This is a genomic window from Geobacter sp. AOG2, assembly GCF_019972295.1.
Taxonomy (GTDB): domain Bacteria; phylum Desulfobacterota; class Desulfuromonadia; order Geobacterales; family Pseudopelobacteraceae; genus Oryzomonas.
In genome coordinates this window covers 2,904,113-2,945,564 of record NZ_BLJA01000001.1, presented here as the reverse complement: position 1 = coordinate 2,945,564, position 41,452 = coordinate 2,904,113, and the positions used below count along the sequence as shown (strand labels likewise).

Below are 41,452 nucleotides of genomic sequence, written 5' to 3'. Positions count from 1 at the left end.
TTTACCGTGAACATCTGGTTTGTCATCCGGCAATAGAGTTCATTGTCCTGCCGGACCAGGTTTTGGCATTGACCATAAAGAGCGCCACGGCGCCCAACCCCATGATCCCCGCGGTATAGAAGACCGCCGTCAGCCCCAGGGTATTTTGCAGTCCGGCCCCCAGGAGCGGGCCCGAGACAAACCCCAGGTTGAGCACCGCGTTGAAGGTTCCCACCGTCAACCCCATGCCGTGACGGCTTCCCTCCTCCACCAACAGCGCCGTACTGGCGGGCTGCGACAGGACGCTGAACAGGCCGATCCCCACCCCCAGGATGAGTATCTGGGAGAAACCGACGGCCACCGGGATCAGGAAGTAGAGCAAAGAGACGATGGTGCCGCCGGCAACCACCAGGGATTTGCGCGGCGCCCGGTCGGAGAGCATGCCCACCGGACGTAGGAAGAGGGTCATCACCAGGGTGGAAGAAGCCATGACCAGGCCGGTCTGGGTGCCGCTCAGCCCCAGTTTGGTGGTGAGCATGATCGGCAGAAAGGCGCTTAAGAGGGAGATGCCGCAGGCCCGGCCAAAGATGAAGGCCAGAAGGCCTCGCAGGGTGCTGTGGCGGGTCACGCTCAGAATGTTTCTGAAATGTTCCGTGCCACCGTGTCCCGTTCGCCGGGAGGTGGTCCTTTGGGAAGGGATACAGATCAGGGCCAGGGCCAGGGCCAGGATGCACAGGAGTGTGAGGGTGGCGAAGATGCCTTGGAAGCCCCACTGGTCCTTGAGGATGCCGCCGACTATGGGCCCCATGCTCAGGGCACCGTAGAAGGAGATGTCGAAGGTCCCCATGACGGTGGCCCGCTTCTTGTCGGAGGTGCAGTCGCTCACCAGGGAAACCACCACCGGCCGGAACATGGCGCAGCCGATCCCCTGGAGCAGGCGCAGGATGGTGATCAGGGGCAGACTGGTGGTGAAGCAGTAGCAGACCGACACGAACAGGTAGAGGCCGAGACTGATGGCGGCGACCCTCCGGCGGCCGATCCGGTCGGCCCAGGCGCCCATGAAGGGGCTGAGGATGATCTTGGAGAGGGAGTAGAAGACCAGGGGCAGGCCCAGAAGCAGCCCCCTGGCCCCCAGGCTGAAGACATACATGGAGAAGAAGGCATCAGCGATGCCGAAGCCCAGGGTAATGGCGAAGTTGATGAGGAACAGACCCCGGAAGAGGTTGCGGGTTCCCATAGTATTCGTTCCTTTTACTCGATTCGGCTCTTTATGGCCCTTTGACGATATATCGGGCACGATTCGAAATCATCGCCACAAAAAGTAATTATGTTGGGAATATTTTTACTCGATAACTTTGAACAGTGGCATTCGGGAAAGGGCTTCATCACGAACCGGCACATATCCGACCGGATCAAATCGCTGCTCTCATTATTGGTTATACAACTGGTATCAGTTTTCATCGCTGTGAACCCGCCATTCGCAGTTAGCAAGCCAGGAACTTTTCGAAGGCCTGGTCATACATCTGGAAATGCACTAACCACAGCACGCGTACATAGCCCAAATCTTCAGGCAACACCACCTCGCCCTTGCTGATACGATGACGTAACTCGGCCGTTCTCGTGCAGATGAACTGGTGGTGGAGGTGGTGTTGCACCGCGTGGGGAAAGCCCACCATCCTCATGTAACCATTTTCGTTATCTATGTGCTCCATCATGGTCCCGAGCAACCGGTCAAAGTCTGCCCCAATATCTCTGTCCGGCTGACGCAGGATTTTTTCGAATAGGGCATTCAGCCGGCTAACGATGTTCCGGTAGCGGCTGTCGCTGGCGGGTATGTCTTCGCTGCTCAGCATGCGTAAATCATTGTTCATGGTCTTAAACTGTCTATTGAATTGACGGTGGTTTTGAGTTTCCATACCACTTTCTCGCTTTACAGGTTTGCCAGGAGATGGCCGAGCTTCTCCTGCTTGGTCTTCAGGTAGCGGATGTTGGACCCGGTGGCCGTAATCTCCAGAGGGACACGTTCGACGATCTCCAGGCCGTGGCCCTGAAGGCCGACCATTTTTTTGGGGTTGTTGGTCATAAGCCTGATCTTGCGGGCGCCGAGTTCCCGTAATATCTGGGCGCCGATGCCGTAGTCCCGCAGATCGGCCTTGAAACCGAGTGCTTCGTTGGCCTCAACCGTGTCCTTGCCGCATTCCTGGAGGGCATAGGCCTTGAGTTTGTTGACCAGGCCGATGCCGCGGCCTTCCTGGCGCAGGTAGAGGATGATGCCGCTCCCCTGGGCGCCGATCATCTCCATGGCCCGGTCCAGTTGGCTGCCGCAGTCGCAGCGAAGGCTGCCGAAGACGTCACCGGTCAGGCATTCGGAATGGACCCGCACCAGGACCGGCTGGTCCTCCCGGATCTCGCCCTTGACCAGGGCCAGGTGCTCCTGGCCGTCCACGTCGTTCCCGAAGGCGATGATGCGGAATTCGCCGAAGCGGGTCGGCAGAGTGGCCTGGGCAATCCCGCGCACCAGGGTTTCGTGCCTGAGGCGGTAGGCCACCAGGTCGGCCACGGTGCAGATCTTGATGCCGTGCTCCAGGGCGAATTTCTTGAGCTGGGGCATGCGGGCCATGGTGCCGTCTTCGTTCATGATCTCGCAGATCACGCCGGCCGGTTTCAACCCCGCCAGACGGGCCAGGTCCACCGAGCCTTCGGTCTGGCCGGTGCGTACCAGGACACCGCCGTCACGGGCACGCAGGGGAAAGATGTGACCGGGACGGCACAGGTCGGCGGCGGTGCTGTTTTCGGCCACGGCGACCTGGATGGTGCGGGCGCGGTCGCCGGCCGAGATGCCGGTGGTGACGCCGTGCCGCGCCTCGATGGAGACGGTGAAGGCGGTTTCAAAAGGGGAGGTGTTGTTTACAACCATGGGGGGCAGGCCGAGCCGGTCGCACTGCTCACCGGTCAGGGTGAGGCAGATGAGGCCCCGGCCGAAACGGGCCATGAAGTTGATCGCTTCCGGGGTGACCATCTCGGCGGCCATGGTCAGGTCCCCTTCGTTCTCCCGGTCTTCGTCGTCCACCAGGATGACCATCTTCCCTGTGCGGATATCGTCTATCGCTGCTTCAATGCTGCATGGTGCCATGGGATGCTCCTCAGTAAAACACTGCCAAACAGGGGTTCGGGAAAAGCCCGTGGAGGAAGGAGGGGTAACTCCACGGGCTCCCGCTACGCAGGCCGGGCGTTGGCGGCCCCGGACTGCGATCACTCAAAATATCCGAAACCGGTGATCCAAAACGTTTAACTACCTGTCATGGCAGCTTATAGACGTGGAGTACCGCCTTGCGAACCGAAAAGGGGTTGTAATCAGGAAAGGCGACCACGGTTAGGAGCCTTATACTCCCCTCGTTGCTCGCATCCGCCAGGCGGAAGTCGGCCAGATAGCTCTTTTCCTGTGTCGAATGCCACGCTTCCCTCAGTGTTGAACCGTCCCACTTCATGGCCTTCAGCTCCGATTTCGAGTACATCCGCACGCGAGAAAGCAGGCTGAAACCGCTGTTGACCGGAACCAGAATCTCCCCGTTTTCACTTACCTCGACGCGGGCCGGGATGTATGAAATCCGGCTTTCTCCCCCGCTCTGCACATCCTCGTTCATCTCCAGGTATGATTCGCTTCCGCCCATTTTGTCGACGCTGCTTCCAAGAACTCGTCCCTCCGGCGTGACGATATTCAGGTAGCCGTCATCGCCAAGACAGGCAAACAGTTTCCGTTCCTTGGCGGGAAGCGGGGCGAAAGAGTAGAGATTCGTTTTGGGGGGCACTTTCACCGCAGGCCCTTCAACAAGTCCGCTGCCGGCCAGTCTGACACGGAATATGGGGCCGGAGAATTCGCGTCCCTGGAGCCCCATCTTCTGGGCAAGCAGGGCAGAGCCCTCGCCCGGCATCGTTAAACGGCGCAGGTGCCAGGGTATATCCTTGCTGGTGATGCGGTACTGGCCACCCTGTGATTCTATAATGATACCCGACAGGTTGCCGGAATTGGTAACGGCTGAAACAAAGAGCTGTGCCCGACCGTTCCCTTTCAGGTCGAAACCGTCCAGATGGTAGGCCCTGAGAGCAGCGTCAAGGGGAACCGTGGCCAGTTGTTGATAGTTTTGGCCGGTCAGGCGATAGATCTCTATCCGGTCACCAAAGGCCACCGCAATCTCCTGCTTGCCGTCACCATCGAAATCTCCCGTTTCCACACCGATCGGCGTACCATTCATGGTGGGACCGGTCCAGTAGTTTTCCGAACCTGTGGAGGATGCACGACTGATCACGACGGAAGCATTTTCTCCGGATACCGGCGCCATGGCCGGGGTCGGAACAGTTTGGGCGTGGTGCAACTCGGTGGCCGGATAGCTGTGGATTATTTCAAAACCAGGTGTGCGCACATCCAGCCCCTGGTCAGTAAGGATAAAGTAAAGGGCGGTGGAGCTCCCCTGAGGGAGGACCGGGGTTGCAGGCCTGTTCTTCTGGGACGCTACATAACCCTGCCACGGGAGGTGAGGCAGGGCCGTCTGTAACTCCCTGAAGAGCTGTTCCCCGCGACCGGTATAGTCCCAGAAATTCACATCCACATTCTGAAACCGGCGGATGACATCCCCGCTCCGGACCGCGGATGCGGACCCGAGGGGGAGGCAGTAGGAATAGCCCGCCTTGATGCGGGTGACTTGCAGGATTCCTTTCACGGTATCCTGAGTTCCAAGCACCTTCTTTGTCACCGGGTGAATGATCTTTTCTCCGGGGGTCACGACGCTGAAGATGTCGCCGACGGCAATCTGCTGCCGCGCATCCAGATCGATAATGAACTCCTTCCCGGCGGGTTGGATGACGTATCCCGAAACCGGCGCGAAATCCCGAACCAGCGCCTCATTGACGGCCGCCGAAGCGTTCAGGATGGGAATCAGCAGGAAAAAGGCGACTACAAAAGAGGTTGCCCGTAGTGTGACCGTCAACATACTCGTTCTCCTTTCGGACAGGGGGAAAAGGATGTCTTCATAGCCCCCCTATCACATCCAGCCAGCTGTCGCATCCTGATTTCGAACTTCTTCATCTCCGTCTTCCTTTGCAAAAAAGGCAGCTGATCCGTGGCATGACAGCTCGTGGAAAAAATGGGGGGATTGCTTCTCCCCCCGATTACAAGAAGGAGGCCCATGTTCTGAGCCTTTTGAAGCTCCGCGTGGTTTAGAAACGCATTTCCCATTTTGCACCGGCGACGAATGTTCTTGGCTCTTTCGCGCCGGAGGTCTTGGTCATGTCGTTAATAAAATCTATTTCAGGCACGATCTTGAAGTTTTTGCTGACCTGATACTGGGCGTTGATGAAGGTGGCAAGGCGCTCGTCGGCATGGGTTACCCTGTTGTCGTCAACGACGTAGGAGGCCCCAGCATAGAGGTTAAGCTTTTTGTTCACGGTGTAGCCGACCTGTCCCCACCCGCCGTAGGTGTAGGCATCGACACCATTGAACGTATCGTAGTATCCACCGGTGCTCGTGGAGGAAGGTACGGCAACGTAGGCCGTGTTGGCGGAACTCATCAGGTCACCGGTATTGCGCCCGGTGAACACATTGTATGATAACTCAACAGGAGCAAGGTCGACCTTGCCGTGGAAAAAGACCAGATAGGAGTGGATGTCGGTTTTTACCGGGGTCGCATTTGCTGTTGAGACTGTTTCAATATTATACATGTTGTAGGCAACGCCGCCGCCGTAGGTCCAATTGTCCAGTTTGCCCTCATAACCGGTTACGATTTTGGGCATAATGGTGTTGTAATTGGTATACGTCGACGCGTAAAGATTTCCGGTCTGGGAATATGCGGCTGTTGCATCTGAGCTTGTGACGTTACTGCTGTTGTTTGACGAAGCACCGACCCTGGGCTGCATAAGCGTGAAATAGAACCCGTTGTTCATGGTCAGCTTGATGTTGGCATAACGGCCGTCCCACAGGGAGCCGTAGGCATTCATGCCGCCATCGCTGTCCCATACCTGCTGGGTGCGGTAAACATAGGGGCTGGGGGTTTTACCGATACGCAGCTTGCCGTTGCCGAAATCCCATTCTGCGAACAGCAAACGTAGTTCAAGCCCTTTTGAATAGGCCTTGGGGTTGTAGGCCCCCAGCTCTGCGACCGCGGAAAAATCACCTTCCTTTGCGCGCACACCCACCAGACTGTCACCCATCAAGTCGAGGCTGAAGTCACTGTCGCTTCTTTTGTCGCCAGCCGTGTTGTAGTACTGATTCTGGGTCCAGAACGTCCCCACCTTGACGGAACCGTAAGCGTTGAAGTCGATGGCCATGGCCGGGAGCGCAAACGCTATCGCCGCTCCAAAAGCAACTGCCCCAATAAAACCTCTCTTCATTATCATCTCCTTATGTTGAATTTTCCGATTGGCCGGTGCCAATTGGCCATACACGAGCAAAAGTGACATACGGATATCCAGACCGCCTGCCTGCTCCCCTTCCCCTCTGATGCAGGAGGGGAAGGGGAGCAGGAGGGACTATTTCGTGATACCCGCGTATTTCAGAGCATTTTCAGCAGCAATACGACCGGAGTTGACGGCATAGCCGGCGGTCCCGCCGCCCAGAAGCAGATCGTAGCTGTCGCCGTACATACCGCCGGAATCGGTGCCGACGGCATACAGACCAGGAATGGGAGCTCCCTTGGTGTTGACGGCTTCGGCTTCGGCCGTTACCTTGACGCCGCCCAAAGTGCCCAGGTGGCGAGGCAACAGCTTGGTTGCATAGAACGGTGGAGTTGCGATCGGACGGAGGAATTTTGCCTGTTTATTGAATTCGGAGTCTTCACGGGTTGCGGCAGCCTTGTTCATTTTCTCCACGCTGGCTTTCAGGACAGCCGCATCCATACCGAGCTGCTTGGCAAGGTCTTCGAGAGTGTCGGCCTTGAAGACGTTGCCCCGTTTGCGGGCCAGTTCCTTGTTGAACGCATCTTCCCATTTGGTAAGTTTGGTCCCTTGGAGAACCCATTCCCCCAGAGGCATTTCAATACCCTTTTCAACGGCAAACTTCCTGGTGGCGTCATCGTAGATGGAGTATGCCGTGCCGCCGACCCTGGTCAGGGCATTGCCGGCATAGGGCCAGTACTCGATGCTGGATTCGTCGGTGTAGCGTTCGCCGCGAGGAGTCACCCAGAAGTAAGGCTGAACGGCCAGGGCGATCATCTGGTCAGCCGGATGGAAGCCGGCCAGGCCGGGGCGGTACGCCTGGACGGTGGACATGCCCTCGAGGGCAGCGCCGGCCGCCTCCGCCATTCTAATGCCGTCGCCGTCTTTGCCTATCTGACCGACGGGGATGACATCAGGGTAATCCTTCACATATTTCCTCATCATCTCCTTGTTGTTGGCAAATCCGCCGGTGGCGATCACAACCGCCTTGGCGTTGATCCTGATCTTTTCCCCGGACTTGTCCTTGGCAAAAACGCCAACAACCTTGCCGTTCTCGGTGATCAGCCCCGTACCGGGGGTTTCGAGGAGAATCTTGCCGCCATGGTCGAGGACGTATTTGTTGAAAACGTTGATCATCCTCTGGCAGTGGAAATCACGCGGGTCTTTTACCAGATCCGGGCCGGGAGCAATGACATGCCAGGTAAGAGGTCCACCAAAACCGCCGACGCCCACATACTCGATCTTGACGCCCAGGTTATCGAGCCAGTCGATGGTTTCGGCCGACTTGTCCACAAACGCCTTGGCCAACGCACCGTTGGCCTTCCAGTGGCTGTAATTCATGATGAGCTTGAAGGCGAAGGATTTGGACACGTCGATACCGATACGTTTCTGGATCTTGCTCTCTGCCGCGAAGACGCCTTCGCAGAAGCTGCCGGTGCCGCCGACCTTGGGCTGCTTCTCAAGGACAATGACCTTGGCTCCGCCCTGTAGCGCCTCAACGGCGGCCGCCAGTCCGGATGTTCCGGCACCGACAATGGCAACATCGGTATCCATGGTTTTTTCCGCCAGAGCCGGTACTGCCATAGCTGTTACCAGCGCCAGCGCCAAGCCAATCTTTCCGAAAAACCTCTTCATTGCTTCCTCCTCGTGTAGTGTGGTATACCCATTGTTAGGGCATCCTAATGCCATACTTGGGTCTCTACTGTGGTAAACACGACAAAAACAGCGAGTGATCTCGATGGCTACTTGACCTTGAAATCAAACTCGCTATGACACTCCAGACAAATAACCTCGCTCGGTTTATGTATGCCGTGGCACTTGGTGCAAGCGAGTTGCCCCAAATGAGAGTCGTGAGGATTAACCGGCAGGGATTTGGTCAGGGCGGCAACCTTGCTGTAATCGCCGTGGCACTCCATGCAGGCATCCGGCGTCGCAGCCGTAACCGGCTTATCCGTCTTGTGACAATCGGCGCATTTCAATCCTTCCTTGGCATGCTTTCCGGACAGCTCCTGTGCGTATGCACCAGCCGACATGAGCATTCCGTTCACTATGAGAACGGTGGCGTAAGTCCCGAACTTCAATTTGTTCATCTTCAACACCTCCTTTGTTTCAAATGATTTTGTATGTGTTCCGGTGGTTGTCGGATTGGGTCCACGAAATTTTTTCTCTGGAACTCGTTGTCTGATTGTCGGACAAGGGAGAGCATCAGCCGTGCCACTCGTAACAAACGCGTAACATATTGATTACACTTGATTAGCAATTGTTTATCTCGACGGACTTATTTAATTTTGATATAAGCTGTTTTATTATGAAACAATTGGAGGGGCGATGAAGGTCGATGATTTGGACTTGCGGGAGTTACTTTCGTTCAATCCCAAAGGCGGCTCGATTCAGTTCATGGATGAGAGGGCTCTCCTGTTCGATGCCGCCGCCTTGGGACTGCTGCGCAAAGAGCTCATCGACAACCTTGGCATGTTCGCCGCCCGCAGCATTCTCACCCGTTTTGGCTATGCCCACGGCTGGCGGACCGCTGAGAATATGCGATCCAAAATGCCGGAGATCTGGAAAGAGGCGAAAGGAAAAGCGGGGCCCAAATTCCATTCGTTAACCGGCTTGGTCAAAGTCAGAAACTCCAAGCGAACCAAGGGAGAAGGCGACGAACCACTAATAGACTCGATATGGGATGAAAGCTTCGAAGCAGAGCAACACCTGCTGCATATTGGACTGGAGAAGGAACCGGTTTGCTGGACGCTGGTAGGCTATGCCAGTGGATTTGTCTCCTGCATTGAAGGCCGGGAAGTGTACTTCATTGAAGACAAGTGTCGCGGGAAAGGGGATGCCACCTGCCATGTGGTGGCGCATTTCAAGGAAAAATGGGGGACGGAGATCGGACCCCACCTTACCTACTACCAAATGGAGTCCTCATCGGCAATATTGAAGGAACTCAGCGACAAGCTCCATTGTATCGAAAACCGACTAAAGAAACGGAAAGAGCAACTTGCGTTCCTCGAGGACAATGAAGATGCCGACCAACCCATCACGGCGCGGAGCGCGGCGATGCGGAGTATCGTCGATATTGCCCGGCGTATCGCCGCTGTTGACTCAACGGTGCTCATAAGTGGAGATAGCGGCGTCGGCAAGGAGCGAATTGCCCGCTTCATCCATGACCAATCCGCACGGGAGTGCCTGCCATTTGTTGCCGTGAACTGCGGCGCACTCACCGAAACATTGCTGGAGAGCGAACTATTCGGGCACGCCAAAGGAGCCTTTACCGGCGCGGATAAGGACCGGCAGGGCCTTTTCGAGGCGGCTACCGGCGGGACGCTGTTCCTGGACGAAATTGGCGAGGTGTCGCCGGGCATGCAGGTAAAGCTGCTGCGGGTCTTGCAGGAGCGCGAGATACGGCGCGTGGGTGAGAACAAGTCCCGCCCTATCGACGTCCGGGTGGTCGCCGCAACGAACCGGAATCTGGCGAATGAGATTAACGCAGGCCGCTTCCGCCAAGACCTTTATTATCGCCTGCGGGTGATTGAACTGCGGGTCCCTCCACTACGTGAACGCCATGAGGATATTCTGCCCTTGGCGCGTTTTTTTCTCACCAAGATAGCCAAAAATCTGAGGCGTTCCATAACGGGTTTCACACCAAGCGCCGCTGACCGGCTGCTCCGTTACGACTGGCCGGGCAATGTTCGGGAACTTCAGAATTCCGTAGAATATGCCGTTGCACTGTGCCAGGGCAGCCAGATTGATGTTGACGATTTCCCCTGCGAGTTGCGGGTCGTGCCCCTGACGCCTGTGGTGTCGGGCTGCATGCGCTCCCTGAGTGAGATAGAGCAGGACTATATTCTGGGAGTTCTTCATGCCATGGATGGCAAAATATATCCTGCGGCGGCCGTGCTGAAGATCAGCGTGGCGACACTCTATCGCAAGCTCAGAGAATACGGGGTTCAGTGAGCCACAGGGAGCGAGTCGCGGGCTGGAACAATAGCATCATTACCCTTTTACAAGAAATGCGCAGCCTTCCCCAAAAATAGCCACAAACATCCCCTCAGATAAACCGTCCATTCCCGCTTACCGGATGGATCTTCTGGCAAACCTATGAGGCAGCTACAAAAACAGGCATTTGCAATATAATGCAAATGCCTGTTTTTATCTGGTGGAGCTGATCGGGATCGAACCGACGGCCTATGCGTTGCGAACGCATCGCTCTCCCAACTGAGCTACAGCCCCAGATCATATGAATTCTACGGTGTTTCCGCCTGCTGCAAGATCACGGTAAACACGGCTCCGCTACCTTCGTTTCTCGCCTCGATGCTACCACCGTGATTCTGCAGGATACGGTTGACGATTGCAAGCCCCAAGCCGGTGCCGTGAGGCTTGGTGGTGAAGAAGGGGGTGAAGATCCTCGGCAGCATGTCGGCTGGTATGCCCCCGCCCGAGTCCCGTATGCTAACCAATATGCATTTTTTGTCAAGGGATACTTTTCTAAGCGAAACATGAAGCGAGCCACCGTCAGACATCGCTTCACAGGCGTTCAACATGATGTTAAGAAAAACCTGCTTAAGCTGGTACGCATCCCCCAGGGTCGGCCAGGGGCCGTCTTCAAACGATCTGGCAAGGGTGACGCCATGGTCCTCGAGAGTCGTGGCGCAGCTTGCAAAACAATCCTCCAGGATATCGCCCACGTCGCAATTGCTGTAGCAGATGGTCGGCTTGCGAGAAAAACCCAGGATATCGGCCAGCATCCGCTCCAATCGGCCGATCTCCTTCACGATGGTGTCGGCGTACTGGTGTTCCCGGGAATCGCTGGCGAGCCCTTTGACCAGCCGTCCGGCAAAACCGCCGATGGTTACGAGTGGATTTTTGAGTTCATGGGCCAGGTTCGCCGCCATCTCGCCTATGGCCGCCAGTCGTTCGCCATGGACAAGGCGTTCCCTGGCATCACGCAGGTTGGAGTGGGCCTCTTCGATGCGGTTGTAGAGCATGGAGTTTTCAACCGCCATGCCGGCCTGATTGGCGATGAGTTGAAGAAAATGCAGGTCGTCGCGGCCGATCAGCTTGTTTGAAACCGGATTATCCACGACAATGATCCCCAAAGCCTTGTCCCGGGCGACGAGGGGGGCGACGGCAAAAGCCGTGATGCCAAGGCGCTGGATGAAATCGCAGGACTCACAGACTTGGCAACCGTCTTCGCCCAGGGCATAGAGGCGGTGCTCGCGGACGACACGCCGCATGATGGTGCAATCCGCACCGGCCTCGATGCGGGTCGAGCGGACGTGTTTCGAAAAGGCGGACTCCCGCTGGTGGACAATCGCGTCATCATCCATATCCCAGCGACTGCTGAGGGCGTCGTCGCCCCCCACCACCTTCAACCCCTCGGCGGTATCCCGCGTGATGCCGAGCATGCCCTGCAGCATACCCGATTTTTCGTTGCGCAGGAACAGCATGGCTCGTTCAAAGATCCCGGTAGTGCGGGAGGTGAGGGCAGTGAGAATGAGATGGGTGAGCTTGTTGAGACGAATGGTGGACAACATGGTATTACTGAACTGATAGAGGATCGTCAGTTCATCCAGTTGTTTTCGAGGGACGGTCTGTTGGGGAGGGGTGCGGACTTCCATGTCGTACACCTGCCGCAGGGTATGCGGGGGTTGCCGGATGCCTATTTACGGCGTTCTTTCTCTTCTTCTTCCATTTTGCAGTTGATGCAGAGCGTCGTCACCGGCCGCGCCTTGAGGCGCGCTTCACTGATTTCCTCGCCGCACTCCTCACATATGCCGAATTCACCGGCATCGATGCGTTCCAGGGCGTCCTTGATCTTGTTGATCAACCTGCGTTCCCGGTCACGGATGCGCAGTTCGAAATTACGGTCCGATTCCTGGGTGGCGCGGTCGGTGGGATCGGGGAAGTTGGATGCATCGGAGGTCATTTCCGTAACAGTCTTGTCTGCCTCGCCGAGCAGAGACTTCATCTCTTCGATCAGAACATTTCTGAAATATTCAATCTTTTCCGCTTCCATGGCCTGCTCCTGGATTCATATAAATGTACAGATTTTATAGGTTACCGCACGGCAAGTCCAGAAAAAAATGGCCGCAGGCCCGACCGGCCGCTATTCCAGGACATGGTTCATGGCCTCCTCAACCGAAGAAACCCCTACCAGCCTGATCTTCCCTTTCTTGAGCCTTTTCAGGTTGCCTGCCGGCAGGATGGCTGTCCGGAAGCCGAGCTTCTCCGCCTCGGCTATACGCTGCTCCGGCTGGGTCACGGCCCGCACCTCGCCGGCCAGCCCCACCTCCCCCAGGACAACGCTCTGGGGGGCGATTACCTTGTCCAGGTGGCTGGAAGCCACCGCCATGATCATGGCCAGGTCGGCTGCCGGCTCGTTGAGGCGCACCCCTCCGGCGGCATTCAGGAAAATGTCCTGCCCGCCCAGATGCAGCCCAACCTTTTTTTCCAATACTGCAACCAAAAGCGCCAGGCGGTTGTGGTCAACCCCAATGGTCGTGCGACGGGGGACGCCGTAGGATGACTGGCTCACCAGCGCCTGAAGCTCAACCAAGAGCGGCCGGCTTCCCTCCAGGGAGGTGGTGACCACGGAACCGGCGACACCGAGAGGCCGTTCGGCAAGAAAGAGCTCCGAAGGGTTATCCACGCAGCACAATCCCTCCTGTTTCATCTCGAACACGCCGATCTCGTTGGTGGAGCCGAAACGGTTCTTGACTGCCCGCAGGATACGGAAAGGGTGGCTACCGTCCCCCTCAAAGTACAACACCGTATCCACCATGTGTTCGAGCACCCGCGGCCCGGCAATGGCGCCGTCCTTGGTGACATGCCCCACAATGAAGGCCGGGATATTATTTCCCTTGGCCAAAAGCATCAGTTTGCCGGCCGACTCCCTGACCTGGCTGACGCTGCCGGGGGCGGATTCCAGGGAAGAGGTCCAGACCGTCTGGATGGAGTCCACCACCAGCGCTTGTGGTTTGAGAGCTATGGCATGGGCTATGATGGCCTCCAGCGAGTTTTCCGCCAGAACCAGGAGTCCCTTGTGAGAGACCCCCAACCGCTCTCCCCGCAGGCGGGTCTGAGAGGCGGACTCCTCGCCGGACACGTACAGCACCGGACCGCCGCCGGCCGCCAGGTTGTGCATGGCCTGGAGCAGCAGGGTTGACTTGCCGATGCCGGGGTCTCCCCCGATCAGCACCAGGGAGCCGGGGACGATACCGCCCCCCAGCACCCGGTCCAGTTCGACGATGCCGCAGCTTATGCGCGTTTCCGACTGGGCCGGCACATCGCAGATCGGCACCGGGCGGGAGGCCCCGCCCGCCGGCAAGCCGTGGGCCGGTTTGGCGACCGCCTCTTCGGCCATGCTGTTCCAGGCACCGCAATCGGGGCATTTCCCCAGCCACTTTGGCGACTGGCAGCCGCATTTCTGGCAAGTAAAAACAGTTTTATGTTTCACGGTTCAAACCTCGATGCTTTATGTGGCTGATGTGAAGACGTCTCGGATTCAGGTTTGACAAAATCCCGCCGTAATTCGTATAGTATTGCACATTACCCCGGCATTCCACAAGGAACCGCACATGCAAGTAACCAATCCATCCTCGCCTCCCACTGTCCTGGAGGCCTTGGGCAACGTCAGCCGGGCGTTGCGTGCATGGCAGTTCTATCCCAAAGGGCACCCCAGCCGCAAGAACAGCATCCTCCAAGCGCACCAGACCCTCCTGCGGGCGCTGGACGGCACCACTCTTTCCCTTTTGTGCGGACGTACCGGGTTCAGCCTGCCAAACGGCGAGACCTTCAAGGATAGCATGCGAATAGCCGCTTCCCTCTCCTTCGAGCTTTTTGCCCGACGCGCGCAGAAGATCACCTTTCTCGGCGACCTGTTCCAGGAAGACCTTCTGGATTTCATCAGGGTTATATCGCTTTCCCCCGACGCCGTCCAGCAGGCCGGTGGCCTGGAAAAGGTCATGCAGGAGCACGGCATCCGCACCATATGGGCCAACGAACTCGACCTTTCCACCATCCTGGACAAACGTCGCGAGGTTGAATCACGGGGGGTGACCCCACCGGGACTTGACGAAATCGAAGACGATGGCCTGGAATTCCTGGACACACAGGAGTCTTCCGTGCCCCCCCCCGAAAACATCGACCCGGAACAGGCGTTGCGCGGCCTCTTGAACCGCTTGAGCACAACTGCTGACGAAGATATCTACCCGATGCTCGCCCGCCAGGGCATTACCTGCTGCGAAGCCCTCATCGCCCGCCATGAGCCGGCCCCGGTGCTTCCCGTCGTGGAACTGTTCGCGCAGCATGCCTCCGACCCGAGCCGCGGCAACAAGATCATGGAGGTTGCGCGGGTCGGCCTCGAACAACTGGCAGCACGGGAGGAGTTTCTCGAATTTATCCTCGACAGCCTGAGCGCGCCCGACGGGGTTTCCCCCAAAGGTGCCCTGGCCGTGATGACCACCGGCGGCCAACCAGCCGTCGGCCGTGCCGTCGAAAAACTGGCCACGACCGAGAACCTGGCCGTGCGCAAAAAGCTGACCATGCTGCTGGCTCGCCTGGGTGAACCAGCCGTAGCCCCGATCCTGTCGATGCTGGACGACAATCGCTGGTATATGGTCAGAAACCTGGCCGCTATCCTTGGGGATATCGGTAGTCGAAAGGCGGTCCCCCAACTGGAAAAATGCCTGCGACATTCCGACACCAGGGTTGCCAAGGAAGCCATCCGCAGCCTTGCGAAGATCGGGGGGCAGCAGGCGGAGACCGCTGTCATCGCCGTACTGGACGGGACAGATTCCGCCTTGTGGCCCCAGGCGATCGCCTCGCTCGGCGGCATGAAGAGCCGCAAGGCCTTGGCCGTACTGTTGCAAATTGTTTGCGACAACGACAGGTTCCTGCAAAATCTCGCCCTGAAATGCGATGCCCTGACGGCGATCGCTATGATCGGCGGGCAACAGGCGACCCCCCGCCTGGTAAAACTCCTGGAAAGCAGGCACATTATCTCGCGCAGCCGCTGGACGCAGCTCAAGATTTCGATTGCCGCCTGCCTGGCCAAGCTGGACGACAGCCGCGCCCTTCCGGCCTTGAGAAGAAAAGCGCGGGGATCGGGTGAACTGGCCCGAGCCTGCACCGAAGCGCTCAACTCCATCGAACGGACAAAGGACTGACTATGGAGGAGGTCGATAAGCAGCTTGCCTTACGGATGATCACCCTCTTTTCGGGGGCGGTCAAGGGAATGGCCTTCTACCCCGAATCCCATCCCGCCATCCGCCAACCCCTGCTTGAGCTGGACAAACTCTTCGGTGCCGCCTTGGCCCGAAGCACCGACCTCACCTGGGGGGTCATCGATGGTGTCATGTTCTTCGGGAAACACCTCTTCATCGCCCCCACCACCGCCATTGCCGACCTGACCAACCGGATGATGGAGAAAGAAATCGACCGGATTGTCATAAAGAACGGACTTGCCTTCGACGAGTTGCAGGGGTTTGTGCGCCTTCTCTCCGGCAAATCAGCCGGATTCGACGACCTCTCTGCCCGGATGCACCAGAAGGGGATACACAACATCCTGGTGGTACGGCAGGAGGGTGCTCCCTTGCCGGAGCAGCCGGAAGAAAACGGCGACGAGAATGGGGACGGCTACGCCTTGGCTACCTACGGCCAAGCATTGGGAGCGATCCGCGGCATCTGTCTCGATATCGAACAAGGACGGATTCCCAGCAGTGCCGCGGTGATCGGCGTGGTGGACCGGTTGGCCGGCATCACCATGCGGGAGCCTTCCGCCCTCCTGGGTCTGGCCATGATCAAGGACTATGACCATTACACCTTCAACCACTGCGTCAACGTCGGGGTGCTGGCCATGTCCCTCGGTGCCTCCCTCGGCATGGACACCGAAGACGTCAAGGAGGTCGGTATAGCCGGGCAGTTGCACGACATCGGCAAAACCCTGATACCAAAGGAAATACTCAACAAACCCGGCAAGCTGTCCAGCGCAGAGTTCCATGAGATGAAACGCCATTCGGAGCTGGGCGCCAAGATCATCCAAGAGATGGATGGGATCTCCCCCCGAATCGCCCAAGCCGTTCTGGGGCACCATCTGCACTACAACCGCAGCGGCTATCCCGAATGGGCTCGCCGGTTCGACTACAACCGGACGGCCGACATCATTGCCATCGCCGACACCTACGATGCCATCACCACCCTGCGTGTCTACCAACACCCCGTCACCCCCCATGCCGCCCTGGCGGTACTGCAAAAATTGGGTGGAACCATCCTGGATGGCGGCCTGGTGGCTCGCTTCATGGAGATGATGGGCAAATACCCGGTGGGGACGCTGGTACGCCTGGACAACAACGAGGTGGCTCTGGTCCAGCGGCCCAACCCGCTGGATGAAGAGGCCCCGGTGGTCAGGATCGTGCTCGAACAGGACGGCGCCCGTCTCCCGCTACCCCGTGAACAGCGGCTGGTGGAGCGCGACGGTTCGAGCTACGCCAGAATTGTGGCGGTGGTTGACCCGCTCTTGAAAAATATCGACGTGGGGAGACTGATCAACCGGGGGCATTACTGAAGACGGGGAGGTAGCAGGCCGCTATTTTGCCTCAATTGTCGTCGGGAAGAAGGAAAATTCCAGCGGAAGCAGGCTGAGTGCCGTGGCAGCGGCCTGGCGGGTAGAGGCGTGGGGCGAGACCAGGAGCGCCGTTATGCGCGCCTCGGACGCAAGGTCCTTGAGCCGGGCCAGCGCCAGGGCGGCCTCAGCCTCAAGGACACCATCCGTCGCATCCAGAAACGGGCGCAACCGTTCATACAGAAGCGGCGAAGGAGGAAATCCGGCCATGGCCGCAATTGCCCGCGCCCGAATGGCCGCATCCTGATCGGCGAGCCGCTCCAGCAACACCGGCAGTGTGGACGTAACGGCCAATCGGCCCAACACTTCCACGGCTGCGGAACGAATGTCCGCCTCCGGCCGGCCGGCGCAGTAAACCAGCGGGGCAACCACCCTGTCTCCGCCGATCTCGCCCAAGGCATAGATGGCGGCAACCCGCGAGCCCATGTTCCCGGTTTTCAGGGCGTGCAGTATCTCGTCGACGCCGCTGGTCGCCTCCAGCCGCTCGATTGCCGTGGCAACGGCATCGCGCACGTCCGGGTCCGCATCCTTCAAGAGCAGCCGCAAGGCATCGATTCTCGTCCGAACAATCTCGCTCATGGCTGAATTTGTAGCAGATCGGGGCTCGGGACACAACCCCCTTCTTCCGATATATCTTGTCCAGACAGAAAGGGTTTGGTATAGTAGCGGACAAAAGTTGTCAAGAATAGCTGGCTATTGGAAAACGCCACGAGGCATACCGGATAGGTAGCCGAGGCTGCGAGTACCGCAGACGGCTCTCCGTAATAGTTTTTCAACAGCCTGATAGAGGATGTGCGACAGCGCCGTCGTGATTCACTGCAAGAAACGACGAAAAGGAGAACTATCACCATGCTGGGAACTGTTGAAATCAAGCCGGGACTCTACTGGATCGGGTCGGAAGACCCGGACCTGCGCACCTTTGACGACCTCTTCCCCACCGAACACGGCACCACCTACAACTCCTACCTCCTCAAGGGGAGCGAGAAAATTGCCATCATCGATACGGTCAAGGCCAAGCGGGTCGATGAGTTCATGGACAAGGTCAAATCCCTGGTCGATCCGAAGAATATCGACTACATCATCGTCAATCACGCCGAACCCGACCACTCAGGGTCGCTCTCCTACCTGCTGGAGCACTGTCCCCAGGCTACGGTGGTATCGACCACCGCCGCCAAGACCTTTCTCACCAACCTGATGCACAAACCGTTCACCTCCCAGGTGGTGAAGGACGGCGACACCATCGACCTGGGAGGCCGTCAGCTGCGCTTTATCATGGCCCCCTTCCTGCACTGGCCCGACACCATGTTTACCCGCCTGGAGACAGAAAACATTCTCTTCACCTGCGACGCCTTCGGCGCCCACTACTGCAGTCCGGGCCACATCTTCAACGACGAGTTGGAGGACATCACCTCGGCGCGCCAGTTTTACTTCGACTGCATCATCCGCCCCTTCAAGGACAAGGTGCTGTCTGCGGTGGAAAAAATCCGCCACGATGTGATCGACATGATCTGCCCGAGCCACGGCCCGATCATCAGGAAAGATCCCTGGAAGGCCATCGAGCAGTTCGAGAGCTGGAGCAAACCGACGACCCTGGTGAAAAAGATCTTCATCCTCTACCTGTCGCCCCACGGCAACACGGAAAAAATGGCCGCTGCAGTCGCCGACGGAGCCAGGGCCGACGGGGTGGAGGTCATCAGCTATCATATCGTCCACCTGAGCGCCGACGAGGTGCGCAACCTGTTGGAAGAGGCCGAAGCGCTGATATTCGGCATCCCCACCATCAACCGCGACATCCCCAAGCCCATGTGGGACGTGTTGGCCTACCTCAGCACCGTCAAGCTCAAGACCGGCCTGGCAGCGGTATTCGGCAGCTATGGCTGGAGCGGCGAAGCCTGCAAGATGGCCGAAGACAGGCTGAAGGGGATCGGTTTCAAGCTGGTGAGCGAATCGGTCCGCACCCCCTTCACCCCCAAGGAAGAGGTCCTGGAGCAGTGCCGGGCCTTGGGCAGGGCCGTGGCCGAGGCGGTACAGGCAAAGGGCTGATACAAGATCATTTGCAACATGGTAAGGTAAAAGGGCGCATTGTCACATGGCAATGCGCCCTTTGTGTAACTTTTGGCTCGCAACAAACTTTAGGGTCATCCATAGTTTACCCTTTGAGCCTGAAAACAAACTCAAACCCCCTGAAGCTCTCTCAGCCGTTCCAACATCCTCCCCACATCGGTGGGGCCGCCACTGCCCCTGCGCTCCAACAACGGCCCTACGGCCTGCTCCGGGGGGACTCGGGGCCAGGCGTTGTCGCTCAAGTGATGCAGCAGGCGCATGGTGCGGAAAGCATCAAACCAGCCGTGAAAGGCGGCCATCAAGCGGCTCTCATCAGGGTTGTGCCGCAGCAGGTTGTCCCAGGCCGTACTGAAACCGGCTTGTTCCAAAAACCCGGCCAGATGGGGCGAAATCCCGCCCGCCCCGCGTATCAGGCCCGCACCATCCGTGCCGCCATGCCCCCTCACGCACTGTAACCACTCCCCCAGGATATCAAATAGTATCGGCTGGTAAAAAAGCAGCCGTTCTCCTCCAAACGCCAACATATCGCCCACGGCGCGGCCGGTGCCGAAGGGGACCCGGTGGGACGGCCGCGGCGAAGGATGGACGATGGTGCCCGTGAGAGGCGCGACCCCGGAGACCTTGTGCACCTGTTGGAGGAAGTAGAAGTCCTCGCCGGCCAGTCGCCGGTTCATGCCGCCGCTAACGGCGTAGGCCGATGCCCGGCAGGCCATGGCGCTCCCCACAGTGTGAAAGGCATAGGGCGAACCGGCCAGTTCCAGCCCCAGCACATAGACCCGTAGAAACAGCTCGTAGCGGTCGATGGCCGCCTGCCCGGCCGGATCGTCGGCCGGACGATGGCGATAGGGGATGCTCGCGCCCCCTTCTGCCGTGCAGGCGAAATGCCCCTCTATGGCCGCCAGGTAGTCGGGCTGGACCAAGGTATCGGCGTCGAGGCAGACCAGAAGCGGATCGCCCCCGGCAAAATCCAGGTACCCGAGGGCCAGGTCCAGACCGATCTTGCGCGCCAGGCCCACCCCCTGCTTCGGCGGCAGTTCGCGCCCCTTTGAGGCGGCATCCACCCAGTGCAGATTCTCAAGCCCGTATTCCCGCTTCCAGACAGGCAGCGACTCCAGGCACACACGGTTATCGGCCTGTTCCACGGGAGAGGCGTCGCCTCGCTGATTGACCACCACCAGGACCATGAAACGGGAAAGCAATTCAGGCGGGTTGGCGGCAAGGGAGCGGAGTGTCAACGGAAGGTTGCGGCTCTCGGCCAAGCAGGGGATGACTACGGCGCCCCGAAATGGCCCGCCGGGCCGGCCTTCGACGTGCCATGGGACGGTGACGGCGCGTTTGCGCAGGTAGGCGGCGACGGGTAAAGACGGGTGTGGCACGGTACGGGGCGTCAGCGGTCGCCCCAGCGCTTGAAGAGGTCATTGGGAACACCCAGTTGGTCCAAAACCTTGCCAACCACAAAGTTCACCAGGTCGTCCATGGTGGCCGGCTGGTGGTAGAAGGCCGGCATGGCCGGGATGATGCGGACGCCGGCGCGGGAAAGCTTCAGCATGTTTTCCAGATGGATCTCCGAGAGTGGCGTCTCCCGGGGGACCAGCAGCAAGGGACGGCGTTCCTTGAGCATCACGTCCGCCGCCCGCTCGATCAGGTTGCCGGAGGTGCCGTGGGCGATGCGCGCCACGGTGCCCATGCTGCACGGTGCCACGACCATTGCCGCCGGCGCGGCGGAACCGCTGGCGGCGCAGGCCAGCAGGTCGTCGGCCGCCACGACCTCCACCCCCAGTTTCACGCCGAGATGGGCGCAAAGCCGTGCGGTGGCGGTGGGGGGATCGCCCTCCAGGTCCAGGCCGGTCTCCTCGCGACAAACCAGTTGCCCGCTCTCGCTGACCGCCACGGTGAGCAGAAACCCCCGCGTGACGAGTTCTTCCATCAGGCGTATGCCGTAGATCGCTCCCGAGGCCCCGGTCAGGGCGACGAATATCCTTTTTTGTGTGGTCATGGCCACCTCACCAGCAGATCGGCCGCCGTGAATGCCAGGATGGCGATGCTGATATAACCGTTCATGTTGAAAAAGGCCGCATCCAATTTATCCAGATTACCGTTCCTGAGCAGCAGGTGTTCGTACAACAGCATGGCGGTGGCCACCAGAATGCCGACCAGGAACAGTACTCCCAGGTGCATGGTGACGAACAGCCAGAAAAGCAGCCCCAGCATCACCAGATGGAACAGGCGCGCCGCCCGGAGTGACCCCTTGACCCCCAGGGCGACAGGGATGGAATGGAGCCCGGCGGCCCGGTCGAATTCCAGGTCCTGAAGTGCGTAGAGGATGTCGAAGCCGGCTACCCAGAAGAGCACGATGCCCCCCAGGATCAGGGCGGGGGTATCGATGCTGCCCCTAATGGCGACCCAGGCCCCCATGGGGGCCGCTGCCAGGCAGAGCCCCAACACCACGTGAGCCAGGGCGGTAAAGCGCTTGCAAAAGGAATAGAGCACCAGGAAAAAGATGGCTATAGGGGCAAGTTTCAGGCAGAGCGGGTTGAGCATCGTGGCGGCAAAGAGCAGAAGTAGCGTAGCGGCGACTATGAAGACCAGGGTCGCACCTTTGCCGATCAGCCCGGCCGGGATGGCGCGGTTGGCGGTGCGGGGATTTCGGGCGTCGATCTCGGCGTCGATCAGGCGGTTCAACCCCATGGCCGCCGTTCGCGCGCCGGCCATGGCCAGGACGATCCAGAGGACCTGGCGGCCGCTGGGGAGGCCGTTTGCCGCCAGAAGCGCTCCGGTCAGGGCAAAGGGAAGCGCAAAGACGGTGTGGGAGAACTTGATCATCTCCAGGAATACGGTGATCTTACGTATGAGACTTGTTTCCGTTGCCATGGCTATCATTCCGGTAAACCTTTCAAAAAAATCCGCCATAAATATCAATCTGCCACAGAGACACAGAGACACGGAGAACTGCACGGAGAAAGGCAAAGACAGAATCAATCCAAGGATCTAAGATTTAGATCTTCCTCTGTGTCTCCGTGGCAGATTTGAGTTTCTAAAACCCGTATTCCCGCCAACGCCGCGCCACCTGCTCCTCAACTGCCTCGTCCGTGACGACCGGCTGGCGGGGAAGGCGGCTGCCGGTGGCATCCAACGCCAGCCGCGTGCCGCTCTCGTCCCGGATCAGGTCGTGGCCGGCGTCCACCAGGTTGATACCGCGCCAGGCCGCCCGGGAAAGGTCTGCCGCCCCGGTTGCCGCATCCACGAAGACCAGCAGCCGGGCGGCTCCGAACCAGGGGGTCCGCCAGAGCGACCCGGCAATCTCCCTTACCACGCCGGGGTGCGGGTTTTCAAGGGAAATGATGGCGCTCTGGTGGAAGACCCACTCCAAGGGGAAACAGATATCGGCGACAGCGGGCGACAGCCGGCGTACAAAGGCCAGCAGCAGCCGCTCCCAAGCCTTGGCCATCCAGCAGTCCTCCATGGGGGGAGGTCCCACCAGCGTTGCCGGGATAACGGGCTCCGGCCGAAGGCTGATGGCGGTCACCCGCACCAGGGCGGCGGACCCAGGGGGCGCATAGAAGCCGGTATGGTTGCCGAAGGGGCCCTCCATGACCGTCTCACGCGGATCGGCATAGCCCTCGATCACCGCCTCGCAACCGGCAGGAACCCGCAATGGGAGGCTCCCACAGGCGGCCAGCGCCAACGGGACACTCCGCAGGAACCCGGCAAAGGTCATCTCGTCCAGGTCGCCCGGCAACGGCAGCAGGGCACTGAAGAGCGCCGCCGGGGGGCCGCCCAGGCAGATCGCCACCGGCATCGGCTCACTGCGGCGACGGTAGTGCTCGAAATGCCGCGCCGCGCCGCTGGCCGGATGCCAGCGCACGGCCAGCTCACGCGGCCCGCGTACCTGGCAACGGTACATGCCGCAGTTGGGGCTGGTACCATCCGGGGCGGCGGTGAACACCTGGGGCAGGGTGATATAGCGCGGATGCCCCTCCCCTGCGCCGTCGCCCGGCCAGCTCTGGAGAAACGGGAACCGGCACAGGTCGGGTGTTGCCATCGTCACAAGGTCGGCATCCTGTCCGGCAACGGGTGCGAAACGGGAAAACTGCGGCTGGCTGGCGATCTGGAGGTCGAGACGGGCAACACCCAGCTCCGGCACCGGGGCGAGTAGTGCCGCCATGCGCTCCGTCAACAGGTCGAGGCGGTCCACCCCCAACGCCAGGCAAACCCGCCGCAGGGAACCGAACAGGTTGGTGGCCACGGGGAAGCTGCTCCCCTTCGGGCGCAGGAAAAGAAGTGCCCGGCCACCGTCCGGCTGCTTGCAGACCCGGTCGGTAATGGCGGCTATCTCCAGAACGGGGTCCGCCTCCACCCGAATGCGGCTGAGTTCGCCCCGTTCTTCCAGAAGAGCGAGGAACTGGCGGAGATTATGAATCGGTGCGGTCATTTTCACTGCTCCGGCGTGACGGCAGGATACGGTTCATGGAGAGTATGGCAGGCGTGGGAAACGGGGCAGGCAGATTCGCCTATCGTGGCTTGATCAGCCGGGCCGGGGTTACATCCCCCATGGACAGTTCGCGTAACAGCCCCTTCGTCAGAAACGCTTCGGCCTCCTCCAGCGCGGCGGGGGTGAACGGCACATGGTCCAGTTTGCCCCCTGCCATCGTGCCGTGCCCGCCGGCCATTCCCTTTCCCGCCACCAGGCTCCTGATCGTCTCCCCGGCGTTGAGGAGGCTGCTCGTCGTGCGAAGGGAGAGTATCACCTCGTCATTATAATGCCCCATGCTCAGCACGGTCTCGACCCCCTCCAGCCTGATCAGGTAGTCGGCGACCTCCGCCACCATTTCGGGAAAGCAGATGGCCATCAGGTTCACCACCAACAGCTTCCCGTATATCATCGTGTTTTCAAGGCCGTTGTGGATCGCCAGGAAGTACTCCACCGGCAGTTTGGGATGGGTTATCTCATACAAGATCAGTTTGTTCGCCACCGGGAAGAGGCGTAGGTATGCGTCCCGGTCGGGCCGATTCGCCTCACGGCCCAGGTCCTGGGTCTCGGATTTGATCGCATAGAACAGGGCCGTGGCCAGTTTCGTGCCGATGGTGATATTTTGCGCCACCAGATACTCGTAAAGAATGGTGGCGGTAACGCCGTAATCATCGCGGATATCCACCCAACGACATGCCATGCTCGCTTCTCGCGGGGGATGATGATCGATGACGATATCCACCCGGCAACCCGGGGGAAGGGAGTTGTTGCCCGTGCCCGGTTGGGTGTCGAGCATGCAGACCGCGCTGACCTCATCCAGATCGACCATGTCCAAGGGGATGAGGGTAATCTCCAACTCCTTTGCCATGGCGATGTTTTCGCTGCGCCCGATCATGCCGGAAAAGGTGATGACCGCATCCTTGCTCAACTTCATGGCCAGCAGGTGACGGAGTGCCATGGCCGAAGCCAGGCAATCGGGATCCGGGTTGTCGTGGATGACGATGATGGTCTTTCCCTTGCCCCGCAACCATTCCAGCATCTCGTCGGAATGTTCCTTCGAGCGCCGGAGGCTTTCCGGGATGCAGATGTCAGTCGTCATGGCGGTTCCCTTCCCACGCTGTGTCACCGAGGATTATCTGTCCAATCATATCAAACCTGCGGCAAAACGCCATATCCCTGTGCCACCGAGGGGAGAAGCCCCGTCCGGTGGAGGGGCGATGGGGCGCCTCGTGGCGGGTAGCATGAAGCTTACCATGGGGCTTTCAGTAATCCGGAGCGGATAAGGATAATCCGGCAGAGTTCCCCTACATGGATTCCGCGCCGTCCTGAGCCGGGCCATCCGGGACACAGGAATCGTCGTCTGGGGCCTCCTCATCCGGTTCTGAAGCGCTCTTATCCTTTGCCTTGGCTGCCGTTATGGCGGCCAGCACCTCTTTGAAATCAACGGTCCGGCCGGTCTCGGGGGTTATGGAGAAGCGTGGCGCATTGTAGTTGTCAAACGAGCTGACATTCTCAACACCAAACTGATAGTTCCCTTCTTTATCAGCAATGCTGAGCCGGGTCGCCAGATAACCGACATGGCCCGATTGCGCTATACCCACATCGTTTGTCATCGTCAGGGTGAATTTATCGGCAAATCCGTCCAGCACCTGTTTGCCGGTAAGCGTGAGGAGTACGTCATACTCTTTCTTGCTGATCACCCCTCCCTGAAACAGGGCCTGCGCCATGCTATCCATCATGTCCGCAACAACGGTGACGGAATCGTCATGGCCCAAATTCATCTGAATACGTCGTTCCACCCCCGTTTTCCTGTCCTGCTCGGTAAGCGGCTGGTCGGCAAAACAGGAATCATTCAGTTTGGCAACGGCCTTCAGGATTCCGTCCTTAAAGACGTTGTTAAATACATCTATATTCTTTGCCATATTCTCCGGGTTGAAGCGATCGTCTCCAATCCATTTTGAAAGATCCGGGGTACGTGCCGCACCATCCTTCAGCAACTCGTTCATATCTATCTTTATCAACTTCCCCCTGGTTTCAGGACCCTGGGGAGAGACCACATCGAGGATGGTAGTTAAAAACGATGTGCCGACATAGAGCGTCTGGGTGTTGTAATCAACCAACAGCGGCAATTTGATTGAGACCTCCACATTATCCTTGTTGTAATGCAGATCGTACAGCGCCTCCGATCTTTTGCCCTTCATATCGACCGCGCCGTCCATGTTCACGGAAAGTCCCCGAACGATATCAAGGCCCGGCTCCAAATACTTTAAACCCTTGGCCTTTGAGGCGGCGTCCGCATCCTGTTTCGGCAGGGACAGATTTGTGACCCTGCTTTTCGAGCTATAGGTAAAACCGGTTGCGTCAAAACTCTTTTTAACGGCTTGGTTAAGTTCTTCATGGGGGGATAAACTCCCGGCACAGCCGCCAATGCAGATCACCATCGTACCGATAACCGCCACAATCATCTGCTTCATGGTCTTTCGCTCCTTGTTTCCGGCAGTATCAGATAACACGACATGCGCCATAACTCCGGACATACCTCTATTCAATTCATGCGTAATTCACAAGAGCTCCCGGCAAACTGCTCACCATGGGCCTCCGGCAATCATGTTACTCTACCCTCTCGTCTTCACGATCCCCTCGGCAGCCCTGATCCCGCTGGCCCAGGCGCCGGTTATGCCGCGGGAGGTGCCGGCGCCGTCACCAACCATGTAGAGATGCGGGCTAACCCGGAAATGGGGATCGATGAAGGAGGGCTTGTTGGCGTACATCTTGATCTCGGGGTAGTACATGATGGTGCTGGGGTGCAGGACCCCGGGGACAATGGTATCGAGTTTCTTCAGGGCCGCCCAGATGTGACGCATGATCTTGGCCGGGACCGCCAGCCCCAGGTCGCCGGCGGTTACCGGGCAGGTGGGGCGGAAGGAGTAGAGGTCGTCGTTGAAGGTCTCGGCCGAGGAGCGCTTCCCCATCCTGAAATCCCCAACCCGCTGCATGAGCGGCCGGCCGCCGCCGATCTCATGGGCCAGCCGACCGAGAAAAAGAGCCATCTGCTGGCCGCTGCGGACCGGGTCCTTCAGCCCGATGGTTTTCAAGAGCGCGAAATTGACCAGGTCGTTACCGTTCTTCCGTTCCGACAGGGCATGGCCGTTGACGAGGCTGAAGTCCTCGTAGCGCTCCAGCACTACCCGGGCGTGCCCCGAGTTGGTGCAGAAGGTCCGCACCCGTTCGGGGAAGTAGAACTTGGGGTCGTAATAGTCCCTGACGATGGGATAGTTGTCCAGCCGGGTCTCGACGCGGATACCCACATCCACGATGTTGTCGATGTAGGGGATGGCGTGTTGCTCCATGATGCGTTGCAGGAAACCGAAACCCTTTCTGCCCGGCGCCATGATCACCATGCCAGCCCGGAGATGCTCCGTTCCGCCGACGGTTATGTCAACCCCATCGTCCGCCTCCCGCACATCGGTCACCTCGCGTTGCAGCTGGATGCGGACCCCGCGGTCGGCAAGCTCGGCCATCAGACGCTGGATGAGAAAGGTGCTTTGGTCGGTGCCCACATGGGCCTGGCGTATGTCGTAGAGGGTAACCCCGATCCGTTCGGCGCGCCTGCGATAGGTTTCCAGGTTTTTCTGTCCCTTGAAGGCCGGCTTGAGCCTCTCCTCCACAAGCGGCAGCAACCGTTCGGCATCTTCCCTGGTCCAGTACTCTTCGGCAAAACCGATGGGGTAGGAGTAGTTCTGCTTACAGTCGTTCAAAAGACCGCCGGAGCAGACCGTTTCCTTGTCGATCATCAGGATGGAGAGGGAGGGGAGTTTGTCGGTGAGGTGGAATGCGGCCCCGAGGGCCGCCGGGCCGGTACCGACGATGATGATGTCATAGTGATCGGATGCCATGGATGGACCTCCGGGACGTCACTCGCCGAAGCGGTTGCGGAAGTATTCCTCGCCGCGACGACGGCGGACGGCCAGGTGGTAGAGTTTGTCGTACTTGAGCGCCGCGGCGTCCCAGGTGAAACGCTTCTTCATGCCGTTCTTCCTGAGGGCCGCCAGCCCTTTGGGGTTGTTGTAGAAGGTCCAGGCCGCCCAGCCGATGGTATCGAACAGCGCGGCGGCGGTATGGTGATGGAACTTGAAGCCGTCGCCGGTCAGGGCCTGCTCGTCGAAGTTCTCCACACTGTCCTCCAGGCCGCCGGTGGCGCGAACGATGGGCGGCGTGCCGTAGGCCAGGGAATACATCTGGTTCAGGCCGCACGGTTCAAACGACGAGGGCATGACGAAGAAATCGGCGCCAGCCTCCACCTTGTGAGCCAGTTCTTCGCTGTAGCCGATGTGGCAGGCGAATTTGTCGGGATGGGCTGCAGCCATGTCGCCGAAGAAGAAGTGCGCCCAGGGCTCGCCGTTGCCGACCATGACGAATTGCACGTCCATGCCCAGAATGCGGTGCATGGCCTCGGCGATCAGGTCGGTCCCCTTCTGCTTGACCATGCGGGAAACCACGCCGAAGAGCGGTACGTCGTCCCGCTGGGGCAGCCCCATCCTCTGCTGCAGGTCACGCTTGCAGGCGGCCTTCCCCTTCTTGACCGTCCGGGCCGTGTAGGTCGCGGCAATGCAGTGATCCGTGGCCGGGTCCCACTCCTCGTAATCCACTCCGTTCAGGATGCCGTACAGGTCGGCCGCCCGATCCCGCACCACGCCCTCCAGCCCCCATCCGTATTCCGCAGTCCGGATTTCCCGGGCATACCCTTCGCTGACCGTGGAAAGCAGGGTGGCGTGGTAGATGCCCCCCTTGAGCAGGTTGACCTGGTCGTCCTTTTCCAGCTCCAGGTAGTTAAAGTGCTTCCAGCCGACGCCGAGCACCTCCATCAGGCCGGGATAGAAATTGCCTTGGTGCTGCATGTTGTGAATGGAGAGGAGCGAGGCGGAACTGCCCACGTAACGGTCGTGCAGGTAGGAGGTGTTGAGCAACAGGGGAATGGCGCCGGTGTGCCAGTCGTGGGCATGGATCACATCCGGCGACCAATCGAGCATCTTGCACAGTTCCAGGGATGCCTTGGAGAGGAAGACGAAACGGTTGTCGTTGTCCAGATACCCTTGGCCGTCCTGCTGGTAGAGTCCGGGACGACCGTAGAACTGCTCGTGTTCCAGAAAATAGATCGGGACGTCGCTCCCCGGCAACCTGCCCTCGTAGACGCCGCAGTACATGCGGCCGATGATACCCATCGGCACCACCAGCATGCCCGGCAGCAGCTTGAGGCCATACTTTTCCCGGTTGACGGCATAATAGCGCGGGATGACCACGCGGACATCATGCCCCATGCGGGCCAGGTATTTGGGCAGGGCGCCGACCACATCCCCCAGCCCCCCCTCTTTGGCAAAAGGTGCGGCCTCGGAGGAGGAAAAAAGGATGGAGAGCTTGTCGGAAGAAGGCTTCACAGTTGCTCCGGAAAAATCGGGCCGCGATGGGCCTCATCTGTCAGGCGGTTAAAAACCCGGGTTGTTCAAAAATAGTCAGATCGTCGCACCCGCAGAAGGTCCTGAGGAGGCGTAGCAGCGCTACGCCGCACGAAAGGGCCTTCGAGGATGGCGGCGAGATGGCTGTTTTTCAACAACCTCCTACTTGGGCACGCTTTCCCAGTCGGCCAGAAATTTCTTGATGCCGGCATCGGTCAGGGGATGCTTGGCAAGCTGCATGATGACCGAGTAGGGGATCGTGGCGATGTCAGCACCGATCAGGGCGGAATTGAGGACATGGATCGGGTTGCGCACGCTGGCTACGATAATCTCGGCCATATAGCCGTAGTTGTCGAAGATGGTGCGAATCTCTTCGATGATCCCCATGCCGTCCTGGGAGATGTCGTCCAGCCGGCCCACAAAGGGCGAGACGTAAGCGGCGCCGGCCTTGGCGGCCAAGAGCGCCTGCATGGGGGTGAAGATCAGGGTCACGTTGACCTTGACCCCTTTTTCCGACAGGGCCTTGGTGGCCTTGAGCCCTTCCGGAGTCATGGGCACCTTGATCACGATGTTCTTGTGGATCTTGATCAGTTCCTTGGCCTCCTTGATCATGCCGGGAGCGTCCAGGGAGATGACCTCGGCCGAGATCGGGCCATCCACAATGGAGACGATCTCCTTGATGACCTCTTTGAACTTGCGCCCGGATTTGGCGATCAGGGAAGGATTGGTGGTAACGCCGTCCACGAGTCCCAGATCATGGGCTTCGCGGATTTCCTTTACGTCAGCGGTGTCGATAAAAAACTTCATGTGTTCCTCCGTTTACGATGGTTTATGGTCAAGCTGTTCGCGAAATTTTTCCAGGCAGTCCATGGAGCAGAAATAGTGGCGTTCACCCTCGAGCCGGCCCACCACGGCATCTTCCTCGGAAACATAGATGCCGCAAACCGGGTCGCGATAGGTCGCTGCGGCCTCCCGTTGTTCCGATGCCTTGATTTCCGGCTTTTTCCCGCTTGCCAGGGCCACGACGACGCGGTAGCCGATGTAGATCAGAAGTCCCCAGATCAATAGCTTGATCACGTGTATTCTCTCCGGTTATAGTTTTACGACACTCTCATCGGACCGCAGCGTCTCCAGCAGGTTCGCAACCGTCCGTCCCAGAACCGGATGCAGCAGGCCGGGGGCCAGATCGTTGAGCGGCTGCAATACGAAGCGCCGCTCCGCCATGCGCGGGTGCGGGACGACCAGCCCCTCCTCCTCCACAATCATTGATCCGTAGAGCAAAAGGTCGAGATCCATGGGCCGCGGCCCCCACTGAACGGTCCGTATCCGGCCAAAGACCTTACTTTCAATACGCAGCAGTCGTTCCAACAGTTCGCGGGGGGAAAGTTCGGTAGCAAGCCTGAGAACACCATTGTAGAAAGAAGGCTGGTCAATGACCCCGACAGGGGACGTTTCGTAGAACGCAGACACACCCGTCACCCGACAACCGGGCAGCTTGCCGATCTCGGCCACCGCCCGCAACAGGTTGAGTTCCCGGTCTCCCCTGTTTGAACCAAGGGCGATATAGGCATCTGTCTCCACATAATGATTAAAGCATAACCGGCCGACGGCGTCAACCGCGCCGATAGAGACACAGAAACAACAGCAAAATGGCGGCATTCGGGGCAGAGGCCCTTATTGATGGCCCGCAACCAATGTCCTGCGCGGTTACTTGTTGAAAGTGGCGAAGATATACACCGCGATGGCGTGGGCTTCCTCATCCGGGAGCGTGGCCGCGTCGAATTTGAGCATGCCGGGGCCGGGGTTTCTCATGATTCTGACGATATCTGAAGGCGTGTGAATATTGTTACGCGCGAGATCTGTCCGGGAAAAGGTCTTTTCCGGGTTGACCTCATTGCCGCCATCGGCATGGCAGGCAATGCAGTTTTGCAGAAACGCCGCTTTGCCCTTCTCGAGAACCGCATCCGCACAACGTGCGGTTAAGGCCGGCAGCAGCACCGTTCCCATCATCAGGCACGCCGCAACAAACCTTGTCATACCCTTCTGCATCCGACACCCCCTCGTGTGGTTTGCCGTACCGGCGGCCAATGAGTTGAAACGCCAGGAGCGGTGTACTATCCCGCCCCTGGCCTCCGGCATGTTCTACCACCAAAACCGTTCTCTGCCATCAGACAACCGAGATATCCAGGCTCGACTCCCAGGTGCCGTGCAGATTGCAGTGCTGTGACGCAACCAGGGTTACCTTCCCGGCCGGGGCCGCTTCCTTGGGGATGACCACGTCGAACGTAAGCCTGGGCTTCAGGAACCCCCTGGGCTGAAGGTCCATGCGACCGGCCGGTTCGTTGCCGATGGCAAGGGCGATGTACTCGATCCAGTGGGTTGGCCCCATGACATGCAGGTTTTCGCCCACCGAGACCTCAACGGTAAAGGGCTCGCCGGCCTTCACCGAAGCGGGTGCCGAAATGGCCGGGGCATGGGATTTTTCCAGGGGAGTTTTCTTGGCCGGGTCCTTTACCCGGTTGATGCCCTCAAAAAGTGACTGGTCCACCTTAGTCGGGAAATAGCGCTCCGCCGCGGCCAGGGTGGAACCGATGCCGGTGGCGATCGAACCGATGGCCGTTGCCTTCAGAAAAGTGCGTCTGTCCATAAGGTATTCTCCTTTCGAGTTGTGCCGACTACTGCCCTGCTCCGTAAGAGGCCCCTCAACATTGATTATCCCTGCACTTCCGTTAAGCGTCATCACTATGATACCAAAAGGCACCTGTTGTGCAACGGCCAGCTTTTCGGGGAGAATATTTTACCTGCCGGCGTTCATTCCACCTCCACGTTCCTGATCCCGCTCGGCCGCCAGGCCGGGGAGATGACGTGCGAGCCGCCCGATCCCCTGACAGGTACAAGAGTACCGAAGGTAACGGCCATGGCGCCGAAACGCTGGTTGAGATCGTCCACGGCCCTCGCCGCGGCTACCCTCTTGCGCTCGTCCTCGAACAGGGGCAACTGCTCGGACTGGTGTTTCAGGTTCGAAAGCCGCACCCCCAACAGCCTGACCGGTTGTTGCAGTTCTATACTGTCCAGAATCGGCAGGACCGCCCGGTAGATATCATCACTTAGGCTGACATAGCCGGGAAGCGTCGTCTGCTTGCCGATACCGGTGAAAAAATCGGCGTAGCGCACGTACAGGCCGATGGTCTTGCCGGCCACACGGTACCTGCGCGCCCGGTTGCCCACCATGTCGGAGAGTTGCAGCAGGAAACGCAGGATGTCCTCCCGCGCCTCGATGTCCCGTTCCAGGGTCATGCTGTGACTGACCGATTTCACCTCACCCTCTTCCCCGCAAGGGATGACCGGGGAGTCGTCCCGGCCCAGTCCCATCTGTTTGAGATGGGTGCCGATGGCCCCAAACCTCCTGATCAGCCTGGCTTCGTCGCAGCGGCCCAGTTCGCCGCAGGTGTAGATACCCATCTGGTTGAGGTGGCGCTGCATCTTTTTGCCGACACCGCACAGCGCCCCTATGGGCAGACGCTCCATAACGGCCGGCACGTCCGGCGGGGCAATGATCGTCAAGCCGTCCGGTTTGTTCATGTCGCTGGCCAATTTGGCGAGCAGTTTGTTGTGAGCGATGCCGACGGAACAGGTTATTCCAAGGCCATCCCTGATGCGGGACTTGAGTTGGCGGGCGATGTTTTCAGCGTTCCCGAAGATAGAAAGGGATCGGGTCACATCCATGAAGGCCTCGTCGATGGATAACACCTCCACTTCTGGGGAATAATCCTGCATCATCCCCATGATCTCGCGGGAAGCCCTGGTGTAACTCCTGTTGTTGCCGGTGACGAGCACGAGGTGCGGGCAGCACCGCTTGGCCTCCCACACCGCCATGCCGGTCCTGACGCCCAGGGCTCGGGCCTCGTAAGAGGAGGTGGTGACGACGGCGCGACTGCCAGCCCCGGTGACGGCAATCGGCTTACCCCTCAGGTCGGGGCTCGCCTGTTGCTCCACCGAAGCGAAGAAGGCATCCATGTCTATGTGGAGGATGGTCCTGTTTTTCATAATCGTGCTGCCTGGGCGGCCCTGACTACCGCATCCGACGGTAGATTCCGATGACTTTGCCGACGATATTAACCTCTCCGTCCTCCGGGCGGAGGATGATGGCCTTCATGTCGGGGTTGGCCGGTTGGAGACGAATACCGTCCCGCTCGCGGTAAAACCATTTCACGGTGGCCTCGCCGTCCACCATGGCCACCACGGTATCCTTGTTCTCTGCGGTGGGCTGGGGCCGGACCAGGGCCAGGTCGCCGTCGAAAATGCCCGCCGCGATCATGGAATCGCCGCTGACCCGCAGGAAAAAACAGCCCGCACCCTTGATTTCGCCCCGATCAACGGAAAAATATCCCTGGATATCCTCAATGGCCGGCGATAGAGTGCCGGCTCGTACCGTGCCGGCGATGGGGACAGAGATCGACGCCCCCGCGGGCCTGGTCAGCGCAATGCTGCGGGAACCTTCGTCCCGCCTGAGGCACCCTTTCTTTTCCAGGGCGGCCAGGTGCTTGGCCACGGGTAGCGTCCCGCTGACCCCCAGATGGCGGGCGATCTCCCGCTGGGTTGGCGGATAGCCGGTACCATCGATGTGTGAAACAATAAAATCCAATACTTGCCTCTGACGTCCGGTCAATTCCTGCATGGCGCCCCTCCATGGTATTCACATGAATACCATATGAGAGATGAAACCAGATGTCAAGTTTGCCCGATTGCAAAAAAATTCTCGTCGGGCTTGCGATAAGTAAGTCATTTAGTGTATGTTTCTCAAAGATCACCCAGACGAGAGGCAAACATGACCAAAGCAGACATCGTGGAGAATGTAACCAGAACGTGCGGATTTGCCAAAAAAGAATCCTACGACCTGGTGGAATCGGTTTTCAGCATCGTTAAGGCCACCCTGGAAAGCGGCCAGGAGGTCAAGATCTCGGGCTTCGGCAAATTCGAGGTCAAACAGAAGAATGCCCGCCGCGGCCGGAACCCTCAAACCGGAGAATCGATCATACTCGATCCCCGGCGAGTGCTCACCTTCAAGCCGAGCAACCTGTTGAGGGCGGCAATCAATGGTGATGCGGGACAAGGGCCGGCGTGAAACGGGTTCAACTCGGCTCCACCGGCATCAGCATCTTTCCGCTCATCTACGGCACCCTCCCCTTGGGGCCCCTCCAGGCCAACCTTGTTCCCCGCGAGGGAGGGAAGCTTATCCGCCACGCCCTTGAGCAGGGAGTCACCATGCTCGACACGGCCGCCCTCTACGGGACCTATCCCCATGTCCGGGAGGGGCTCGCCGGTTGGCGGGGCGAGGTGACCATCGCGACCAAGACCCATGCCGCCGACGCGGCCACCGCCCGAGGGCATGTGGAGCAGGCCCTGCGGGAGTTGGGCCGGGAACAGCTCGATATCGTGCATCTCCACGGCGCACGGGTAGCAGACCCGTTCGCGGAACGGGCCGACGTGCTGGAAACGCTCCTCACGATGAAGCAGGAGGGTAAAATCGCCCATGTGGGATTCTCCTCCCACTATATCCAGGCTTTCCGCAAGGTCGCTTCCCACCCGGAAATAGAGGTGATCCATCCGCTGATCAACAAAAACGGCATGGGCATCCTGGACGGCACCGCCGCGGAGATGGCCGAGGCCATCGCCACCTGCGCCCGCTCCGGTCAGGGAGTCTATGCCATGAAGGCCTTGGCGGGGGGCAATCTGATATCCGATGCCCGCCGGAGCATGGCCTTCGTGGCCGGGCTCGAAGGCATTCACGGGGTTGCCGTCGGCATGCTTTCCGAACAGGAGATCGACGCCAACGTAGCCTTCTTCGAGCACGGGGTGATGGAGGAGGCGGTCTGGCAAGGCCTGGAGAGCCGGCGCCGGCGATTGTTGATTATGGAACAGTTCTGCAAGGGATGCGGCAAATGCATCGACATCTGCGGCAGTAAGGCGTTGTCGCTGGTGGGCGGTAAAGCGGTGGTGGACGAGACGTCATGCGTACTGTGCGGCTACTGCGGTTCCGGGTGCCCCGAGTTTTTCATCCGGGTGGTCTGAGCAAAAGCCATCCCCCCAAACAATAACGGCCCAACCGGTTTTAAACCGGTTGGGCCGTTTTCGTTCGCCTTGTTCCGGCCTGAGATTTATTTCTGGTCAATCCCCGAAAGCTGCCACGGGTTGTTGCCCACGGGCCGGGTGAACGTCCAGAACTCCTCGAACTTCACCGGCTCGGTCTTGCTCCCCTCCACCACCTGGCCGCTCGTGTCGTCGGTCGTGTAGTCCAGCAGGTTGGCGTAGATCAGGGCCGTGACATAGTCCTGGCCTGATTCCTGCCATGCCTCGCTGACCTCCACCGTGCGCACGGCAATGTTCTCCAGCCGGTTTACCCTGTGCTCACGCAACAACCGGTCGATATCCTCCTGAAAGATGCGCCTCATCTCCGGGGTCAATAACGCGTTCACGCTGCTGAGATCCCGGTTCATCCAGGCACCCTGGATCTTGAAGAAAATATCCATGACCCCGTCTGTGAAGCGTTGCTCGTCGAAACCGGGGTCCATTTGCCGGATGTGGGAGAGCCCTGCGGCAAGGTCGCCGGCGGTGTCGGCGTAGGCGGATTGGATGGGGCGTGATGCCTCCGGCCCGGAGTAGCCGCCCATGGCAGAGGGATTCTGGTAGGTAGCGCCCTCATCGCGCCTTCTCCTCATCATCCGGTAGACCAGATAGATGATGCCGCCGACCAGGATGATCTCGAACAGCCCGATCCCGCCACCAAAGCCTCCTCCCATCCCGCCGCCGAAACCCAGGCTGCGGAACAGCATACCGCCCAGCATGCCGCCGACAAGGCCGCCGGCCATGTTACGCAGGAAACCACCTCCGGCAGGCTGGGGGGTCTGATAAGGCGACGGCGAGAATGGCTGGGGCGCGGCCTGCTGGTTTTGGCTAGGCTGCGAATAGGGTGATACCGGGCGGGAATAGCTGCGCGACCCGCGGCTGCCGAACGATCTGCCGCCGCCGGCGCGGGCCTCCGCGTTGACGGCGACGAGCGTTGTGCTCGCAAGCAGGGCCAACAGGCTGAAAATCACCACCAACAGAGATCTGCTTTTCATCATGACTCCTTTGTAACCAGGGTGTACTTTGGAGAGAGGGTAACCACTGCTGCACCATATGTCAATGAAGGCAACGCAGGCTCCGGTATACGACGGCAATCGGTCGCTGCAGGGCGCCGGGCATTACATGATACCGTTGAGCTGTTTGCGCAGCCTGGCGTGATCCGGTACGTAGCGCTCGACCAGCTTCCAGAAACCGGGCCCGTGGTGTCGCACCCTGACATGGCACAACTCGTGGATGATTACGTAATCGAGACACGCAGGGGATGCCTTGATGAGGTGGAGATTGAGCGTTATGCGGCCGGTACGGTACGAGTAGCTCCCCCAACGGCTTTTCATGGGTCGGATCACGAGGGGGGGGAGGGGAAAGCCTTCCGCCTCCATCCTCCGGTGACACTCGATTTCCCGCTCCGGGAAGATGCTCCTCGCCTGGTCCCAATACCAGGTATCGACGATCCGGCGGAGATCCGGGGCCTCCAGCTTGCCCGGAGCGGCAACCACCAGCGAACCGCCCCTGAGCACAACCGATTCGGCCGCGCCGTGCTCCAGGGTCAAGACATACCCCTTCCCCTGGAAGAAAAAGGTCGCACCGCTGTCGTAGCTCTGGGGAAGCACGGGCGGCCTGCCGTCGAACTCCCGCCACACCCTGGCAATCCATGCCGCCCGCCGGGAGACGAAATCCCGGATATCCCCGAGGGAGGTGCGCAAGGGAGCCCGGACGATCACCGACTTGTCCGGCCTGACCGTCATGCCCAGGGTCCTGCGCCGGGAATGGCAATATCTGAACGGAATCGCGATGCCATTGCACTCGATGGAATCGGGACGTAGCTGAGCCTGCTGACGCCGCTGCGGTTCTTTGGAAACGGTCACGGTCCTCCCTGCTTGACCCAGCCGATCAGGCTGCCCAGGGCATAAAGGCACCCCATGGGCACGACCCAGGCAACACAGAGCCAGCCCGACAGCTTCAGGCGCTTCGTTGCCAGGGCTTCCATGTCCTGACGGTAGGCCCTTTCTATCCTGTCGAATCCGGCATCCCCCTCCCTGCCAATCCTGTAGGCCTTGCGGACATGGGCGATCCATGGGCCATATCCCTGGGTGCGTGCTGATTCGAAAATCCTCTCGGGGGAGTCTCCCACAAAAGCGAGTCCGTCGTACCGCCGCACCTCTTCCGTTACGGCGAACACCATAGCCTTGTCCACCTGCCGGCGCTCCGGCATGATCAGCCAACCTGCCGCCACAAGCATAAGCAGGTACGCGACCCCTGTCACCAGCCAAAGACGCTGCCAGCTTTTCAGGCCGTGGCCCCTTTGCGCCCTGCTCCAGATGCCGGAACGATCTTTGTGGAGTATAACATTCATGGCCGCTTTCCAGGTCGTGCTGACAGTCCTTTCCGAGGATGCCCCGATGAACGGATGGTACGCCAGAGCCGCTGTGCGGTCAAGCAGGTGAAGTGGGACCAAAGCCTATAATCCATGGAAGCGCATACAACCCATTTGCGGTAGCCATCACCCCATATAAGGCAATCCAACAAGGGAAGGTAAAGACCATATAACCCATAACGCATTGATTCCCTGTCATTTCCGCCCATTAGGCACAATTGGCACCACTTATGCTGAAAGTAGAATCAGATTCATTAATCCTGTCGGAGGTAGTACAAATGAAAAAAGTTCTCTCCACCATCGTTGCCGCTCTCGTAGCTCTGTCCTTCTCGGCTGTTGTTTTCGCTGCTGACGCCGCCGCTCCGGCTGCCGACGCCGCTGCTCCGGCTGTTGAAAAGAAAGAAGTGAAAAAACCCGCTAAGAAAGCCAAAAAAGCCAAAAAAGCTAAAAAAGCCAAAAAAGCTGAGAAAAAAGAAGCCGCTCCGGCTGCTGACGCTGCTGCTCCGGCTGCAAAGTAATTCCTTTTCCTCCTAAGGGGGAACGCAAAAAGGCCGCATACCTCACCGTATGCGGCCTTTTTGATTTTTTATCCGTACGGTTCCGTGGTTTGCCCCAAAACCGTGTAACTTTATCCTCCCATGATCCGGGGAGTCCCCCCGAATGCGAACGTCGTTGTTGGCTTACCTCTGTTATTCCCATCAGCCACTCAGTTAAAATTCATGGGAATGCACCCGCTGTACACTGCCTTTATATCGTCATTGAACGCACAACATTACAAGCTCTTGACGTCCCTTTATTGGTCTCAGCTCACGCCGATGATGACGCTCGAAGCCTCGAACAGGGTGCAGGCGTGGCCGCCGACCACCAGGCCAAGCTGTTCAGCGCTGTCATGGGTGATGACGGCGGTGACGATTACGCCTTCTCCGATCTCAACGGCCACCTCGGTACTGACCGGCCCATCAATAACCTTGGTCACGGTACCGCAGAAGACATTGTGCGTGCTGACCTTGATATCATGCACATCGGTCCCGATCAAAACCGAGCTTGCCTTGATAATGGCGTAAGCCTCGACGCCTGGCTTCAACCCCAGGTTGTCGATGGCCCCGTTGGTAATAACAGCAGTAAGAGAGATGCCCCCCTTCAGCGTTATCCTGATCTCGGAATTGACGGCGCCCTTGGTAAGGGCAGTTATGGTGCCGATGAAGGTGTTACGCGCACTGACCTTCAGGGAAATCCTTTTGAGAAACCGAAGCAGCCTATCGGTATCATCAATCCTGCTTCCAAGGTTTTGCAGAAACTTGCGGTGCTCTTCCTGAATGACTTTGAACCGTGCGACCACCTCTTTACCTTCCGGGGTTAGTTTGGTGCCGCCACCGCCCTTGCCGCCCGTCAGACGATAAACCAGAGGTCTTTCCGCCATATTATTGACCAGATTAACCAGATCCCAAGCGGTTTTGTAGCAGAACCCCATAGCCCTGGCGGCCTTGCTGATTGAGCCGAGTTCATCGATCTTTTCCAGCAAGTCGATCCTATCGCTGCCCAGAAATTTGTTCTCGGCACGGTTAAACCAGAGGTTGCCGACAAGCCCGACTTTAATAGTATCGGTTTTCATAGAAACAACCCCGTAGTGTTTGAATAGCCATAAATTTATACATTTGACCCCCATGTGCTCCCCACCCAGGCCCCTTTCATGCAACCTATCGCAGGAAAGAGGCCTGGGGACACCACATGATGATTCTCGTCATACGCCCGGGCATTGCCTCATCAAATCCTAGAATACCAGCTGTAACTGCACCCGTGCCTGATTGTCGTCGGTAGGCTCCATGATTACGCTTGTGGATTGGGAGATCAGGTTCCTCTGCTTGTGGATGGCGGTGTAGTCGGCCTGGAGTTTCAGATAATGCTCCCTGATATACCAGGAGACCGCCACGCTGTTTTCGATCCAATGGTCGTTGAGGGCCAGGATGTTGTTGTTGATGTTCGGGTCCAGGTAGGCGTAGCGATAGGCTACTTCAAGCGTCTTCGGGATGACCATGTAGCCGGCCTGGGCATAGAACCCCATGGCCCGCTGACCGTACTTGGATTGCTGCGCGTCACCCTCGCCCCACATGTATTCGCCGATGACGGAAAGCCCGCGCCATTTGAAGGCGGCGTCCATGCCGAGCATGCTGATATTGACGCTCTCGCCCGACAAAAGTGTGCCGCGCTTGTTGAGGGCGAACCATCCGGTCTTGCTCTTCAGGTATCCCAGGCTGTTGTTGGAGGAGGTGCTGTACTCGGTCTCGGTGATGGTGTTGCGGTAATAATTTGCGCCGAAGGAGACAAGCGGTTTTTCCGTCTGTTCCAGATCAGCTTCAGTATTCTTCATCTCGCCGAAGGGATTGGCGGTAATGCGCGCGGAAAACGCGTTGTTCCGAGTGCTGCGCACGGAGTTCTGCCCCAAGCCTCCACTTACGGCAACACTGTAGGTGAGCAACCCTTTGGGGAGCTTGCCGTAAAGCCTCAAGCCGGTGTCGTAGGTCGGCGCAAAGGCGGCGGTAACATGAGACACATCCACAAATTGCAGGTCGGTGGCGGAAATCAACCATTGCCTGCCGAACTGTACCTTTTCCTGACCGGCGCGCACCTGGAGCTCATCGCGCCATTTATAATTAATAAAGGCGTTTTCCAGCAGGCCGCCGTTCTTCGTCGATCCGCCGGCGATATTGGAGAAGTTCGCCGTCACGTTATAGGTGAGGTCCTTGGAGAATACGTAGCCGCCGATGACCAGTTTGGCCCGCTTCACCTCGAACTGGCTGGAAGTGCCGCCCGGGGTGGTGGTCATGCCTGCGGACCTGGCTTTGTCGTCGTTGACGTCGTCGGAATTCAGGAGCGTGTACCGGGTTTGCAGGTAGCCGCCGATAGTGGTGCTGAAATTCCCGTCGGCCGTGGTCAGGGTGATCCCCTGCCCCAGCTTGTAGCTGACGGCGGGCGTGCTTTTCACGATCCTCTTATACTCCTCCTCGGTGATCATCCCCTTTTGCTTCAGCACGTCCTCCAGGCTCTCCGCCAGGGCAGTGCCGGCCTGAACCGTCAACATGGCAACACCCAACAAAATTGCACATTTCTTCATGTAAAACCTCCTTGAGATATGGCGTTAGCCCTGCAACGCCGTTGAAACCACAACAACTTGGAACCAATATATAACCAGACACATAACGCTGGATATGCGCGCCTCTGAGTCCGTCAAAAAAAAGGGGGGAATCTCTCCCCCCACCACACGAAGGAGGCTCAAAAGACGGGCCTGGGTTACACGGTTGCTGCAACAATCATGCATGCGCCCCGCTCATGAGCCGGGGGGCTGTTTCACCGGTACGGCAAGAGACTGCCGTGTCACGCTATTGCTGAAGCGCACGCCGATAATGAGCGGCATTTCTTTCGGCGGCTTCTCGAATGGCACGCTGTCCCGGGCGGACTGCAAGGCGCTGGCATCCAGGGCGGTATAGCCGCTGCTGACCTTTACCCTAAGGGAGCCGCCCTTGATATTCCCGGAATCCGTGACGATAAATGAGATTGTGGTGACCGCCTCGATCCCCATTCTCCTCACTTCCTTGGGGTAAACAAGGTGACTCCGAAGTCTTTTTACCACCCGTTCCGAGTACCTCCTGATCCTGTCCGCCTCCGTCTCCGCGGCCGTCCTGATGGTCTGCTGCCTTTGCTGCACCGCATCCGCACCCGGACTGGCGGCCCGGACAGTATCGGCGGGCGGCGCCGTCACGGCGGACACCGCCACAGGCTTTGTTTCCTGCTCCAGCGGCTTCGGCTTTTCCTCCACCTTGTGCACGCTGACCGGGCTCTCCGTGGCAACGGTCCGGTACATAGCGGGAACCGGCTTCCGGGGCCTGTTCACCTGTTGCGGAGGTGCCGCCTTCTGCGCTACCTTCTTTTCCGCCACCTGC

39 protein-coding genes and 1 tRNA gene (1 of these 40 only partly in view) are annotated in these 41,452 nt (G+C 59.0%); 7 read left to right on the top strand and 33 right to left on the bottom strand.

What is annotated here, in order from left to right; all coding sequences use genetic code 11:
- Positions 1 to 22: 22 nt before the first annotated feature.
- From LDN12_RS13500 to LDN12_RS13470, 7 genes are all read right to left on the bottom strand, one after another.
- Positions 23 to 1,216 (bottom strand): MFS transporter, encoded by a 1,194-nt coding sequence (locus tag LDN12_RS13500; protein WP_223920693.1) that lies wholly within the window; start codon positions 1,214 to 1,216, stop codon positions 23 to 25.
- A 247-nt stretch (positions 1,217 to 1,463) separates the two neighbouring features.
- Positions 1,464 to 1,832 (bottom strand): hypothetical protein, encoded by a 369-nt coding sequence (locus LDN12_RS13495; RefSeq protein WP_223920691.1) that lies wholly within the window; start codon positions 1,830 to 1,832, stop codon positions 1,464 to 1,466.
- A gap of 77 nt (positions 1,833 to 1,909) precedes the next feature.
- Positions 1,910 to 3,112 (bottom strand): bifunctional 3,4-dihydroxy-2-butanone-4-phosphate synthase/GTP cyclohydrolase II, encoded by a 1,203-nt coding sequence (locus LDN12_RS13490; protein ID WP_223923180.1) that lies wholly within the window; start codon positions 3,110 to 3,112, stop codon positions 1,910 to 1,912.
- Positions 3,113 to 3,278: 166 nt separating this feature from the next.
- A complete protein-coding gene (locus LDN12_RS13485) occupies positions 3,279 to 4,967 on the bottom strand; it encodes a VCBS repeat-containing protein (RefSeq protein ID WP_223923179.1) in 1,689 nt (562 codons plus the stop codon).
- Between the two features lie 226 nt (positions 4,968 to 5,193).
- Positions 5,194 to 6,363 (bottom strand): hypothetical protein, encoded by a 1,170-nt coding sequence (locus LDN12_RS13480; protein ID WP_223923178.1) that lies wholly within the window; start codon positions 6,361 to 6,363, stop codon positions 5,194 to 5,196.
- 138 nt (positions 6,364 to 6,501) lie between these two features.
- The gene (locus tag LDN12_RS13475; RefSeq protein WP_223923177.1) at positions 6,502 to 8,040 is read right to left on the bottom strand and encodes an FAD-dependent oxidoreductase; all 1,539 of its coding nucleotides are present in this window, start codon (positions 8,038 to 8,040) and stop codon (positions 6,502 to 6,504) included.
- A 107-nt stretch (positions 8,041 to 8,147) separates the two neighbouring features.
- Positions 8,148 to 8,495, bottom strand: coding sequence for a cytochrome c3 family protein (locus tag LDN12_RS13470; RefSeq protein WP_223923176.1), 348 nt, complete (start codon positions 8,493 to 8,495; stop codon positions 8,148 to 8,150).
- Between the two features lie 238 nt (positions 8,496 to 8,733).
- Here LDN12_RS13470 and LDN12_RS13465 point away from each other — a divergent pair, with 238 nt between their 5' ends.
- Positions 8,734 to 10,359 carry a sigma-54-dependent Fis family transcriptional regulator gene (locus LDN12_RS13465; protein ID WP_223923175.1) on the top strand — a complete coding sequence of 542 codons (1,626 nt, stop codon included), beginning with the start codon at positions 8,734 to 8,736 and terminating at the stop codon, positions 10,357 to 10,359.
- A 200-nt stretch (positions 10,360 to 10,559) separates the two neighbouring features.
- Here the strand turns inward: LDN12_RS13465 and LDN12_RS13460 are convergent.
- The 4 genes from LDN12_RS13460 to radA all read right to left on the bottom strand — a co-directional run bounded on the left by LDN12_RS13460 (position 10,560) and on the right by radA (position 13,861).
- Positions 10,560 to 10,635 (bottom strand) — tRNA-Ala (locus tag LDN12_RS13460).
- 14 nt (positions 10,636 to 10,649) lie between these two features.
- On the bottom strand, positions 10,650 to 12,023 hold the full coding sequence (locus LDN12_RS13455; protein WP_223923174.1) for a GAF domain-containing sensor histidine kinase: 1,374 nt from the start codon (positions 12,021 to 12,023) through the stop codon (positions 10,650 to 10,652).
- 41 nt (positions 12,024 to 12,064) lie between these two features.
- Positions 12,065 to 12,421, bottom strand: a complete 357-nt coding sequence (gene dksA, locus LDN12_RS13450) for an RNA polymerase-binding protein DksA (protein WP_223923173.1) — start codon at positions 12,419 to 12,421, stop codon at positions 12,065 to 12,067.
- A gap of 90 nt (positions 12,422 to 12,511) precedes the next feature.
- A complete protein-coding gene (gene radA, locus LDN12_RS13445; RefSeq protein WP_223923172.1) occupies positions 12,512 to 13,861 on the bottom strand; it encodes a DNA repair protein RadA in 1,350 nt (449 codons plus the stop codon).
- 121 nt (positions 13,862 to 13,982) lie between these two features.
- Here radA and LDN12_RS13440 point away from each other — a divergent pair, with 121 nt between their 5' ends.
- Positions 13,983 to 15,572 carry a HEAT repeat domain-containing protein gene (locus LDN12_RS13440; RefSeq protein ID WP_223923171.1) on the top strand — a complete coding sequence of 530 codons (1,590 nt, stop codon included), beginning with the start codon at positions 13,983 to 13,985 and terminating at the stop codon, positions 15,570 to 15,572.
- Between the two features lie 2 nt (positions 15,573 to 15,574).
- Positions 15,575 to 16,969 (top strand): HD-GYP domain-containing protein, encoded by a 1,395-nt coding sequence (locus tag LDN12_RS13435; protein ID WP_223923170.1) that lies wholly within the window; start codon positions 15,575 to 15,577, stop codon positions 16,967 to 16,969.
- A 21-nt stretch (positions 16,970 to 16,990) separates the two neighbouring features.
- Here the strand turns inward: LDN12_RS13435 and LDN12_RS13430 are convergent, their stop codons facing one another.
- On the bottom strand, positions 16,991 to 17,605 hold the full coding sequence (locus LDN12_RS13430) for a HEAT repeat domain-containing protein (protein WP_223923169.1): 615 nt from the start codon (positions 17,603 to 17,605) through the stop codon (positions 16,991 to 16,993).
- A 270-nt stretch (positions 17,606 to 17,875) separates the two neighbouring features.
- Here LDN12_RS13430 and LDN12_RS18005 point away from each other — a divergent pair, with 270 nt between their 5' ends.
- Positions 17,876 to 19,069, top strand: a complete 1,194-nt coding sequence (locus tag LDN12_RS18005) for an FprA family A-type flavoprotein (RefSeq protein ID WP_223923168.1) — start codon at positions 17,876 to 17,878, stop codon at positions 19,067 to 19,069.
- Between the two features lie 131 nt (positions 19,070 to 19,200).
- Here the strand turns inward: LDN12_RS18005 and LDN12_RS13420 are convergent, their stop codons facing one another.
- The 15 genes from LDN12_RS13420 to lexA form a co-directional block, all read right to left on the bottom strand.
- Positions 19,201 to 20,466, bottom strand: coding sequence for a glycosyltransferase family 2 protein (locus LDN12_RS13420; RefSeq protein WP_223923167.1), 1,266 nt, complete (start codon positions 20,464 to 20,466; stop codon positions 19,201 to 19,203).
- Between the two features lie 11 nt (positions 20,467 to 20,477).
- A complete protein-coding gene (locus LDN12_RS13415) occupies positions 20,478 to 21,086 on the bottom strand; it encodes a UbiX family flavin prenyltransferase (protein WP_223923166.1) in 609 nt (202 codons plus the stop codon).
- Positions 21,083 to 21,961: a 4-hydroxybenzoate octaprenyltransferase gene (locus LDN12_RS13410; protein WP_223923165.1), complete on the bottom strand. Its 879-nt coding sequence runs from the start codon at positions 21,959 to 21,961 to the stop codon at positions 21,083 to 21,085. Before LDN12_RS13410 ends, LDN12_RS13415 begins: the two co-directional genes overlap by 4 nt.
- Positions 21,962 to 22,124: 163 nt before the next feature.
- The gene (locus LDN12_RS13405; protein ID WP_223923164.1) at positions 22,125 to 23,522 is read right to left on the bottom strand and encodes a UbiD family decarboxylase; all 1,398 of its coding nucleotides are present in this window, start codon (positions 23,520 to 23,522) and stop codon (positions 22,125 to 22,127) included.
- A 79-nt stretch (positions 23,523 to 23,601) separates the two neighbouring features.
- Positions 23,602 to 24,660, bottom strand: a complete 1,059-nt coding sequence (locus LDN12_RS13400; RefSeq protein WP_223923163.1) for a bifunctional oligoribonuclease/PAP phosphatase NrnA — start codon at positions 24,658 to 24,660, stop codon at positions 23,602 to 23,604.
- A gap of 205 nt (positions 24,661 to 24,865) precedes the next feature.
- Complete coding sequence (locus LDN12_RS13395) at positions 24,866 to 26,035, bottom strand: hypothetical protein (protein WP_223923162.1); 1,170 nt, start codon at positions 26,033 to 26,035, stop codon at positions 24,866 to 24,868.
- Between the two features lie 141 nt (positions 26,036 to 26,176).
- Positions 26,177 to 27,457, bottom strand: a complete 1,281-nt coding sequence (locus LDN12_RS13390) for an FAD/NAD(P)-binding protein (protein WP_223923161.1) — start codon at positions 27,455 to 27,457, stop codon at positions 26,177 to 26,179.
- Positions 27,458 to 27,475: 18 nt separating this feature from the next.
- Positions 27,476 to 28,996 carry a glycogen synthase gene (locus tag LDN12_RS13385; protein WP_223923160.1) on the bottom strand — a complete coding sequence of 507 codons (1,521 nt, stop codon included), beginning with the start codon at positions 28,994 to 28,996 and terminating at the stop codon, positions 27,476 to 27,478.
- A gap of 180 nt (positions 28,997 to 29,176) precedes the next feature.
- Positions 29,177 to 29,821, bottom strand: a complete 645-nt coding sequence (fsa, locus tag LDN12_RS13380) for a fructose-6-phosphate aldolase (RefSeq protein ID WP_223923159.1) — start codon at positions 29,819 to 29,821, stop codon at positions 29,177 to 29,179.
- A gap of 12 nt (positions 29,822 to 29,833) precedes the next feature.
- Positions 29,834 to 30,091: a transcriptional regulator gene (locus LDN12_RS13375; protein ID WP_308464319.1), complete on the bottom strand. Its 258-nt coding sequence runs from the start codon at positions 30,089 to 30,091 to the stop codon at positions 29,834 to 29,836.
- A 15-nt stretch (positions 30,092 to 30,106) separates the two neighbouring features.
- Positions 30,107 to 30,595, bottom strand: coding sequence for a 2-amino-4-hydroxy-6-hydroxymethyldihydropteridine diphosphokinase (folK, locus tag LDN12_RS13370; RefSeq protein ID WP_223924068.1), 489 nt, complete (start codon positions 30,593 to 30,595; stop codon positions 30,107 to 30,109).
- Positions 30,596 to 30,721: 126 nt separating this feature from the next.
- Positions 30,722 to 31,063, bottom strand: a complete 342-nt coding sequence (locus LDN12_RS13365) for a c-type cytochrome (RefSeq protein WP_223923158.1) — start codon at positions 31,061 to 31,063, stop codon at positions 30,722 to 30,724.
- A 118-nt stretch (positions 31,064 to 31,181) separates the two neighbouring features.
- Complete coding sequence (locus LDN12_RS13360) at positions 31,182 to 31,661, bottom strand: class II SORL domain-containing protein (protein WP_223923157.1); 480 nt, start codon at positions 31,659 to 31,661, stop codon at positions 31,182 to 31,184.
- Positions 31,662 to 31,825: 164 nt separating this feature from the next.
- The gene (gene dinB / locus LDN12_RS13355; protein WP_223923156.1) at positions 31,826 to 33,061 is read right to left on the bottom strand and encodes a DNA polymerase IV; all 1,236 of its coding nucleotides are present in this window, start codon (positions 33,059 to 33,061) and stop codon (positions 31,826 to 31,828) included.
- A gap of 25 nt (positions 33,062 to 33,086) precedes the next feature.
- Complete coding sequence (gene lexA / locus LDN12_RS13350; protein WP_223923155.1) at positions 33,087 to 33,692, bottom strand: transcriptional repressor LexA; 606 nt, start codon at positions 33,690 to 33,692, stop codon at positions 33,087 to 33,089.
- Positions 33,693 to 33,842: 150 nt separating this feature from the next.
- Between lexA and LDN12_RS13345 the strand changes: the two genes are divergently transcribed.
- Complete coding sequence (locus LDN12_RS13345) at positions 33,843 to 34,139, top strand: integration host factor subunit alpha (protein WP_223923154.1); 297 nt, start codon at positions 33,843 to 33,845, stop codon at positions 34,137 to 34,139.
- The gene (locus tag LDN12_RS13340) at positions 34,136 to 35,086 is read left to right on the top strand and encodes an aldo/keto reductase (protein ID WP_223923153.1); all 951 of its coding nucleotides are present in this window, start codon (positions 34,136 to 34,138) and stop codon (positions 35,084 to 35,086) included. The genes LDN12_RS13345 and LDN12_RS13340 overlap by 4 nt, the downstream gene beginning before the upstream one ends.
- 86 nt (positions 35,087 to 35,172) lie before the next feature.
- Here the strand turns inward: LDN12_RS13340 and LDN12_RS13335 are convergent, their stop codons facing one another.
- From LDN12_RS13335 to LDN12_RS13325, 3 genes are all read right to left on the bottom strand, one after another.
- Positions 35,173 to 36,135 (bottom strand): Tim44 domain-containing protein, encoded by a 963-nt coding sequence (locus LDN12_RS13335; protein WP_374045059.1) that lies wholly within the window; start codon positions 36,133 to 36,135, stop codon positions 35,173 to 35,175.
- Positions 36,136 to 36,258: 123 nt separating this feature from the next.
- Complete coding sequence (locus LDN12_RS13330) at positions 36,259 to 37,005, bottom strand: M48 family metallopeptidase (RefSeq protein WP_223923151.1); 747 nt, start codon at positions 37,003 to 37,005, stop codon at positions 36,259 to 36,261.
- Positions 37,002 to 37,493, bottom strand: coding sequence for a hypothetical protein (locus tag LDN12_RS13325; RefSeq protein WP_223923150.1), 492 nt, complete (start codon positions 37,491 to 37,493; stop codon positions 37,002 to 37,004). Before LDN12_RS13325 ends, LDN12_RS13330 begins: the two co-directional genes overlap by 4 nt.
- A 299-nt stretch (positions 37,494 to 37,792) precedes the next feature.
- On the opposite strand from LDN12_RS13325, the gene LDN12_RS13320 reads away from it, so the two are divergent.
- Positions 37,793 to 38,032: a hypothetical protein gene (locus LDN12_RS13320; protein WP_223923149.1), complete on the top strand. Its 240-nt coding sequence runs from the start codon at positions 37,793 to 37,795 to the stop codon at positions 38,030 to 38,032.
- Between the two features lie 284 nt (positions 38,033 to 38,316).
- On the opposite strand, the gene LDN12_RS13315 is transcribed toward LDN12_RS13320, so the two are convergent.
- The 3 genes from LDN12_RS13315 to LDN12_RS13305 all read right to left on the bottom strand — a co-directional run.
- Positions 38,317 to 39,126 (bottom strand): TOBE domain-containing protein, encoded by an 810-nt coding sequence (locus tag LDN12_RS13315; RefSeq protein WP_223923148.1) that lies wholly within the window; start codon positions 39,124 to 39,126, stop codon positions 38,317 to 38,319.
- A 159-nt stretch (positions 39,127 to 39,285) separates the two neighbouring features.
- Positions 39,286 to 40,626: a porin gene (locus LDN12_RS13310; protein ID WP_223923147.1), complete on the bottom strand. Its 1,341-nt coding sequence runs from the start codon at positions 40,624 to 40,626 to the stop codon at positions 39,286 to 39,288.
- Between the two features lie 213 nt (positions 40,627 to 40,839).
- Positions 40,840 to 41,452, bottom strand: partial view of a TonB family protein gene (locus LDN12_RS13305; protein ID WP_223923146.1) — the 3' portion only. The gene runs 203 nt beyond the window's last position; the window shows 613 of its 816 coding nt (coding positions 204-816); the start codon falls outside the window, past its right edge — the gene reads right to left on this strand; the stop codon is at positions 40,840 to 40,842.

Coding starts and splice junctions, on each gene's coding strand:
- LDN12_RS13500 (WP_223920693.1), bottom strand. CDS start 1,216: ATGGGAACCCGCAACCTCTTCCGGGGTCTGTTCCTCATCAACTTCGCC.
- LDN12_RS13495 (WP_223920691.1), bottom strand. CDS start 1,832: ATGCTGAGCAGCGAAGACATACCCGCCAGCGACAGCCGCTACCGGAAC.
- LDN12_RS13490 (WP_223923180.1), bottom strand. CDS start 3,112: ATGGCACCATGCAGCATTGAAGCAGCGATAGACGATATCCGCACAGGG.
- LDN12_RS13485 (WP_223923179.1), bottom strand. CDS start 4,967: ATGTTGACGGTCACACTACGGGCAACCTCTTTTGTAGTCGCCTTTTTC.
- LDN12_RS13480 (WP_223923178.1), bottom strand. CDS start 6,363: ATGAAGAGAGGTTTTATTGGGGCAGTTGCTTTTGGAGCGGCGATAGCG.
- LDN12_RS13475 (WP_223923177.1), bottom strand. CDS start 8,040: ATGAAGAGGTTTTTCGGAAAGATTGGCTTGGCGCTGGCGCTGGTAACA.
- LDN12_RS13470 (WP_223923176.1), bottom strand. CDS start 8,495: ATGAACAAATTGAAGTTCGGGACTTACGCCACCGTTCTCATAGTGAAC.
- LDN12_RS13465 (WP_223923175.1), top strand. CDS start 8,734: ATGAAGGTCGATGATTTGGACTTGCGGGAGTTACTTTCGTTCAATCCC.
- LDN12_RS13455 (WP_223923174.1), bottom strand. CDS start 12,023: ATGGAAGTCCGCACCCCTCCCCAACAGACCGTCCCTCGAAAACAACTG.
- dksA (WP_223923173.1), bottom strand. CDS start 12,421: ATGGAAGCGGAAAAGATTGAATATTTCAGAAATGTTCTGATCGAAGAG.
- LDN12_RS13440 (WP_223923171.1), top strand. CDS start 13,983: ATGCAAGTAACCAATCCATCCTCGCCTCCCACTGTCCTGGAGGCCTTG.
- LDN12_RS13435 (WP_223923170.1), top strand. CDS start 15,575: ATGGAGGAGGTCGATAAGCAGCTTGCCTTACGGATGATCACCCTCTTT.
- LDN12_RS13430 (WP_223923169.1), bottom strand. CDS start 17,605: ATGAGCGAGATTGTTCGGACGAGAATCGATGCCTTGCGGCTGCTCTTG.
- LDN12_RS18005 (WP_223923168.1), top strand. CDS start 17,876: ATGCTGGGAACTGTTGAAATCAAGCCGGGACTCTACTGGATCGGGTCG.
- LDN12_RS13415 (WP_223923166.1), bottom strand. CDS start 21,086: ATGACCACACAAAAAAGGATATTCGTCGCCCTGACCGGGGCCTCGGGA.
- LDN12_RS13410 (WP_223923165.1), bottom strand. CDS start 21,961: ATGGCAACGGAAACAAGTCTCATACGTAAGATCACCGTATTCCTGGAG.
- LDN12_RS13405 (WP_223923164.1), bottom strand. CDS start 23,522: ATGACCGCACCGATTCATAATCTCCGCCAGTTCCTCGCTCTTCTGGAA.
- LDN12_RS13400 (WP_223923163.1), bottom strand. CDS start 24,660: ATGACGACTGACATCTGCATCCCGGAAAGCCTCCGGCGCTCGAAGGAA.
- LDN12_RS13395 (WP_223923162.1), bottom strand. CDS start 26,035: ATGAAGCAGATGATTGTGGCGGTTATCGGTACGATGGTGATCTGCATT.
- LDN12_RS13390 (WP_223923161.1), bottom strand. CDS start 27,457: ATGGCATCCGATCACTATGACATCATCATCGTCGGTACCGGCCCGGCG.
- fsa (WP_223923159.1), bottom strand. CDS start 29,821: ATGAAGTTTTTTATCGACACCGCTGACGTAAAGGAAATCCGCGAAGCC.
- LDN12_RS13365 (WP_223923158.1), bottom strand. CDS start 31,063: ATGCAGAAGGGTATGACAAGGTTTGTTGCGGCGTGCCTGATGATGGGA.
- LDN12_RS13360 (WP_223923157.1), bottom strand. CDS start 31,661: ATGGACAGACGCACTTTTCTGAAGGCAACGGCCATCGGTTCGATCGCC.
- dinB (WP_223923156.1), bottom strand. CDS start 33,061: ATGAAAAACAGGACCATCCTCCACATAGACATGGATGCCTTCTTCGCT.
- lexA (WP_223923155.1), bottom strand. CDS start 33,692: ATGCAGGAATTGACCGGACGTCAGAGGCAAGTATTGGATTTTATTGTT.
- LDN12_RS13345 (WP_223923154.1), top strand. CDS start 33,843: ATGACCAAAGCAGACATCGTGGAGAATGTAACCAGAACGTGCGGATTT.
- LDN12_RS13335 (WP_374045059.1), bottom strand. CDS start 36,135: ATGAAAAGCAGATCTCTGTTGGTGGTGATTTTCAGCCTGTTGGCCCTG.
- LDN12_RS13325 (WP_223923150.1), bottom strand. CDS start 37,493: ATGAATGTTATACTCCACAAAGATCGTTCCGGCATCTGGAGCAGGGCG.
- LDN12_RS13320 (WP_223923149.1), top strand. CDS start 37,793: ATGAAAAAAGTTCTCTCCACCATCGTTGCCGCTCTCGTAGCTCTGTCC.
- LDN12_RS13315 (WP_223923148.1), bottom strand. CDS start 39,126: ATGAAAACCGATACTATTAAAGTCGGGCTTGTCGGCAACCTCTGGTTT.
- LDN12_RS13310 (WP_223923147.1), bottom strand. CDS start 40,626: ATGAAGAAATGTGCAATTTTGTTGGGTGTTGCCATGTTGACGGTTCAG.